This window comes from Bacillus sp. T2.9-1, assembly GCF_950097965.1.
GTDB classification, from domain to species: Bacteria; Bacillota; Bacilli; order Bacillales; family Cytobacillaceae; genus Niallia; species Niallia hominis.
The window spans coordinates 1-57,671 of record NZ_CATNHG010000046.1 but is presented as its reverse complement, the minus strand read 5'-3'; the positions used below and the strand labels follow the sequence as shown (position 1 = coordinate 57,671).

Genomic DNA, 57,671 nt, shown 5'->3' with positions numbered 1-57,671 from the left:
CTTTTCACAATGTAATTCAATTTCAACAGGTGCATCATACGTATAATAATTAATGGCATGGAAAGCTGTAACGATGCCATTTTTATAGGCTACAACCCCTTCTGCTGCATCTTCCACTTCTATCATTTCATGTGCCCGATTACTTATCGATGCATCTACATACTTAATATCATCAGCAATAAACCATCTCATTAAATCCATTGTATGGATTGCTTGATCGATTATTACCCCTCCGCCTTCTTTTTCCCATGTACCTTTCCAATCGCTTTTTTGATAATAATCATCCGATCGGTCCCATGTAACAGATAGCTTACCCGACTTTATCGTACCAAGTTCTCCATTATCCAGCATTCTCTTTATTAGCTGTGAACCAGGATTATAGCGATTTTGGAAAATAACACCAAGGGTTACCTCATTTTCTTTTGCTGTCTCAACCATTGCTTTCGCATCGTTATAGTGAATAGACATCGGTTTCTCTGTCAAAATATGAATCTTTCTTTTTGCTGCTTCTATTGTTACTGGTGCATGGAGATGATGTGGCAAACAGATATGCAAAACATCTATCTTTTCTTTTTCAAACATTTCCATATAATCAGTATAGATTCCACATTGATAGATTTTTGCTTTTTCTTCTGCTCGTTCTTGTTTCACATCACAAACAGCTACTAGCTCTGCATCTTCTCTTGAGACAATCGACTGTGCATGCATAGGAAAAATATTGCCACAACCAATAATAGCTACCTTTAACTTAGACATATGTCTCCCCCATTTCTATTAGTAGAATACTATGCGATTCTTTATACCCACCACATTTGGGACGGTTTTTCCTCAATTAGGACAGATTTCAAGTTGGTCACCGCTCTTGTTAATCCCTCTCTAATCGACATTATTGGATCTTCGTGTTCAATGCTAACTACATAGTCATATCCATAGGTGCGCAAAGCACTTATCATATCAGACCATTCACTAACACTATGTCCACATCCAACCGAGCGAAATGTCCATGCTCTCGTTTGCACTTCGCCATATGGCTGCATATCTGTTAAACCATACATATTGACATTTTCTTGATCTATATACGTATCTTTTGCATGAAAATGATGAATGGCATTTGCCCTCGCTAGAATTTTTATAGCTGCAACTGGATCAATTCCTTGCCACCATAAATGGCTTGGATCAAGGTTTGCTCCAATAGCATCACAAGTTTCTTCTCGTAGTTTTAATAGTGTATAGGGGGTATGCACGAGAAATCCACCATGTAATTCTAAGCCAATTTTCACTCCATGCTCTTTTGCGAAATCCCCTACTTTCTTCCAATAAGGGATTAACTTTTCTTCCCATTGCCATTTTTTCACGTCACTATATTCATTTGGCCACGGTGTAACAGGCCAGTTTGGATATTTCGCTCCATCATGATCTCCAGCAGTTCCTGAAAAGCAATTTACAACAGGAATATTCATTAAGGATGCTAGTTTTATTGTTTTAATCAATGTTTCATGAGATTCCTTTGCGAACGCTTCTTGTGGTGAAATGGGATTCCCATGGCAGCTGAATGCACTAATGAAAAGGTCGCGCTCTGCAATTTTTTCAAGATATTCTTTTCGCTTTTCTTCTGAATCCAATAATTCATCTACATTACAATGATTGTTTCCAGGATAACCACCTGTACCAATTTCTACAGCTTGTATTCCTGCTTCTTTCACTGCATCAAGCATTTCTTCAAATGTTTTATCTGCAAATAAAACGGTAAACACACCTAATTTCATAAGAATTCTCCTTTCCAATATTCTGCATTGATTTTGTTAATAGGTCTTTATATTTTTGTAATTGTCTTTGTTTCTTGTGATGCTAATGCCGCAAGAATAATAGCTAAAGATTTCTTCCCTTCTTCTCCCGTTACAAGAGGATCTTTGTCTTCAAGAATACTTTCAATAAAATGGTCAATAACACCTGACTTATTTTGACCACCATCCTCATTTGACTGAATTCTACCTAACTCATAATTTACTTTTTCACCATTTGTGTACTGGATAATTAATGAATAGTTTGGATCATCTTCTAAGCGAATTACTGCTTTTTCTGCATAGATAACGGTAGAATTATCTTCTTTCCCTCTATAAGCCCAGCTCGCTGTAAGCGTTCCGATAACACCACTCTCTGTTCGTAATATACAAACAGCATTGTCATCTACACTTGAGAATTCTTTCGCATTTGTTTCTACAAAAGCCCCTACTTCAGCAAATTCTTCTCCTAATACATACCGTAATAAATCTGCTTTATGTACACCTAAATCTCCCATCGCACCAATAAAAGCCTCTTCCTTTTTAAAGAACCAACTGTCTTTGCCATCTACACTCCAGCCTTCTGGACCACCATGACCGAATGTCGTACGGAAACTATATATCTTTCCAACTTTCCCACTTTTAATTAACTGATGTGCTTTTTGATGGGAGGAAACAAAACGTTGATTATGTCCAATCATCAATTTTTTCCCACTCTTTTTAGCCGCTTCGATCATTTGATTTGCTTCTTCTTCTGATGTCGCCATTGGCTTTTCACAAAGTACATGTTTTCCAGCATGTAAAGCATCAATGGAAATAGGAGCATGAAGATAATTTGGAGTGCACACGCTAACAGCATCTATTTCTGCCATTTTTAACAAGTCTTTATAATCGGTAAATGCTTTCACTTGATATTTCTCAGCCACTTCTGCTGCTCTTACTTCGTTGATGTCACATACCGCAACTAATTCCACTTGCTCATTCCACAGATACTCCGGGATATGCCGATGTTGCGCAATACTGCCACACCCAATTACACCAATCTTTAATTTAGCCATTTCCATTACCTCCTCTATTTACTTAACAGATATTGTTTCGATAGGCTTTGCATTCCCATACACTGGTCTCTTCCGTTTAACTGGTGTTGCCCATTTAACTGCATTGCTAATGACTTTTTGAATATCTTTATGATGATAGGTTGGGTATGTCTCATGTCCTGGTCTAAAATAAAAAACCTTCCCGTTTCCTCTTGCATACGTGCAGCCGCTGCGGAAAACCTCTCCTCCTTCAAACCAGCTAGTGAAAATAAGTTCATCTGGTGCTGGTATATCAAAATGTTCCCCGTACATTTCTTCTTTTTCTAATTCAATATATTCATTAATTCCTTCCACAATTGGGTGATTAGGAGCTACCACCCATAGTCTTTCGCGATCATCTGCTTCCCTCCACTTGAGGTCACAGCTAGTACCCATTAAAGATTTGAAAATTTTAGAAAAATGACCAGAGTGAAGAACTATTAATCCCATTCCATCTAAAACACGTTGTTTCACTTTTTGTACGATTTCGTCCTGTACTTCATGATGCGCTAAATGGCCCCACCAAACCAATACATCTGTGTTATTCAATACTTCCTCTGTCAATCCATGCTCTGGTTCATCTAAAGTTGCCGTATGTGTTTGATAGCCCTCTTTCTCCAAAAATGCCGCAATCGTACCATGAATGCCATTTGGATAAATCTCCGCAACAAGTGGGTTTTTCTTCTCATGACGGTTTTCATTCCAGATTGTAATCATTGTTTTGTATCTCCTTTTCTCAATCTATGTATACGCTTTATTATAATAAATCAAAACAAATAAAAAAATACTTAATCCTGTCTTTTTTTTATACAATTATGTCATTTCATTATCTGCTTTTTGCTACAATAGAAGGAAGAACAATATCTTTACAACCTATTCAAATAGGAGGAGAAGATGAAGTGGAAATGAGGACTAAGCACACCTATAATCAGCCAGTAAATGAAAAAGTTATTTACCAAAATCCTCTTCTATCCCTAAAAGTATGGGAGATAAACGAAGAAAGGGAAAACGCAATAACTTCTGTTGAATATCACCCTTGGCACTATCATAAAGAAGTGGAGTTACTTGCCATTGTTGATGGAAATTTGGCGGTGCAAACAAAAGAAAAGGATCAAACACTTTCTGCAGGAGATGTACTGATTATGGGGGCGTCACAACCTCATAGAACAAGTAAAGCTAGTGGCGGCAATTTGCGTTATATCGTCTTGCAAATAAATTTACATAAACATTTTGATCAAAGCATCCTTCCTTATTTCTATTGTTTTTCAGAAATAACACATCCATTAGACAGGATAAATTATATCTTTGAAGATAATAAGCAAATAAAACAAGAGGTGCATTTTTTAATTAACGAGATACATAAGGAAAGTCAAACAAAAGAAAAAGGCTATGAAATTGCCATCAATTATTCAATCAAACGGCTTCTTCTTTTATTAATTAGAAACGATACAAAAAATATGCTCCATTATTCAGAAGAACAAGACCTTTCCAGACTTAAGCCTGTTTTAGATTATATTGATCGTCATTTAGAAGACCGGATACTTGTAGAGGATGTCTGTGAGCTCTTAAATTTTAGCTATCATTATTTCATTAAATACTTTAAAAAAGTCATGGGTATGTCTTTTGTCGATTATATGAATCTAAAGCGAATAAAAAAAGCCGAATTATTACTATTAACTACAGACAAAAGCATTTTAGAAATAAGCTATGAAGTCGGGATAATGAATATCGCTCAATTTTATAAACTTTTCAAACGGGCAAATCAGTGTTCACCTAAAGCATTTAAAAATAAAATGCAAAAAAACTAAACCCTTTAAACAGCTGACAAGCACAGCTGTTTTTATTTGTGACGATTTTGTAAATTTTTTCTGATTTTTCACAAAAAAAGATCAGGAAATTAATAAACCCCCTTCACCTTTGTCATAACTTGTCGAAATAATAATTAACATTTGATTATACTGCAAATATGAATCCGTTCATCTAGTCCTTCGTTCATATAGCAAATAGTGTCTAAGAAGCAATTTATACACCGTTACACAAAATTTATGGAAAGGAGCTATGATTGATGAGAATTTTAAAATCATTAAATCAAAATTTAAAATTAAGCACTAAACTCTACATTGCATTTGCCCTTATTCTAATTGTTCCTACTATAACAGTAGCCTACCTATCTATCCAAAGTGCTAAACATGAACTTAGCGAGAACATAATGGAAAGCACAAAAGAGAACGTCAAGTTATTAAATAGTAGTATCGACAGTACCATTTCTCCCAAACTATATGATGCAAATTATTTAGCAGATATAATAACAGGAGAATTATTCGAAAAACAAGGAGATAATCCTGATGCTCTAATGTCAAAGCTAGACCAGTATAAAGGACTTCACCCAGAAGCTGTAGCCGTTTATTTAGGAACACAGGATGGGAAAATGTACACCTCTCCAGCTCTAGATCTACCAGACGATTATGACCCAAGAGATAGAACTTGGTTTACACAAGCAATGAACAATTCAGTGGATAAAGCCATCGTAACAAATCCTTATATAGATGCTAGTTCTGGAGAAATGGTAGTAACCATTACTAGGAAAACAGCAGATGGTTCCGGAGTAATTGGCATTGATCTTAATCTCTCTACTTTAGAAAAAACAACCAAAGAAGTAGCAGTTGGGAATGAAGGCTACATAATTCTATTGGATACAGAGCAAAACTATCTTGTCAGCCCAATAAATGAAGCTGGAACACAGGTTGACCAAAATTTTCCTGACTTATATGAGCAAAATTCTGGAGTGCATCACTATAAAACAAACGGTCAGGATCGAACACTTTATTATTTAACAAATGAGAATACAGGATGGAAAATTGTTGGTTCTATGCTGGATGCTGAAACAAATGCTGCAGTAAAACCTATCCTACAAAAAAGTCTTTTAGTTGTGGTCGCTTCTATTATTTTTGGAGGAGCTATCATTATTTTAATTATTCGTTCACTTGTTAGCAGATTAAAAGAAATTCAGAATAAAGCAAAAAAAATAAGCGATGGGGACCTTACAGAAGAGATAACGCTTCAGTCAAACGATGAAATCGGACAACTTGACCACTCATTTACTTCCATGCAATCAAGTCTAAAGACGCTTTTAAAAACACTAGAGCACCATTCTTTAATGGTTTCCGCAACGGCTGAAGAGCTAAACGCTAGTGCTGGTCAAACAAGTGAAGCTAGTGAGCAAGTTGCAACCGCCATCCAACATGTGGCGGTTAGTGCTGAAAAACAAACAGAAGGCGTAGAAGCAAATATATTATCTTTAAATCAAATAGTAAATAGTACAAACACAGTTTTGCTAAATGCTAATGAAGTATTAAATCGCACCAAAACTACTACTCAAAATGCCGAAGTAGGAAAAGCGATTGTCCAACAAACGGTTAATCAAATGAATGAAATTCATCATTCCGTATCTGATACGAATAAAGTAATTGCTTCATTACATGATCGTACGAAAGAGATTGGTACTATCGTAGACGTCATCACTGCTATTTCCAATCAGACTAATTTACTCGCCCTGAATGCTGCAATTGAAGCAGCAAGAGCTGGAGAATCTGGACAGGGCTTTACTGTCGTAGCTGATGAAGTAAGAAAACTAGCTGAACAATCTCAAATTTCTGCTAGTCAAATTACTGAAATCATCAAGGCAATCCAACAAGATACAAAAGAAACAGTTCATACGATGTCCACTGTAGAAAGTAATGTACAAAAAGGCCTTGAAATTTCAGATGAAGCCATCAATACATTTATGGAAATATATGATAATATGAATCTAATTTCCCCACAAATGTCTCAAGTAGCTTCGACACTTAATGAAATATTAACTTTTGTGCAAAACACAGAAAAAACAGCTGCACTTATATCTGATTTAGCCAAAAACAATGCTGCTTCTTCCGAAGAGGTTGCAGCTTCAACAGAAGAACAACTTGCTGCAATGGAAGAAATATCTTCCTCTGCCAATACACTAGCTTCCATGACAGAGGACTTGATTCAGTTAATCAAAAAGTACAAATTTTAATTGGAGAAAAATACACAAGTTTGCGTCAGAAATATTCGTATTGGAAATAGTCTGAACTATTCTATCCCTCCATATAGATTACTATATAGAGGGATTCTATCAACATAGAGAAAAGGAAGTGAAACAATTGAGTCATAATCATGTCTTATTAATTATCGGTGGTGACTTTAGGCAGCTTGAAGTGATTCGCATTTTAGCACCTAAGCTTAGTAAAATATATTTAATTGGGTTTGAAGATGCCTCTATTCCTTATAAGGATGTCATCAAAGTAACTGGGCAAACAGCCCCACTTCATGAAGTAGATAGTATTCTCTTGCCTATTCCAGGGATTCAAGATAATGGCATTGCTGAATCGACTTTTTCAAAGGAAAAAATAATTCTCACAAAAGAACTAATAAATAAAACGAAACCTAATTCAACTATATACTCTGGCATTATTACCCCTTTCTTAAACCAACTGGCTACAGAAACGAATCGTCAATTGGTTGCTCTATTTGCAAGAAATGATGTAGCGATTCTTAATTCAATTCCAACTGCAGAAGGCGCATTAATGCTCGCTATAAAGCATACAGACATTACAATACATAATGCCAACGTACTTGTTCTTGGTTTTGGGAGAATCGGCAAAACGATTACCCGCCTTTTTTCAGCAGTTGGTGCAAAGGTAACTGTCCTTGTTAATAAAAAAGAGGATGAAGCTAGAGTAATGGAAATGGGATTCCACCCTCTACTCGAAGCTTCATTAGAGTCTACAATTCCATCCCAGCATATTGTTATTAATACTATTCCTGCACTTATTCTGACTGCTACCCTTATTAAAAAAATGTCAAGCGACGCTCTAATTATCGATTTAGCTAGCAAGCCAGGCGGAACTGATTTTACCGCTGCAAAAAAGCATAATATCCAAACATTATGGCCACTAGGTTTACCTGCAAAAGTGGCACCAAGAACGGCAGGTACTATTATTGGTAAAACTTTATTGGAGTTACTGAAATAAGAATAATTTGGAATGGCGCAAATGGCCATTAACCAATTAGAGCAGGATAAAATCATTGAATTAGATGGTGAAAGAAAGGTACAATTAGTAAATAATCTACTTGTCGCGATTGTCTCAGAAAATCCTACAACTCCTGTAATTAATACAGGTACTTTATATTAATGAGTGGTATAAATGACGAAGAAAAAAAGCTTTCCATTACGCATTGATCCAGAGCTATACGAAGTACTGCAAAAATGGGCTGCAGATGATTTCCGCAGCATTAACAGTCATATAGAGTATTTGCTTCGTGAATCTGCCAAAAAAGCCAAACGATTTCCAAAACAAAAAGAAGAATGACAGAATCACAAAAGAAGACCAGTCCTTTTACGAAGGTTCTGGTCTTCTTCTAATTATACTGCTATTTTTCTAGCTTAATAATTCCATGATATCTTCTTCTGTTATGGACGATATCATTTTTTCATCTGTATCAATAATTTCATCCACTAAACTTTTTTTCTTTTCCTGTAGTTCAAATATTTTCTCTTCTATTGTTCCTTTGGAGAATAATTTGATGACATCAACAATATTTTCTTGCCCCATCCTATGCGCACGATCTGCAGCTTGCTCTTCAACTGCAGGATTCCACCATGTATCATATAGAATAACTGTATCAGCTGTCATTAAATTTAATCCTGTTCCCCCTGCTTTTAAGCTTATCAAAAAGTAGTCTCGTTCTCCCAAATTATAGCGATGACATAATTCCACTCTTTCATCAGAGGGAGTATTTCCATCCAAATAAAAGAACGACAAACCCTTCTTCGCTAATTCCTGTCCGATAATATCCAGCATACTGGTAAATTGCGAAAAAATCAGTACTCTTCGATTCGAACGTTGCGATTCTTCCATTAATTCCATTAAATGCGCTAACTTGGCTGATCCACCCTCATAATTTTCTACAAATAGGGCAGGATGGCAGCATATTTGTCGTAGCCTCGTCAACCCAGCAAGAATTCTAATCTTATTTTTTCGCAATGTATCTTTGTTTAAGTGCTTTAGAGCATCATGCCTTAGTTTTGACAAATATGCTGCGTATAGTCTTTTTTGCTCTGGTAACAATTCCACCATTTCGCTCCACTGTCTTTTCTCCGGTAGTTCTGCTAATACATCCTCTTTTAACCGTCGCAGCATAAAGGGTCTTATTTTTTTCGCAATCTGCTTATTAGTAAGATTTGCGTATTCCTTTAACCCCTTCAATAACTCAGGAAATACAATATGAAAAATAGACCACAGCTCTTCAATGGAATTCTCAAGCGGTGTTCCTGTTAAGGCAAAACGATTTATTGCCTTTATTTTTTTCACTGATTTAGCTGTTTGCGAAAGTGGATTTTTGAAATACTGTGCCTCATCAAAGAAAACAGTATGGAGAGATTGCTGTTCATACCATTGAATATCTTGTCTAATTAATGGATATGACGTTATCAGAACATCGATATTTTCTAAATCCATTTGTAACTGTGCCCGCTCCTTCTTGTTCCCATCAAGGACAAGACATTGAATAGTTGGAGCGAACTTCATGATTTCTCTCTGCCAATTATAAAGGAGCGACGATGGGCAAACGACTAGCACTTTTTGCTTTGATTTTCGAATCACTGGTAATTCAGACATGATAAAGGCAATACTTTGAAGCGTTTTTCCCAACCCCATATCGTCTGCTAAAATTCCGCCGAAGTGGAATTTCGCTAAAGTTTTCATCCACCTATACCCATCCTTCTGGTACGATTTCAGGACATCCTCTAAAACAGCGGGAACCTTAATCATTAATGTTTCTGGATGCAGAAGTGATTCTATCAACTGTTGATAGGATTCATCTAGTTTAAATATCTTTCGGTCTTCCTCTATAAAAGATAAGCTTTCTAAAAGGGTCAGTTCAAATCCGCTGACAAAATCCTTGTCTTTGATTTGTGGGGAAAGAAGATAACGTTGAATTTCCTCCATCTCTCGCGTTTTTAAGGCAAAAAGAGAGCCATCCTGTAAACGATAATATTTTCGCTTTTCTTCTAAAGCAGCTAACAGTCCTTTTATTTCTCGTTCCGGAAATCCTTCCATCTCAAATTTAAACTCTAGCCAATTAATCCGATCCTTTTTTAATTTCACCGAAAACCGTGGCCAAGTTTTTTCCTTAAAAATTCTATTTCTAATCGCTGTTGTTGCATAGACTTTTACAAGCTTTTGCAACTTCGGTAATACGTAATACAAAAAATCAAACTCTAATTCTTCGTTATAAAGCATATATCCACTATCCGTTTTCGCAAATGAACTTCCATCCATCAGCTCCAATATCACTTCTTCTTTTTTCCAATCTCGAAGAAGCACTCCATCGATGTCTTTATCTCGTTCATGAACTGGATTAATGACGATATTTTCATAGCGGAATTCTAAACTTGCCAACAATCGATTATTTACTCTATCTAAATAGAGCTCTGCTTGCAGGGGCGCTTTTCCTATTTTTTTTGAAAGTTCTTTCTCCAATTGAACTTCCCCTAATTTTTTCAAGCCTGGAGCAACATTTTCTAAAAAGAAGTCTATTTGATTGTTTGCAATAGGGATATAATTCTTGCCAACCTTCTCTGTCATTCTTTTCATTTCCACAAGCCTGTTAAAATCCTCTGATTCCAATTGAATGACATTTCCGTCAATCATGACTGCATAATATTGATGCAAGAACAGAATAGATTCCATTCCTTGAACATTCAATTGATAGCTTCCTGTGTCCTGCTGATATAAGTGAAATGTTAGTGGGAGTGGTTCCCGAGAAACTTGCAAAGGCATTCTAGTTCCACTATATTCTTCTAAAAAACTTAATTCCTTCCAGTGTGAACGAAGGGAAATCCAAGAAGATGGAGGTATTAATAAAGTATCTTCTTCCCCTATGTTGTCCATTTCGTTGTGATGATTCAAGAAAATGGATTCATCGCTTACCACTTTCCATAATTCTTGAAGAATTGCTTCACTTTCTTCCTTTACACAGTGTAACTTTGGGTCAAAATTCTGCCCCAGAGCATATTGATACATATTGCCGGCATTTATTACTTCTAAAAATTGACGAATGTTTTTTATTTTATTGGATAAAAGGTGAATTTCGATGCCAAACATATTCGCTTCTGATCCAACTGGAATAATTTTCATCAAAAATTCAACTGGAACTACTTCTCTTTTCTCAAAGTGGCGTTGTTTCTTTGGTGAAGGAAAACTAGTCTGATTAAATAAAGCAAAAAAATCATCTGATACATTTGTATTCGTTTCTTGCATAGTAGCAGGCTCCTTGCCACTCAGCTGAAATTTCTTAATCTCCAGCAAAACAGCTGCAATATGCTGACATTCTTTTTGAAAGGAAGCTAGCTTTGGACAAGAACAATTCGCTTTTATTTCACCAGCTTCTACAGCCACCATTACAGCAAAGTCTTCTGCTGCTTGAACGAATGCTTCACAGTAGTCTTCTCTATATTCTTTAAACAACACCTTATGATTCTTTGAAAATGCCTCGCCTCTTTTTAAAGAAACAGGACCACACATCTCCAGGACCATTTTTCGTGTAATAACGATATTCAACAATCTAATCTCCTTCTTTTAATATTACAAGTTACGCACAAATACCTCCTTACACTTTACTACTTTTTTCATAACATTTCTATTATGGGAGTATTGTAAAATTAGGTAGAAGTTTTGTTTATATATGTATGAATGATTGTGTATTGATTGGATTGGCATTTTTGGAAAATATTTTTGATTTTTGACTATTTAATCTTTTTTCCGCTATAAAAAAGTGGACAAACTCCCACTTTCAAGAAGCTTGTCCACTAAAATAGATTTATTTTGAAAGTTTATTCCTTTTAATAGCTATTAGCAACTAGTAATTGGACTGCTGATTGGAGTTTTTCCTTTAATTCATCTGGAGCCGTTAAATAGAGAATTCCATTGCCTTCTATGCTTGGTTTATTTCCTAATGGGATGGTTCTTTTAATTAATTGAGCATAAATTTCTGGCTCTGTTAAATTTCGTTCAAAAGCTTCATTACTAATTAATTTAATTAATGCTAAAGCACCGCTCACATGAGGGGCAGCCATCGAGGTTCCTGTTAGGCTTGCGTATTTCCCATCTAAAAAGGTAGAGAGAATTTCTTCCCCAGGAGCTACTAAATCAACTTCTCGATTCGAATTGGAAAAACGAGAAGAATTTCGCTCTAAGTCTACGGCACCAACACTTATCACTTCATTATAGGCAGCCGGATATCCTAATTCTTCGGTTGAATCTAGGCCATCCCCTTCATTCCCCGCTGCACACACGACGAGAATTTGGGCTTCGACAGCTTTTTTCACTGCCTCATGTAATTCTGCTACATCCTCAGGTCCACCAAGACTCATGGAAATAATATCTGCCCCTTGCTCAATGGCATAATAAATTCCGTTTATAATCCAATCATATTGCCCAGTACCTTGTCCATTTAAAACCTTTACAATTAAAAGAGAAACTTCTGGCGCAACTCCTGTCAATCCGCTGTCTTTTCCTGATGCCCCAATTGTTCCAGCAACATGTGTCCCATGCCCATTATAATCCATATAAACTTCCGGACTGCCGTTGTCATCATCGGTAAAGTTTTTCCCACCTATAATCCGTTCTTGCAAATCTGGATGATTTATATCACACCCAGTATCCAAGATGGCAATGGTTATCCCTTTTCCTTTTGTTTTATTCCATAAATCAGGTGCTTGAATTAGTTCAATTCCTTTTGGTATTTCTGTTGATAGATCCAATACTTCTTTCACTTGATAAGGAATTACTCTACATTTTTTTTTCATATAACAGCCTCCTAATAATAGAATCACTAACACAATAAATATTTTAACAATTCCGAATTATTTTGATAAGAGGCTTAAGACTCAAATTAAGAACATTTGTTCTAAATGACTAATTATCATTTCTCCTTGCAAAAAAAATGGCCTACATAGATAGACCATTTTCTTCTTCCTATTCTTTTAGCTGAATAAATAACCGCTTATCTTACTTCATATTTTTTCCTACATATTAAATAAAAAGCAACAAAAATGACAATGGACCAGATCAACGAATACAATGGACTTGTATCAATAATTCTAAAAAGACTTGGGATATCACCTGCAACTGAATCATCATATGTAAATAATAAGAAGATCATCATATTATTTGCCGCATGTGCACCAATGGATAGCTCTAAACTGCCTGTTTTTACAGCTATAAAGGTTAAAGCAAATCCTGCAAGCAAATAATCTAAGCCTACTAATATGGCAGAATCATTCATTTCAGGATTAGTAAAATGCAAAGATCCAAAAATTAGTCCAACAATTAGTGCTAATAAAATAGGATTTTTTAGTTTTTTTCCTACCCATTGTAGTAATAATCCCCTAAATAAAAGCTCTTCTACCGTTGTTTGAATTGGAACAAAAAGAATAACGACAAGGAATAAAAAGACATAATCAGAAAGTGAAACATTATTCCACTTATAATCAGGGGCATTTATCAAGAAATCAATAACAGATGTAACAAGGAATAGCCCAGTAAATATGGCGAATCCCCAGCCAATCTTTTTCCAATTTACTCTTTCTTCCCCTGTAATCAATGTTCGAAATTTTCTTTTGTGTATAAATCGTACGCCAATCCATAAACCAACTAAAGCAAAGATATAAATAATATGTGTCATTAATAAACTAATAGTGCCATTTCCGCCGACAACCATGCCTGTATCCAAATCTATAAATGTAGCATCGTTCCCGTCCAACTCCACGCGCAATAACTCGATGATGAAATAAACAATAGAACCAGCAATCATAAATCCAACAGCTAATAAAATAGATGCTAAATAGCGCGGCCAGCTATTGTTTCCTTCTTTTACATTCAAATAATGTTTCATTCATCTACTCCTTTGTACCATTATTTTTCAGCTGATACGCTCGTTCCAAATCAAAATTTGCACGTATTTCACCGATTTTTTCTTTTCTTGCATTTAGCACTGGTGTATGCACATATTTTTCTAAATCTGTAAAAATTCCCTCCTCTTTATAGCCTAGCTGACTTAGAACCTCCATTGCCGCAACATTTACTGCTCGTGTTCCTCCATCTTCTACCTTAATCGCAATTCCGATTCCTTCTTTGACAAGGCCAATACACTGAACAGCCTCAGCACCTGCTTTTGAAACAATCCGTCCTTGATAAGCGTTCATTAAGTCCGTATCAAATCTGCTTGTGCCGCCAACCATTTCAGGAAATTCCATCATGCTATCTCTTATCCGTTTGACTATCTTTATTCGCTTTTCTGATTTAATAGAATCAGGGCTCGCTAGTCTTGCATAACCTAGTGCTACATGATATAAAGGTAGTTGATGGACTGGTACGCCACAACCATCTACACTAAGATTTATTTTTTCTTTTGGAAAATCACATATTTCTTCTATCGCCTCTAATATTCGCTGCTGATGAGGATGCTCTACTTCTCGATAATTAGCAATATCTTCCTTCATATGAATAGCAGTAGCAAGCATACCGGTATGCTTTCCAGAACAATTACTGTAAACAGGGGTCACATCTCCTCCATTTCTCAACAGCTCTTTATAGCTTGTTAAATTCCATGGTGTATGTGTTCCACATTGTAGGTGATCCTCTTTAATCCCTAATCTTTCTAACAGCTGAAGAATTGTTTCTCGATGGAAGGATTCTCCAGCATGGGAAGCACACGCAATTGCTATTTCTGCATTACTATATGAATATGTATCAGCTGCTCCTGTCTCTAAAAGGGGAATCGCTTGAAATGGCTTCATCGACGATCTAGGAAAAGTCATTCTATTGGGATTTCCATAGGAATATAGCAATCTACCTTCTTTATTTACTACAGCAATATGAATATTATGTGTACTTTCTAGATATTTTCCGCGATAGACAAGTATAGGCTTATTCAATACAATCGACTCCTTTTTATCTATAAAACATCAAATTTTTCTTTTAAAGCTTCATATTGGAAACCTTGTTTTTGATAGTTTTGCTTTTTATACATTTCTTTTGGTGTGTCTTCACCATCTGCCAGCAAGATAATCGTCTTATCTGGAAATAAGTCCATCACCATTTTTTGCATACGAGCAGCAATCCCTTTTCGCTGATATTCATCAATTACAAAGATTCCGTCAATTTCGACTGTTTTATAGCCAAGAATTACTTCTAAAGCACCAGCCCCTTTTCCTTTATAATAAGCAATTATCTGCAAGAAATGAGGATTGCTAAAATTTTTCCGATATACTTCTGTTTTTCCTTTTGCATAATCTATTCCATATTTCAAGTCTTGATTATATTCTAATTGTAAATAGTCCTCAAAATTCTCCTCCGTAACTTTCTGAATAAGAATATCTTCAATAGGAGACAATACAGGAAATTCACGAGGATTAATCGCATAAAGTTCAGTAAATCCCACGTCATAATAACATTTACTTACAATATGCTCTTGTAGCTCCTTCGTAAACTTTTGGTTTTCTGGAAAAATAAACTTAAGATGCTTTTGACCAGTCTTTTGGTGAAACACTTTAAGGTATTCCTCCGCCTGCTCAAATTCGCTTATTGTAGGCATTGTTTTAAACTGTATAAAATTACTGTCATATTGAAGCAACATTTCCTCATTATGAACATGGATCCAATTAATAGATTCCATTATTTGTTTCCCTTCCTTGTGGATGTTGCTATAGGTCACTTTCTCCATGTTGTATTCTCCTACCTTCTTCTCAAACTACTTTTTTACCGTAATATACTAATAATAAACGATTCATTTATAGAAATCAGTAGATTATAGAAAAAATGACATTATTAAAATTTAACCACACGTAAATAGGACTGTCTCTAAAGAAACAGCCCTACTTAAATGATTATTCTCTCTTTGATTATATTGCTTCTGCATTTTCCTTCCTTTCCCTCCATAAAAACACTTCGTTCCCCATTTCATTATATTGCACTTTTTGAAAGATTTGCATCATCATTAAAATACCTCTACCACGTTCCTCTAAGACGATATCACTCATGAGCTTTTCTGTTCCATATTTTTCAATATCATTGATTTTCTTTGTTACATTAAACCCATTCCCATGATCTTTAATTCGCATGTCAATCGCTCTATTTGTATAATGTATATCTAATATAACAGGAAAATCCCCATGTTCTATTGCATTGTTTATAGCTTCGCCTATTCCCACGCTAAGCATAAAATCCTCTGACAACCAATCTCTTAAATCCTTATTTATCTTACCTTTCCATTCTTTTTCTGTATGATCATGTATTACTATCTTTTGATAGCTAATAAGTTCACTCATATGCTGCCCCCTGTTTTTAAAAAAGCACAAGCTCCTTATTAACGATAAGGATCGTCAAAGCACATCAACTAAATAATCGAATCTCTAATAGTTATAATTATCGTATTAGTGTACCTTTTTCTTGATAGCGGAGACTTGATTTATGCTGGTACATTGATGCTGGAACTGAACATTCATTAGAAATATGACTCTTTTATATTCGTAAAAAAAGCTAACAAAACAAGGATAGTTTGGTTAGCCGGTTGCGCTAGTAGCTCATAATCAACAAAGCGCCCAAATAAGTTGATTAATCAAAGCTTTCTACCTTTATAACTTTCTCATAATTTAACAAGTTTTTAAATTATATAGTATTATATACCCATACCAATGAAACATAAACCTATTTTAAGAGAAATCATAAAAAATATAAAGCTCCCTATATTTCACCTTTTGAAACAATTTTAATTTAAATTGAATGAGAACCCTTTAACCATCAGGAGAAAAAGAAAAGAAGCCATCAGTATCTTTTACTGATGACTTGGATCGACAAAAAAGAAAGCAATTCGGAGTACTAATATGAGAGCACTCCCATTATATCCATTTAGTCTCTCTATAAATCTTCCCACTATTCTTTTATTCTATTACCCGAAACTTCCATTTTGTTTCTGCATAATACGTATCTTCTGGTTTCAAAACGACGGATGGGAATTCAGGGTGATTTATTGCATCAGGAAGACCTTGCGTTTCTAAGCATACCCCTAAGTATTTTCTTCCAATTACGCCATTAAAATCATACTTATCCTCTAACTGGTTGCCTGTATAAAGAATGATTGCAGGCTGATTTGTAACTAAAGACAATTCCCTACCACTTTCTTTATCTTGTAAAATAGCAGAATGTGTACCTTCAGCAGAGAAGATAAGTGGATGATCATAGCCATTGCCTACTAAAATATTTTGTTCGAAGTTATTGTCCATTCCTTCTTTCAATAGCTTTCCTTCTGCAAAATCAAATGGCGTATTTTCTGTTGGGACCATTTTTCCTGTTGGAATAAATCCTTCATCTAGTTCTAAGAAACGATCAACATCAGCAATTAGTTCATGATTAGTTATATCTCTTTTATTATTCCCACTTAAATTAAAATAGGAATGATTGGTCACTGTTACAGGTGTTTCTTTGTCTGTTTTTCCGTGGTATGTTAGGACTATTTCATTCTCATTAGTCAGTAAATAATCTACAGTAAAGTCAAAATTACCTGGATAACCTTCTTCTCCATCTGGACTATGATATGTATAGCGAATTCCAATTGCCCCTTCCTCTTCTACAATAGAAGAATCAAAGACTACTTCACTCCAACCAACATTTCCCCCATGTAAGTGATTAGGAGGAGTATTTGTATTTAATCGATACTCTTTTCCATTAAGTTCGAATTGACCACGATTAATTCTTCCTGCAACGCGCCCAACAATCGCCCCTAAATAAGGACCTGGATACTGTCTATACTCCTCTAATGTTTCAAAGCCAAGCACAACATTTTCCTTGTTTCCTTCCTTATCTGGAACTATAATTTTCGTGATAATGCAGCCATAATTCATACTAGAGAAACTCATTCCATTGTTATTCGTAAAAGTATATTCTGTTATCTTTGCTCCGTTTACTTCTCCCATTGATCTTTGACTATAATTCATATTAATCACTCCTTCTAATAATCATTCTTTCTCTCTTATTTTCCCACTTCAAATTTGAAATCGCCTTCATTTCCATGTCTTTAAATGAACATAGATTGAAACGCTTTCAATAGTTTGTTTACCCTATTAACTAATCCCCAACTATATCTTACTTTATTTTATCAGAATTGATAATATTTTTTTTATTTTTTCTAGAGAAAATAAAAAAAGCTGTCAATATCTCACTTATCGATGATGTTGACAGCTTCCGTAATGTTTTCGATCAAATGCTTACAACAAAAGCTTCATATGGCTTTAAATGCACATTTCCAAAATCCACACTTTCACGATGATAATTACTAATAATCACCTCATCACACTCGTTAAATTCTGGTAAATGCAGCATTTTTTCTTGGTCACTAAAGTTGGCCACTACTACCCAAGTTTTTCCTTCAAACTTTCGTGTATAAGCAAAAATCTCTTCTTCCGTATCTTCGATTAGCTCAAAATCTCCCCATACTACGATTGGATTATCTTTTCTCAATTGAATTAAAGATTGATAACAATAGAAGACGGAATTAGCATTTTCTAAATTATTCTTAACATTAATATCCAAATAATTCGGATTAACATGCAGCCACGGTGTCCCGGTAGTAAACCCTCCATTCTCCGTATCATCCCATTGAATAGGTGTTCTTGCATTGTCTCTACCTTTTACATTAATCGAATGAAGGATTTCCTCTTTCGTATACCCTTGCTCTATTCGCTCATAGTACATATTAATACTCTCTATATCATTCACTTCACTAATATCCGAAATTGGGCAATTAGTCATCCCAATCTCTTCCCCTTGATAAATATATGGAGTTCCTTTCATTAAATGTAAAAGGATGGCAAACATCTTTGCACTTTCCACCCGATACTCTTTATCATTTCCCCAACGAGATACGATTCTTGGTAAATCATGATTATTCCAAAACAAACTATTCCAACCTTCATTCCCAAGAGAAGTTTGCCATTTTGCTAGTATGGATTTTAATTGCTTTATTTCTAACGGCTTAAGGTCCCATTTTTGTTTCCCCTCTTGCTCGTCTAATCCAATATGTTCAAATTGAAAGACCATGGAAAGCTCATTTCTTGCTGGATTCGAATATAATTTAGCGATTTCAGGAGTTGCTCCCCAAGTTTCTCCTACTGTTAAAACATCATAATTACCAAACGATTTTTCATTCATTTCTTGAAGATAATCATGTAGCTTTGGTCCATTTCCAGTAATACCAAGATCTGGTTGTTTTCCTACTAAATCAATCACATCCATGCGGAAGCCACCGATTCCCTTTTCTAGCCAATAGTTCATCATATTCCAAACTTCTTCCCGCACTTTTTCATTTTCCCAATTTAAATCCGGCTGTCTTTTACTGAATAAATGCAAGAAATATTGTCCGCTATCTTCATCAAATTCCCAAGCAGAACCGCTAAAAGTAGATTTTAGCTCATTTGGTGCTTCACCATTTACCGGATCACGCCAAATATAGTAATCTCGGTATGGATTGTCTTTTCCTTTTTTGGCTTCAATAAACCATTTATGCTCATCTGACGTGTGGTTTACGACTAAATCCATAACAATTTTAATTCCTTTTTCATTCGCAGTTGCAATTAATTCATCCATATCTGCCATCGTACCAAATTCATCCATAATATCTTCATAATCACTAATATCATAGCCATTATCGTCATTAGGCGATTTGTATACAGGGCTTAGCCAAATAACATCGATTCCTAGTTTTTGCAAATAATCAAGACGATTGATGATTCCTCTTAAATCTCCAATTCCATCTCCATTACTGTCTTGAAAGCTTCTTGGATATATTTGATATACGACTGACGTTTGCCACCATTTCTTTTCCATTATATTACCTACTTTCTATGAAAATATATTCTGAACGTAAACGTTTACGTAAAGTTTAAAAAATTTTACTCCATCCTATTTATTACAGACGCCCTTTCTACTAAGCGAAATGGCATCCTTTCTGTTTTCACTTCTACTTTTTGCTGAATAGCCTCTATTATTTTTAAACAACCCTTCTCTCCCATTGCCTGAAACGGTTGCTCTATCGTTGTTAATGGAGGGACTGCCATTTCTGCAACTCTTGTATTATCATAGCCCATGACAGATAGATCATTTGGTATTTGTATGCCCAGTTCAAAGGCGGCTGAAATGATCCCAAGTGCTACCTCATCACTTACACAAAATACTGCTGTTATATCAGTCTTTTCTGCATGGAAAGCATAGAGCGCTTCTTTTCCTGCTGAAAAACTATAATCTCCTGCTTTTATATAGTTGGCAGAAAAGCTTATTTCATGATCACATAATGCCCTTTTATATCCTTCCATCCTTGCTATCCCAGCTACTCGATCAGAGAAGTCCACACCTGCCAAGCCTATTTTTTGATGTCCATGATCGATTAAATACTTTGTAGCAGCATACGAAGCTTCATAATCATCTACTTTTATAAAAGGTATTCGCTTATTTTTGGTATCTGTTGACAGTAACACATACGGTATACTCAATGATTCAATTGCTTGAATTTGTTCTTCCTTTAGTGGAATGGATACAATAACAAGCCCATCCACTTTTCTTTCTTCTAGCATTTTTAAGCAATCAATTAATCGATTACCTTTCTCCCCAGCATGGGAAAGAATGACACTAAAGCCATGACATTGCGCTACCTTCTCCATCCCATTTACAATATCAGCATAAAAGATGGTTGACACGTTTGGCATGATAATACCAATTAAATTACTAGATTTTTTCACTAAGCTTCTCGCCATTTCATTTCTCCGATAGCCTAGCTCTTCTGCCATTTGCAGGATTTTCTTCTTTGTCTCTTCATTGTAACCACCTGCTCCATTTAAAACTCTTGAAACAGTTGCTGTAGATACTTTTGCAGCATTTGCTATAACTTTAATGGTTATCGTCATTTCCTTCACCCTTTACGTAAACGTTTACGTAACTATACTTTAACACAAAAATGGAACGCTTACAATAAAAAACCGCGTGCTTTGGTAATGGTATGATGAATACCACTACCAAAGCATACAGCTTATTTTACTTCTATCTTTACATCTCCTTCGATGTAATTAGGGTAAAATGTCAATTTCATTTGCAATGGATTTTTGTACTCGCTATTTTCGAAAAACATATTCCAATATTTTTTGTTTTCATGATTGTAAAATTCAGTTGATGGTATACTTAGTTCCTTTCCTGTTGCATCAATAGGCTCATCAAAGATAGTATACATATCCTCTGAATCAGATACCATAAAAAATTCCGCTTGTGCTTTAGACGTTTCTCCTAATTTAAGTTTACCGTCTTTCGGACTTTTTACTAACCTATTTGCTTCCGTATCTACAATAACCACCGCATCTTCCTTATCAATTGCCATTAATTTATTTACCCTCAAATAAAGTTCTTTCGGCTTTTCGAAATAATTAGATTGTAAATAATACATTTTCTCATGCTTACTCAAAGTCCTATTTACAGTACCATTTGCAATAGAAGTCCATACCTCACCGTTTTCATCTTCCAATCGCATATCTTCAAATCCCAAAATTTCTTTTGTATTTGTAAGATCAAATGCTACCTTCACTCCAATTCGTAATGGGTACACGATAATTTCTTCTATCGTGATTTTTTGATTCTCAACTTCCACAACCTGGTTTATTGGATAAGTTATATTCTTTTTGACATTTTCCTTGAGTTCAAAAGGAATCAGAAATATTATTTCTTGATTGTCCATTACTATAACTAATTCAAAGTTAAACTTTAATTCATCAAAAGAAAAAGAGTCCACAAATTGGTACTCGACCATATCTTGAAATTCATTTTGGATATCATCAGGAAAATATACATTATAGCTACGTGAATGCTCAGGAAATTCTTCTTTATTAAGGAGATTAATATACTTTATTTCTCCTCCTGTGAGAGGGTTTGTTGATTTCAATGTATAAAATACATTTATTCCTGATTCATCCATAACCACTCCATCTATCGTTAACGTCAAATCTCCTTTTGTCTCAGAAACATCTACCTTTTGATAATAATCATTTTCTATAATGGCGGAAAAGCCTTTATCTTGTTCAATAAAACCAATCATCCATTCCATCCCAGGGATAGATGTGAGCGCATTTGCAAAAGTTGGCGATATTCGAATAGATGTTATAAAGGAAACGATGATAATTGCTGCAATCGCAAGCCCAAGCAATCTTTTTTGTTTTTTCTTAAGCAGACTTTTTTCTCGCTTTGCTTTCATAAATCCGCTTAAAATGGCTTCATCTCCCTGTTCTATTGGCAATTCGACTTTTTCATATTCTTTTTTAAATTTTAATAACCTTTGTTCCTCTTCTTCATACATGCTCACTCTCTCCTTTCTCCTTAAAATATAGTCTTAATGTTTTCAGTACTTTATGTAATCGAGACTTTACGGTTCCTTCTGGTATTTTTTCCATTGCGGCAATTTCTTTGATCTTCGTATTTTGAAAATATTTTAAATAGATTAATTGCTGGTCTTCATTAGATAACAATTCAAGAGCTTCCTTTAGTTCAATCAAGGATTGGTCTTGGTAAACAGATATATCATATACTTGGTTATCAGAAATAACTCTGTTTGATCTCTTTACTTGATCTTGACAATAATTAATCATAATCCTTGTTAGCCATGTTTTTAGATAGGCTGGCTCTTTTACCGTATGTATTTTTTTGTAGGCTCTATATGTCACTTCCTGCAATGCTTCTATTGCTGCATGTTCATCTTTTAGAAATGCTAAAGCAGCTCTTAGCAATGATTCTTTATATAATTGCATTACTTCCAAAAAGGCATCATCATCTCCTTTAATAGCTTTCTTACTAATCTCTAACTCTTCCAATTAATCACCTCCCCTGTTGTTCTATACATTAGACCTTGTATCGAGAAAAAAGTTCGCGAAAAATTGTATAAATTTTTTCTTTTTATCTAAGAGCAAATTATACATGAAATTTCAAGCATAAAAAAAGCCACCAAGACAAAGTCCTAGCAGCTTCCTACTTTACTTTAATACAATCCCTCTGTTTCTTCTTTCGTTACGATATAAATATTTTTCGTTTGAGTATAGCCATCCAATATACTCTTATATGTTTCTCTGCCGATCCCTGATTTTTTATACCCTCCAAATGGTGCTCCTGCTGGAAGCTGATTATATGTGTTCACCCACATACGACCTGTTTCCACACTTCTAGCTACACGTAATGCTGTATTAATATTACGGGAGAAAACTGCTCCTCCAAGACCAAACTCAGATTGATTAGCCAGCTCAATAACCTCTTCTTCGGTCTTAAATTTTATCACTGTTGCAACTGGACCAAAAATTTCTTCTTGTGCGATGCGCATCTCATTTGTAGCATCGGCTAAAATCGTTGGTGCCATAAATGCGCCTTTTTCCAATCCATTATTTTCGAGTCTTCAGCCCCCTGTTACAACTCTTGCTCCTTCTTCTTCGCCGATTTTTACATATTCTAAAATTTGTTCTAATTGGCGCTCATTTATTTGCGCCCCCATCACTACATCCTCTTCCCAAGGCAGGCCAACTTTTACATCCTCAAATGCAAGCTTCATTTTTGCGAGGAACTCCTCATAAATTCCTTCTTGGATAAAAATACGAGAACCAGCACAGCAAACCTGTCCTTGGTTAAAAAGAATTCCTAATTGAACCCCTTCCAAAGCTCGCTCCATTGGTGCATCATTAAATATGATATTCGCTGACTTTCCGCCTAGCTCAAGTGTTGATGGAATAAGTCTTTTCGCTGCAGCAACCGCAACTTCTTGGCCAATTTCCGTTGATCCTGTAAAAGCAATTTTTGCAAATCCTTCATGAGGTAACATATAATCTCCAGAGTGGGAACCGCGACCCGTAATGACATTGACTACTCCATTTGGCAATACTTGATCAAATAGTTTCGCCAATTCCAATAAGCTTAACGACGTAGTAGAAGATGGGTGGATAACTACTGTATTGCCAGCTGCGATAGCTGGTGCAATCTTCCAGGCAGCCATTAATAACGGGAAATTCCAAGGAATGATTTGTCCAACCACCCCAATAGGCTCTTTTATTGAAATAGATAAGGTATCCTCATCAAATGATTGGGCAGTTCCTTCTTCTGAGCGGATTACCCCAGCAAAATAACGAAAATGGTCAGAGCTTAATGGAACATCAATATTTCTTGTTTCTCTGAGCGGCTTCCCATTATCCAATGTCTCCACTAATGCTAACTTTTCCGCATTTTCATCGATTAAATCAGCAATTTTTAATAATAAATTGCTTCTCTCTATCAAACTTACTTTCTTCCATGTTTTTAAAGCTTGCGTTGCAGCCTCTACTGCTTGATCAACATCTGCATAGGTAGCATCTACAAAATCAGCCAACTTGTCTCCATTACTAGGGTTATAGCTGCTAAGGAGATTACCTTCTGAACCTTTTATCCATTGACCATTAATGTACAGACCATACTCCTTGTCCAATACTGTTGTTGCATCTAAAGCAGTTACCATTTTCAAAACCCCTTTTTAATATTTTTAAAAATAAGGCATAGTAGGAAAAATGCTTTTCTAATAATTCTAGACCTTATTTTTATCCTGGCTATTAAACTACTTGCTAAGAATACGTTTACATAAGCTATCAAAAAAAGGTTACTAGTTTTAAATAATGTGATTATTTTAACAAACTAATTAAATTATAGATTCCATTAAAAGGAATGTCTATTAATAACCGTGTACTTCTTTTGGTTACAAATCCTCGATGAGCAGTGAGAATTTCTATCTGTCTTTACTTCTCTCTTTTCAAAAAACTTAAAGCATTAAAAATGACATGTGGCTCCCCACACGTCATGCTCTTCTTGCTTTAATAATCATAGTAGTTGGAAATTTTCTTGCTTTGTATAAGGAATAATAGCGATCAGAGATTTCCTCCTCTACTTTTTCAAAGTTTTTGGAAACCTCACTTTCCATTACACATTCAATCGTAAATCCAGCTTTAATTAGTTCATTTATATAGGTGCTCATTTTTCTTTTTGGTATCACTACTGGTGCTTCTTCCCCTTTAAACCTTGGATATGTTGTTATACCTTCTTCCTGATAAGAACCTGTAAGAGAGATTTGACCGTTTTCACTTTGCATATATGCATATAGCGGATGGTCCCAACTAAAAATAAACGCTCCTCCTGGCTTTAAATACGAATAAATAAGGTTAAATGTCGTAGCTAAATCCGTTGTCCACCCAATGGCATAAATCGAATAAACTATGTCGAAATATTCCTTAGGAAGGGCAATATCTTTTTCCATCGCAGCACAATATAACTGGGAAGGCATATCTTTAAGTGTTTCTTTTGCTGTCTCTATTTGCTTTTCAGATAAGTCTACACCCCATAATTCACTAGCTCCTTTGTCAGCCATATACAGTAAAGAATGTCCGCTGCCACAGCCGATATCAAGCACCTTTTTATTTTTTATCTCTTTAAATAACCTTAATTCTTCTTCTGTTTGGCAAAAAGGGCCATAACTAGGTAGTGCGTCAATTCCGTTAAAATGATGGGCTACTATATCCCAGCTTTTCTTATTTTGTTGTAAAATATCAGTCATCCTTTTTATCCTCCTCCGTCTTTCTTACTGATTCTACATTCCTCTTTTACTTACCTGCTTGCATTTTCATATGAAAAAAACCCGCCAAAACGGACGAGTTTTTTGTCATTCTTACCTAATTTTATTCGTTTCCTATTAAGCATTCTCTTGCTTTAAACCATCAATTATATTTTCTTTCTTAATTTTGCTGACTGAATAGAGCATTGCAGAAGCAACAATGATAAAAATTGCGATTACTACAAACAGAATACTCAACCACGGAAGTTCAAAGCCATATTCAAATGTATTGCTTATAGACCAATATAGTGCAGCTATTACTCCTATACTAATGGGAATACCATACATCAATGCTTTTATCCCATAAAAAATGCTTTCAAAATAAATCATTTTATTAAAACCAGTTGGCGTCATCCCAACAGAACGCAGCATCGCAAATTCCCTTTTCCGTAAGGAAATACTTGTAGAAATGGTATTAAAAATATTTGCAATACTGATTAAGGAAATAAGGGTAATAAATCCATACATAAAGACAGCCATAATCATAATCATCTGTTCAGATTGCTTACGATTCTTTTCCACATTGTATATATACATGGATCCTGACTTTAGATCGTCTAATTCTTCTTCTGCTTTATCCGGATTATCGCTGTTTAAATAGAGATTGTAGTTCATCGTAATATTTTTTTCATTTTCAAATAAATTTTCTGCTACTTCATTAGAGATAATCATTGTTATCATTCTATAATTATCAGCATTCATTCCCATGAATGATTCATTTGTAAATAAGCCAATCTGAACCTTATTAAACATCTCTTCCTTTTCGCTGCCTTCCCTATACATATAGAGATCAATATAATCCCCAGGTTTAGCATTCAGTACTTTTTCCTCAACAAATTTCTCTCCATATGGATCAAAATAAGATACATTTTCGATCACAATCCCTTTTGGTTCAGCTGGATTCGTATATTCATTGATATTAAAGCCTACTTCTTGTGCATATTGCTTAAAAGCTGATTCAGATAGAACAAAGAAATTCACTGTAAATGGAAGTTTGCCTTCCTCTAAGAACGCATCACCATTTTCAACCGATTTTGTATTATTTTCACTTAAAACACTTTTATCTAAATAGGTACTTACATATGTGCTTTTAATTAAATTACTTTCTGTAATACTAGGAACATTTGCTAAAATCTGCATCTCTTCCTCTGCAACGTTTGATTCAGCAGACACAGTAATATCATAGTCGATATTTTCTTGTGACAGTTCAACTGATTTTTTCATATTATCAGTAAAATAAGATACGACTAAGAAAAGCAAAATACTAATAATTAAAGAAAAAACGGTTGTTTGATATCTACGCTTATTCCGTTTTAAGTTTTTTAAACCAATTTCAGCTTCTATGCCAAATACTTTGCGAACAAATTTGGATGTTTTCACTTTTTTCCCTGATAATTTAATATCTTGTGTTTGTCTAATTGCATCAATTGCTGAAATCTTCGATGCTTTCCTAGCTGGCAAATAGGTTGAAATAAAAATTGTTACAATGGAAATAATAATAGAAAATAGGATGGAATAAGGCGTTATCACTACATTTAATCCTTGTGTAGAGTTTAAGGCATCTTGCAAATACTTATTGATAAAAGTGAAAGTAATTCCAATTCCAACGATTCCAGCAATTATTCCTAATGGAATGCTGATGCCGCCTATCACCGCACCTTCAAAGAAAACAGAATTTCTTTTTTGCTTCTTCGTTGCACCTACACTTGATATCATCCCCAAATGTCTTGCCCGTTCCGACACACTAATGGCAAATGCATTATAAATCAGTGCTACAGAACCAATAACAATAACAAGTATGACAATACCTATTAGAGAATACATCGTTAGAAGCAGGTTATCATTCGATGATACGCCATAATAACGCAGTAACTCATTATTAAAATCCACTTTTGCAATAGCTAATTTCTTTGCCAATGATTCCAAGTCCTCATATATAGACTGCTTTACCTTTTTCATCACAACACTTGCATTTACGCTACTACTAGTTGTTAACTCCTTTTGATCTAAATAGCTAATAACAGTATATCCTGGTGACCAGGAAGGTTCCCAAGATGGTGTTTCCATAATACCGACAATTTTGAATGTATAGGATTTTGCCTGCTGAATTTCCTCGACACTTTTTCCTTCTTCATTCCTTTGCAAAGGATCTGTTTGTGTTAGGATAGAATCTTCTTCCTCTAATTGAAAGTGCCTTTCCCCAATGCTAACATTTATCTCCTCACCGATGGCATACTTACTATTCCCCTTCTTCCTCATTTCATCAGGTATGATAATTTCATTAGATGCCTTGGGGAATGTCCCTTCTTTTAAGGTAATTAAAAATTGTTCAAATCCTTGCTCATCATATTGTTTAAAAAATAAATACGGTTTACTGTCATTTTTTGAATCCTTCCAGTTCGCATAGCCCAAATTATTGGATAGGATAACTTTTTCCATGTTACTATCCTTCCTTAACTCTTTGGCTTGCTCATTATTAACCCCAATAAATTGTGCATGCCACTCACCGTCTCTTGCAATACTGTCTCTTTTTAATAAATCGATAAACGAAACACCAAGTGTCGAAACAGCTGTCAACATACTGACAGCTATAATGACACCAATAATCGTCACTAATGTTCTTCGCTTGTTCTCCTTTAAATTTCTTAAAGTGAGTTTATTCATTATATTCATGGACGAATCACCTCATTTTTGGCGATTTTTCCATCTTCAACAGAAATCACACGATCTGCTTGTAGCGCAATCCGTTCATCATGGGTAATAACAATTAATGTTTGATTATAGGTTTTATTAAACATTTTTAATAGTTCCATAATCTCTTCACTATTTTTACTATCTAAATTTCCTGTAGGCTCATCTGCAAGCATAATAGCAGGGTTGCTAATAAGTGCACGTCCAATGGAAACACGCTGCTGCTGTCCCCCTGATAATTGATTAGGCAAGTGATCTAATCTTTGTTGTAGACCTAATATAGAAACAATGCGATTAAATTGCTCCTTATCTACTTGATGGTTATCTAATAGAAGCGGCAGCGTGATATTTTCTTCTACTGATAGAATGGGAATTAAGTTATAAAATTGATAGATAAGTCCAATTTGTCTTCTTCTAAAAATAGCTAATTGTGTTTCATTTAATTGATAAATATCTGTATTATCCACAAAAACTTTTCCACTAGTCGGCCTGTCTACTCCACCTAACATGTGAAGCAATGTAGATTTACCTGATCCAGAAGGTCCAATGATTGCCACAAATTCACCTTTATTAACGGAAAAAGAAACATTATCCAATGCTTTTACTGCCGTTTCCCCTTTTCCATACACTTTAGACAAATTTTCTATTTTTAAAATTTCCATTTTATCGTCCTCCAATTACTTGATGCTCTTAGTGTATCTGTCTAAAGTGACTCTGTAGTGACTTTAAAGTGACAATTTAGTCACTTTCGAATATGTGTACTGCTCATCTGTGCTTTATATGGAGGTTCGATTTCATTCGCTTGATGATGAAGGCTATCTTTTCTTGAAGTACTACGGATTCTGGTTTTCATCCCCTTTATGAACGCTACTTTTCCTACCCGCACAGCAGTTTCTCGCTTTCATCCCTTCTTAGAACGCCAATCTCTTATATTTATTGCCACTTCTTTTCGCTTTCTTTAATATTCCAATCACACTAAATAACCTGTTTATAAAACTTAATATGAAATGTAGTCCCTTCCCCTAACTTACTTCTCACTTCAATATCACCATGCTGGCTTTTGATCATACTATATGCCATCGCCAGCCCTATACCGATGCTATCTTCACTTGCGTTTTCTCCCTTATAAAATCGTTTAAAAATATAAGGTAAATCTTTTTTTGCGATGCCTTTTCCAGTATCCTGAATAACGATTTCTGTAAATAATACATTCTCAGAAAATCGAATATGTATTTCTCCACCTTCAGGGGTATGCTCCACACAATTTTTCAAAATATTAATAAGCGCTTCTGCTGTCCAATTAAAATCTCCTATAAAAGTAACATCCTCATCTCCCATAATTGCATGAGCCTGTCCCTTAATATCCATGGGAATTAATATTGGTTCTACTGCCTTATAAATCAATTTTTTGACATCCACTTGCTCCTTTTTAAAAGGAATCGTCCCGGCATCCATTTTCGATAATTTTAATAAGGAAGAAACAAGCCATTCCATTCTTTCAAGCTGAATCGAAATATTGTTCGTAAATTCACGTCTTCTTATTTCCTCCAACTGTGGATTCCGTAATAAATCAGTCATAACAAACATGGAGGTAAGTGGTGTTTTCAATTGGTGAGAGATATCGGAAATTGCATTTGTTAGCTTTAACTTTTCCTTCTGTAGATGTGCACTCTGCTCCGATAGCATTAATGTAACCTTATAAATATTGTTTTTTAAAATACTCAATTCGCCTTCTACATTATCCCGAATATCCAGACTTTCATCTCCGTTACTTATTTGCTGCAAATAACTCGATAGCTTATCTATTTGCTTATATCGATATCTTGTAAACTGATAAAAACAGCCCAAAACGATAACAAGCACGCTAAGTAAATACACTGCGACTGAAATAGAATAGGCTAAAGCAGCATAGACAATAGCAAAAAAACTAGTGATTAATAAAAAAATAGTGAGCATTTTCACTTCTCGATTACGAATCATTTTAATCCCCTACCTTGTAGCCAAGTCCACGAATGGTTTTGATAATGGTGGGCTTTTGAGGATCATCCTCTAATTTCTCGCGGAGCCTTTTAATATAGACTGTTAAAGTATTATCATTAACAAAATCTCCCGCCACGTCCCATATTTTCTCTAATAGCTGGCTTCTTGTTAATACTTGTCCGATATTATTAGCAAAAATGAGAAATAAGCGGTATTCTAGCGCTGTAACCATTACTTCCTCATTCCTTTTATAAATTTTCCCTTCCAATGTGTTAATCCGTATAGAATCTATTTCTATTAGTGGATTATTCTGCAACTGCTTATTATACCGTCGCAAAACAGATTTAATTCTTGATAGAAGTTCTCTTATGCGAAATGGTTTTGTAATATAGTCATCTGCTCCCATATCGAGTCCCATAACAACATTCACTTCATCATCTAAAGCAGTCAAAAAGATTACAGGCTTATCCGATTTTCTTTTTACATACTCACATAGTTCATAGCCAGAACCATCTGGTAGAGACAAATCAAATAAACATAATTCAATATCTGTTAGTTGCTCTTCTAAAACTCTTTTAGCAGTTTTTGCGTTAAAGCATGTAATTGTTTCATACTTTTCACTTTGTAAACTATATTCTAAACCCGTAGCAATGGTTTTATCGTCTTCCACTATTAATATTTTCATTATCTTCTCCTATATATTTTCTTTTTTCTGTATTATTCTAAACGATTGATGTACAGAGGGAAAGCAATTCTCCTATTAATATCAATCAAACAATCGGTACATACACTTAGCATACAATAAGGAATGATGGAGAATAATAAAATAAAACAAATCAAAGGAGTTTTGTCATAGACACGCGTGAACCACTGAATATACGTTCAACAAAAACGGCCCTCACTAAAAAGCTTACATCAGCAGAAATGGGGAAACTTTGGGCGACTTACACGGGAAACAGCATGTCTAAATGCTATCTCCATTTCTTCCTTCAGCATGTGGAGGATCAAGATATTAAAAATTTATTAAAAAAGGCTTATAAATTATGTAGTGAATTCTTAAATACGACAGAAGGCATATTTAAGAAGGAGAATTTTCCAATTCCAAAAGGTTTCTCTATAGAAGAAGATGTAAATCTTGATGCCCCACGTTTATTTGAAGATGAATTTTATGTGCATTATCTTAAATATACTGCCAAAGCAGGGATGAGTATTTATAATATAGCTGTACCACTAGTCTTCAGAGAAGATATTAGGGAATTTTTTATTTATTGTATGAAAGCTACTATGGATTTAATAGAGCAAATCAACGAACTGCTAATGAAAAAAGGACTGATTAGTAAACCAGCTATTATTCCATTACCTGAAAAAGCTGAATTTGTTCACAAGGATTTTTTAAATGGATTTTTTGGGCACATAAGACCTTTACATGCATTAGAAATCGCTCATCTTTATGACAATATTGAAAACAATACTGCAAGTAAAGCATTAATTATGGCTTTTAGCCAAGTTACAGAAAATGAAGAAATTCGCGAATTATTTATTAGAGGAAAAAATTTCACTCATAAGCATGTAGAGCTTTATATGGAAAAACTACATAATGAAGATTTACCAGCACCATCATTTATTGACCATTTAATAACAACGTCTACCATTTCTCCTTTTTCTGAAAAAATAATGCTATTTCATAAAGTGGATATGTTTTCCATGAAGATTAGATCATTTGGAAATTCGGTTGCTGTGAATGGAAGACATGATTTAGGTTTTATGTGTACAAGAGGATTAATTCAAATAGCTTCGTTTGTGGAAGATGCAGCAAAAATTATGATTAAAAACGGCTGGATGGAGCATCCACCTTATGCAGCACAAAGAGATATGTTAAGTAAATAGCGGAAGAGGCTGGGACAAAAGTATTTCAACCAACAACAAAGACGAACTATAATGTAATTAGATTACATTATAGTTCGTCTTTAAAGATTAGTTAATTAGTTTTGTCCCAGCCCCTTATCCCCTTTAATTTCCTGCTAATCCCTGTAGCTCATTAACAGTAATAAATGTATAGCCTTCTTTTTAAAATCCCTTCGATTGCTCTTATTTCCTCCCCTGTTTCATCATACATTGGGTGCATTAAAATAATGGAGCCTGGGTTCACAGATTCTTTTACATAGTTTACTTTATCTTCAACACTTTGATAATAAGTATCTGGTTCGATATTCCATAGAATGGTATCCATATTTGCTTTTTTTAAATAATAAGGAAGTCCAATAAGTTTCTTCCCATTTGGCGGTCTGAAATCTATCTCCCCTGTATAACCCGCTTTTTTAATTAATTTATTTGTATCTTCTATTTCAGTTTTTATAAAGGATTGCGATTTAAAAATCATTCGATTGTGAAAGTATGTATGATTCCCAAGTTGATGCCCTTTTTTTGCTATTTCCGCTGCCATTTCAGGGCTCTTTTCTATTTCATTTCCGATAAGAAAAAAAGTAGCTTTTGCATCATATTCATCTAGCAATGCTAGAATATCGTCCACATTTTTTGTTGGTCCATCATCAAATGTTAACGCAACTACTTTCTCCTTTGTCTCCACATGATTGGTTAATCCACCAAACAACTGAAAGGTTCGTGCATTCATTAATTTATAGGTACTAAATAAAAGCAAAAACAATATGCCAATTAATATTATCCATATTTTTTTCATGCTAACAGCCTTTCTTTCTCCTATCTTTCAATATTCTATAGTATATCTTATGCAAACAAAATAGATAACCAAGAAACTCCAAAAGCAAAAAAGAGAAGAATGCCTAAACACTCTCCTCCATTCCCATTTCTATATATAGGAAACAATCGTTATTCTTCGTCCTTTTCCTTTTTCTTGTCAATCGTTCCTTCTGTTAAACTCTCTTTTGCCTGGTCATGGGTTTTTTTCATCCCTTTTGAAGCCTCATCCTTCTGTTTCTTCTCATTAGGCTCATGTATTTTCCCTGCTGGACTTGTAGTTGATTCTTTACTCATTTATAACGCCTCCATTCTAGTTGATATAAACATATCTACTAGTTTTATACCACCTTTAATCGAACAGAAAACATCGTCTTTTTACGAACCTGTTGATCGATAGTGTCGTACACCAACTATCCAGACAAAAATGCATGGAAGGATAAATATTATACCTGCAAGCGGCGTTAGCATATATAGCCATCCAGCCTCTCCTCCCTTACCAAGGAGATATAATAAAGGTAAATAATTGACACTTCCAAAAGGAATAACAAAAGTAAAAAAGCGTGTCACCCATTTTTGATAAATATTTAGAGGATACTGAGCCATTTCTCTGCCTCCATCTGTAAAAATATTGGCAATTTCCAAACCTTGTATAGTCCAAAAACTAAGCGCGGCGGCCAAAATAAAAATTCCCGTAAAGATGAATACCCCGCTTATGATCATCAATAAAAGTGTTAGAACTTTTATTAAACTCCAATCGATTGCTAGATTACTTAAAGCCCAAGCTAAAACGATAACACTTTGCAAAAGTCTGCCTACTCTAGTAAATTCAAATTTTGAACCAAGAACCTGTACAAATGTTGTCCTTGGTCTAACAAGCAATCTATCAAAATCACCACTTGCAACGAGACTGGAAAAATTATCGAATCCTCTTGCGAAACATTCACTTAATGCAAACGCCATGTGGATGATGGCAAAGCAAAGAGCAACCTCATAAAAATCCCAGCCCTTTATTTGTCCAAATCGCTCAAATAAGAAGTGTAATCCAGCAAAAGCAGAAAACGGAACAAGAAATTGCCCTAATGATAACAGCCAGAATGATGTTCGATACTGCATTTGTGATTTAAATAATACGAGAAGGTATTGAAAATAAAGTTTCATCTAGCTTCATCCTCCTTGCACAATTATTTTTTTCATCGCCTTTTGTAATGCTATCTTCCCAAAAAAAGCAAGTACGAACAGCCAAGCGAGCTGAATAAATATACCCTCAACCGCTTCTCCATTGGGAATATTCCCTGAATAAACACGGAACGGAAAATCAGCCGTTAATCGAAAAGGAAGGAGATAAACAATTTGTTGGAGCCACTCTGGCATTAATGGAATAGGAACAACCATCCCAGCAAAAAACTCCCCTACTACACCAAAGACTAAAAGTGACCCCATTGGCGATAATGTGATAAAAACAGAAATATAAATAAACATAGAAATAGCTACTAAAACCAATAGTCCTAATAAAAGAGAGAGACAAAATAACAAGAACGTTTTTACATCTGGAGGCAACATCAGCCGATAAGCTGGTGGCAGCAAAAAAGCCAGCAATAATATTGGAAAACACCTTAATAATGCGCTAGCCAATCGCTGGGCAAGTAATTTACTAAACCAATATTCATATATCCCAATTGGCCTGCATAGCTCATAAGCAATATTTCCTGTTGTGATTAAGTCAAATAATTCATTATCACGAAACCATAGCATAATAAAAGCTAAAAAAGATTGCTGAAGCCATAAATAAGTAACCAATTCTTCTAAAGAAATTTGGTGATTTGAGCTTGCTTGGGCATAAAACGCCTGAAATATCATAATATAAATAAATCCCCAGAAAAACTGTGTAGCCACTCCTGCCAATGCAGCGGCCCGATACTGCATCCCATTTAATAATCGCAATCTTAATACAGCAATATACGGTTTCATTGTCCTCATATCTCATACTCCTTATAAAGCTGTACAATTATATCTTCAATTGGCTGGGATGTCACTGAAATATCAACTAAATCAAGGGAATGAGACAATTTCATGATTACTTCCGATACAGAGACTATCGTAGTATCCACACTTATTATGGCTCTTTCCTCTGTCCAAGAAATCGGAGTAGTACCAGGAATTTGAATGGGACTAGTACTTGATTTATAGTCAAGTGTTATAGTGCGATGGGAACCAAAACGGCTTCTTAATTCCTGTAAATTTCCATCATATAATAAGCTCCCTTTCCCTACTAAAATGACTCGATCACAAAGTGCCTCAATATCGAACATATCGTGTGTTGTAAGGATAACGGTTACGTTCTTCTGCTTATTGATTTTTTTTATAAAATTTCTTACAGCAATTTTGCTTACTGCATCAAGACCAATCGTAGGTTCATCTAAGAAGAGAATTTGTGGGTTATGTATTAGGGAGGCTGCAATTTCACAACGCATGCGCTGTCCTAAACTGAGCTGTCTTACTGGTGAATGTAGAATATCCTTTAATTCAAGTGTTTCTATTAATAGGGATAGCGTGTCGTTATACTCCGTATCTGGTACCTGATAGATATCTTTTAACAAGGCAAAAGAATCGATTACCGGGACGTCCCACCATAGCTGGGAACGTTGTCCAAAAACAACACCGATATTTTTTACATATTCTACTCGATCCATCCATGGTGTATAGCCCATAATTTCACAACTGCCACTATCAGGAACTAAAATACCGCTCATCACTTTTATCGTCGTTGATTTGCCTGCACCATTTGGCCCGATATAACCAACAATTTCTCCAGTATTAATCGTAAAACTCACATCATTTAATGCATGAACAATCTTGTGTTCTCGATGTATGAGAGCTTTCAAACCTGCTGCCAATCCCGTTGTCCTTTTTGCAACCTTAAAGGACTTATTGATACCTTCGACTTTAATCAATGCATTTCCCTCCTTTTTCCAAAGAAGACTATAATAGCATTCTAGTTAAGATGGTGTCAATTAGTTTTTTGATTTTTTAAAATCTTCTTTCTGGTTTAAATCAACTTACAAGAGAAAGGCTGGAAAAAACCTTTAAACCGATTCATTTGGAGAAATATGTTCTGAAATGACTATTGTATTGGCATCATTTTAGTAATTGGCGAGTTTCTTCATTAGGAATATAAAACTTAGTTACAGGGAATATGATTCGTCGTAATCTTATGTCTTCACCTTTACCGAAGAACCGTGAAAGGAAAATTAGCGGAGTTTTTCCGGTTAAATGCAGAATGGAGCTTGTTTCAAGGTAAATAAGGGGAGTTTTTCCGCTTATCCCCATCAAAATCACCAATTTCTGAAGGTTTCGTTCCAATAGGAGGAATTTCTCCGTCTATTCCTGCCTTTTTTTATAAAAATTACTAATTAAGCGGAATTTTTCCGTTTATTATCAGCTTTGATGCTTAAGCGGATCTCCCAGGCAATCAGTGGCAGACACTCTCCATCCTAGATGAGGGCATTTTATCGACCACCTTATAAAATCAATAAAATTGGTACTCAAAACAACACTGTGTCTTTTTTAATTGTACATTACTTATTGTCCATCATAATAATGATGTCCATTGCTATGTCAAATCTAAAAAACCCCCAAAAGTTAGTACTTTTGGAGGTCGGTACCTATCCTTCTTTTCTTGTGTCATTTAGTAAGAATGAACACGAAAACAGGACCTTTTAATTAACCTTTCCAGGCTTAATCGTTTTTCATAAAGCAACCAATCAATTAGAAGTTCTATTCCACTTTAATTGGTGAATAACTAATAATAAAATAAACCACACTGGTGTCACAATTAAAGCGATTCTTGTATCCTCTGCGAGTGCTAAGACAACAAGTACAAATGCTAGAAAAACAAGAATAATATAGTTAGCAACAGGGTACAGCGGCATCTTAAACTTATTCTTCGCAGCTAGCTCTGGTCTTGTTTTTCGATATTTCATATGACAAATAACCGTAATTGCCCAAATATAGATAAAACAAACCGTAGATATACTTGTTATTAATGTAAATACACCCTCTGGCATGAAATAATTTAAAATAACCGCAATTAACACAACTATAACTGAAAAAAACAAAGCATTTGATGGAACTTGATTTTTAGTCAGTTTAGCAAGTGCTTCTGGAGCATTCTTTTCCTTTGCTAAAGCATACGTCATTCTACTAGTACTAAAAATCGCACTATTACATGCAGATGCAGCAGAAGTTAGAACAACAAAGTTAACTATTCCAGCAGCAGCAGCTATTCCCACTGCCAAGAAGACTTGAACAAATGGGCTTTTCGCAGGATTAATAGCATTCCAAGGATAAATGCTCATGATGATAAGCAATGCTCCCACATAAAAAATCAAGATTCGAACAGGGATATTATTGATTGCTTTTGGAATAACCTTTTCAGGATTCTCTGTCTCACCAGCTGTTAATCCGACTAATTCAATACCGACAAATGCAAACACAACCATCTGAAATGAAAGGATAAATCCGTGCATCCCATTTGGAAACATTCCATCATGGCTCCATAGATTGGTAAAACTAGATGGGCCAGCATTTGTTGAAAAGCCTTTAACAATCATAATAAAACCAATAATGATTAAGGCAATAATCGCAATTATTTTAATTAAAGCAAACCAAAATTCCATTTCACCAAATAGCTTAACAGTAGCTAAATTCATAATCAGTAATACCATTAAGGCGATAAAGCCTGGTAACCATTGCGGAACATTTGGAAACCAGAACTGTGTATACATGCCAATGGCTGTTAAATCTGCCATTGCAATGGAGATCCAGCAGAACCAATACGTCCATCCTGTTACAAAAGCAGCCCTATTTCCAATATAATCATGAACAAAATCAACAAATGAATGATATTCAAGATTCGATAAAAGTAATTCTCCTAATGCACGCATAATCAGAAAACAAATAATACCTGTAATAATATATGCAAATAAAATAGAGGGTCCTGCTAAATTAATGGACTTACCCGCTCCAAGAAAAAGGCCGGTACCAATCGCTCCCCCAATGGCAATTAATTGAACATGTCTGTTTTTCAAGCCTCTAGACAATGTTTCTTGCTGCATTTAAAATCACTCTCTCTTCATTTATACTATTAAATTCTATTATGTAACAAAATCAACGAATTATAGTTTAGCACATTATAAAGGAACATTCACGAATCTCTCTTCTTATTGTGTTAAAAGAGAGATTCGTGAGCAACATGATTAATTTTTATGCTTTTAGAATATGCTATTATAGATTAAATACTGTACTATTAGGAAGAAATGTTTAAGAAGTTTCATTTTAAAAATGCTATAATTGGTTGAAATACAAATATCGGTATCCTACAATACTTATAGTAGGAGCTATTCTTTAGGTAGATTGAGGTAGCTAAGTCTGTTCAGATTATAGGAGGAACCATTCATGGCCAATACATATCAAGGAACAAAACTAAAAGTTTTTGCTCTTAATTCATCCCCTGCTCTAGCCCAAGAAATAGTAGAGCATCTAGGTACTGAATTAGGAAAATGTACCGTTAAAAAATTTAGCGATGGGGAAATTCAAATTAATATTGAGGAAAGCGTCCGTGGTTGTGAAGTATTTATTATTCAGTCCACTTGTGATCCTGTAAATCAAAGTATTATGGAATTACTCATTATGATTGATGCCTTAAAACGCGCTTCTGTTGAAACGATTAATGTCGTCATTCCATATTATGGATATGCACGTCAGGATAGAAAAGCACAACCAAGAGAGCCAATTACGGCTAAATTAGTTGCCAATTTAATTCAAAAATCTGGTGCAGACCGTGTTATCACATTAGATTTGCACGCACCACAAACACAAGGCTTCTTTAACATTCCAGTGGACCAATTAGTAGGAATACCACTGCTTGCAGACTACTTAAATACAAAAAAGTATGCAAGTGATGTAGTAGTAGTTGCCCCAGATCACGGTAGTGTTACTCGTGCCCGAGAGCTTGCAGATCGATTAAAAGCCCCAATCGCAATTATCGATAAGCGTGGCCCAAAAGATATTGGTCCTCGTGAGGTAAACATTGTCGGAAACATTGAAGGAAAAACAGCCATAATTGTAGATGATATTGTTGATACATCTTACCGCATTACGACTGCTGCAAAGGCATTACTTGAGAATGGGGCAGAAGAAATATATGCATGCTGTGTCCATCCTGTTTTATCTGAACCAGCAATTGATATGATCCAGGAATCTCAAATCAAGGAATTGATTGTGACAAACAGCATTCCACTTCCAGAGGAAAAGAGAATTGACAAAATTACGCAGCTATCGATTGCTGAATTACTAAGTGATGCCATTAGCCGTGTTTATGAGCATAAGTCTGTGAGTGTGTTGTTTAAATAATCTGTTAAGGCTAAAGGTTGTCCACTGGGCAGCCTTTTTTAATGGATTTAGTAGAAATAACTAGTTGGGTTGGATTATTTCCTCTCTACTTTAGATCATTTAACTAATTACCAAATAATACGAACCCACCTCAAAAATAAAAAATAGACTCCTTTTCAACCAGGAGTCTATCAAATCGTATTTATTTCTCCACTTTAGATAACTCTCATTGTTACGATTCCATCAATCTCTTTTAATTGCTTAGAAAGCAGTGGGATGATTTCATCTGCTACTTCGTTATCGATATCAATCATCGTGTAAGCATACTCGCCACGACTTCTGTTTATCATATCAGCAATATTCAACTGGTAAGTAGAAATTGCTTGTGTTATCTGTCCTACCATATTAGGAATATTTAGATGGAAGGCTGTAACACGACGTTTTCCTGTGTATGGGATGGATGCATTTGGAAAGTTTACAGAGTTTTTAATATTACCTGTTTCCAAAAATTCCTTTACTTGGCGAGCTGCCATAACAGCGCAATTTTCTTCAGACTCTTCAGTAGATGCACCTAGATGAGGAATAGCAATCGTATTCTTCATTTGCAGGACATTTTCATTCGGAAAATCTGTTATATATCGTCCTATTATGCCTTCTTCTAAAGCAACAGCTATATCAATTTCATTTACTAGCTCGCCACGAGAGAAGTTTAAAATTTGCGTACCAGGCTTCATTAAGTCGAAAGCTTGCTGATTAAACATTCCCTTCGTATCTTTTGTTAACGGCACATGGACTGTTATATAATCAGATTCTGTAAATAGCTGTTCTAATGTCATAGCTCGCTGCACATTACGTGATAAATTCCAAGCTGTATCTACAGAAAGAAAAGGATCATACCCAATGACATCCATATCTAGAGCAAGGGCATCGTTTGCAACAAGTGCTCCGATTGCTCCTAAGCCAATGACACCTAAAGTTTTTCCTTTGATTTCGTGCCCAACAAATTGTTTTTTACCCGTTTCCACTAGTTTTGGAATTTGGTCACCTTCAGCAAGGAGTGTTTTTGCCCATGATACACCTTCAAACAAATTTCGAGATGAAGCCATTAATGACATAAGCACCATTTCTTTTACTGCATTTGCATTAGCACCAGGTGTATTAAATACAACAATTCCTTGCGTTGTACATTGCTCAACTGGAATATTATTGACACCTGCTCCCGCTCGGGCAATTGCCTTTACATTCTCTCCTAATTCCATACCATGCATATTAAAGCTGCGCAAAAGAATTGCATCAGGGTTATTGCTCGTATCGTCAATTGTAAAATTTCCTTTTTTAAACACACTTAGGCCACTTGCAGCAATATTATTTAATGTCTTAATAGTCTTTACATCTTTAACAGTCGTAGTGCTCATCTCCATTGCTCCTTTTCATTCAATTATATTCTTTTTACGCTTGGTTAATACGTTTACCTTTCTAAATGAAATCATCTAAAAAAGAAAAAGGCAAAGGAGTATATCCCTTACCTCTGCCCAGGCGAACGACATACGACACTATGTGCTCCCCTACGGTTTTCCGTATTTCGCCAGTTACACATAGCCTTTAGATTGCCTTCATTCTATCAGACTATTCAGTAATCATCAATGACTAATTTCTTATTAATTTTGTGTTTTTTCATGCTTTTTTTAGAATGGTTTATTGGTATAATTTATTTTTCTTTATATATTCATAGCATTTTTCTGGCAAAAGATACCTCGGTTCCCCACCTATCGCAAATTCTTCCCGTATATAGGTAGAGCTTATTTCCATTGCCAATCCCTTATCTAAGAGATGAAAAGTGCTCCCATCGTCATGATTACGGAGGATTGGCGATCGGCTTATGGCTGAAAGCATATCAATTCCATTTCTAGCCATTACAATAAACCGATTTTCTGCTATCAACTCCTCTCCTTTTGTCCACATAGCTCTTCCAATATCAACCAATAAATCAGCACCCATAATAAAGTACACACTATCCTCTGGAAAAAGCTTTTTAAAATAATTCATCGTATGATACGTATAGATTTCCCATCCATCTTGCATCATTTCATAATCATCTAAAGAAAACTTCTCATTATCCTCTATTGCCATGTTCACCATCTTTATACGATGTTCATCTGCTGTTTCCATTGTTTTATCCCGTCGCATACTGGAACAAGGAAGAAAAATAACCTTGTCTAATTTACAACGATGGGCAACAGTGCTAGCCGTCCAGAGATGAACATTTGTTATTGGATCAAAGGATGATCCGTAAATCCCTATTTTACCCAATTTATCCTCTCCTTAAAAAGGTTAAACGCTGCGTGATTTCTCTTTCATTTTTTCTATATAGCTTCGCTTGTTTTCCCAGCATGCTTTACTTAAATCGACTGGATACTCTTCTGGATTAAGCGTTCGCTTATATTCATTCCATAGATAATTCAGGTTCTCTTTAGCCTTCATTTGAATATCTTTTAATGCTGGTGGTTCAAACTGGATATGCCCGTTTTTTATAACTGGATGATGTAATTCGATGGTCCTGTAATTCGTCACCACTTTATTCAAATATGGATGAACAGGATGAAACATTTTTAATGGTTCTTGTGTTATTACTTCATTTGCCAGTGCAATGTAATCACCCTCAGCATGGTCATTTTCATTATTTATAATTCGATATACTCTTTTCTGACCTGGCGTAGAAATCTTTTCCGGATTTCCAGATAATTTAATGGTATCCTCCATTATACCTTGTTCATTTTCTATACTGACTAATTTATATACAGCGCCCAGTGCTGCTTGATCAAATGCAGTAATTAACTTTGTTCCAATTCCCCAGATATCAATTTTTGCTCCTTCTGCCCGCAAATTCATAATGGTATACTCATCTAAATCATTAGAGGCAATAATTTTCGTGTCAGAAAAGCCCGCTTCATCAAGCATTTCTCTAGCTCGCTTTGAAAGATACGCCAAGTCTCCACTGTCTAAACGAATCCCCTTAAAGTGAATCTTATCTCCAAGCTCCTTTGCCACTTTTATAGCATTGGGAACACCAGAGCGGAGTGTGTCATATGTATCAACAAGGAAAACGCATTCTTTGTGGTGCTGGCATAGCTTTTAAAAGCCTCATATTCGTCTTGATATGCTTGAACAAATGCATGTGCATGTGTTCCAGATACAGGGATATTAAAAATTTTCCCTGCCCTTACATTACTCGTCGCCGAAAACCCACCAATATAGGCAGCTCTTGTTCCCCATATCGCTGCATCCATTTCTTGCGCTCTTCTTGTCCCAAACTCCATTGCTGTCTGCTCTCCAATAACCTGCTTCATTCTCGCAGCTTTTGTTGCAATAAGTGTTTGGTAATTAACAATATTTAATAATGCCGTTTCGATTAATTGCGCCTCCGCAATTGGTGCTTCTACTCTTAGAATCGGTTCATTGGCAAATACTAGCTCCCCTTCCTCCATGCAATATATGTCACCAGAAAAAGTGAAATTTTTTAAATAAAGAAGAAAATCCTCCTTATAACCTCCTTCATTTCGTAAATAGTCCAAATCGCTTTGTGTAAACCGACAATTCTTTATATAAGATAAAATCCGATCAAGACCAGCGAATATAGCAAAACCATTTCCAAAAGGGAGTTTGCGAAAGTAAAGTTCAAACACAGCTTTTCGTTCATGTTTTTCATCTCTCCAATATGTCTCCATCATATTAATTTGATAAAGATCTGTATGTAGCATCAGACTGTCATCCGCATAGTTCATTTATTTTCCTCCTCTTGCTATATTCATTTCTACTTCAAAAGCAAAGTCCCTTCCCTTAGCATGTGACAAATCTCTGTTTGTTATATAATTATCCGTATATTTATTAAATCATTCTCTTTTGGGCTAAGCTTTTTATATTTGCACTACAATTTTTTAAGGAGGAAACGTTCATTTAAAACAAAACCATTTTTAACTATAAAAAAAGCAAGTAGTTTCTTACTAAAGAACCTACTCGCTTTTACCTATTTCTTTTAAAACTGTACCTTTTCTAAAAATAACCCATTTGCTTCTGCCATCATTCCTGTCAGACTACGATCTTTTTCTGCAATAATTGCTGGAATAGCATCTGCTTCGATTTTTCCTAGCCCAATCTCTATTAGTGTTCCCACTATTTTTCTTACCATATTGTAAAGAAAACCATCACCACTGACACGAATTTCAAGAAACCCTTCCACTTCTTTTATATCAATGGAGTATATTTCTTTAACCATTGACTTCTTCTTAGATTTAGCGTTCGAGAAAGCTGTAAAATCATGTTTACCAACAAAATAGGCAGCTGCTTGCTCCATTCTTTTTACATTTAGCTTTTTCTCTACATGCATACTATATTTGCGCATAAAAGGATTGGTATACGATTTATTCCAAATTTTATACACATAGGTTTTATCCTTTGCATTATATCTTGCATGAAAACGATCAGGAACGATTGCTACTTTCGAAATACTAATATCATTTGGTAAGTAGTGATTTAGATAATTCATGACCTCTTTTTCCGTCATTTCTTTGTTCATTTTGAAGTTAGCAACTTGTGATAATGCGTGTACGCCTGCATCTGTTCGGCTGCAGCCGATAATTTCAATCTTTTCTCCTACCATTTCTGTCAGGACGTTTTCAATTTTCCCTTGAATGGATTGGTCCCCATTACCGAGGCGTTGCCATCCTTTATACCGTCCACCATCATATTGAATAAGCAATTTATAATTTTTCATTTTTTCTCCTGTCTCTTCCTTTTTATGTTCTTTATTAAAAAAACGTAATCCAATTCTAAAATCATTACGAAAACCTAAAGAATCGTACTCATTATACACTATTATCTCCAAATTCTTCATTAGTTAAAAAGTCAGATTATAACTGAAATGCTTCATTTTTTATAAGTTTTTCATTAATTTATTTCCTAAATAAAAGAATCAATGTTAGAGTAAGAGATAGCAGTAAACTATAAAGAGTTGTAGGTGAACAATAATGATAGAAATTAAAACATCCCCCCTAAGCGATGGGGAATTCAATAGAGGCGTATTTGCTACTTGTGATATTAAAAAGGGGACCTTATTCCATGAAGCTCCTGTTGTTCCTTATCCAAATGAACAACATAAGTATATCGAAAGAACGGTATTAGAAGATTATGTATATGAATATGGCATTAATCACAGTGCAGTTGTTCTAGGTTACGGCATGCTTTTTAACCATTCGTATGAACCAAATGCGACTTATGAGATTAATTTTGATAAACATACTTTTGATTATTATGCTTATAAGGATATAAAAGCCGGCGAAGAAATTTTAATCAATTATAATGGGGAAGTCGATGATTACGAGCCATTATGGTTTAATAAAGATAAAGAAGATGAAAATTAAATTCGTCACTGAAAATTCCCCCAAATAAAATATGTTGATGGGAGCGGATATGTAACATTTCCGCTCCCATCAACATTTTAGCATGCAACAAAAAGGTAAACAAAACCTCGATTCTGAAGACTCGATATTATTTCGAGATTTTTTTCTTCTTCCACTTTGATTCATATTCCGCTTTTTCCTGATGTACTTCCTTCAATAGACTTACTGTCATTAAAATCATTATTAAGGAAAAAGGAAGAGCCGCAATAATCATCATATTTTGTAATCCATCTAATCCGCCAGAATAAAGTAATACAAGGGAAATCGTCGTAAGCAATACCCCCCAAATGACTTTAATCCGATTACTTGGATTTTGTACGCCATTTGCAGATAGCATCCCCAAAACGAATGTTCCTGAATCGGCAGAAGTAATAAAGAACACAGCAACCAACAAAATAGCCAATAGGGATAGTAAAGCACTAAGTGGATAATGCTCTAAAAGGGCAAACAATGTTTCTTCTGTAGCAAAAGTTGATATAGTACCTAACCCTTTATGTTCAAGATACATCGCATTTCCACCGAACACAGAGAACCATAAAAAGCCAATTACTGATGGAATAAATAGTACGAACGTTATAAATTCACGAATCGTTCTTCCTTTGGAAATACGAGCAATAAAAATACCTACAAATGGTGACCACGCAATCCACCAAGCCCAATAAAAAATCGTCCACGCATCTATCCATTGGCGATTCTTACCATTTAAAGGCGCAATTCGGAAACTCATGCGCACTAAGTTTTGTAAGTAGCTTCCAATTGTATCTGTAAATAAATTGAGGATAAAAACCGTATTTCCCATGATAAAAACAATCAAAAATAGAACGAAAGCTAATATCATATTCGTATTACTAAGGATTTTAATCCCTTTGCCTAATCCAGTAAGGGCTGAAAGTAAAAACAGGACGGTGACAATTACTATAATAATAAATTGTGTTAAAAAATTGGAAGGAATATCATAAAGAAAAGAAAGCCCCCCATTTATTTGTACCGCTCCAAAACCTAGCGTTGTAGCAATCCCCGTTACCGTTGCAAAAACAGCAATAATATCAATAATTCTTCCAGCTCTTCCATCCATGGAATGACCTAGTAATGGTTTCAAGGTTGAACTGATTAAGGTTGTTCCGCCCTTCCTAAAAGTCGTATAGGCAAGACTTAAAGCAACAATCCCATATACTGCCCATGCATGAATTCCCCAATGAAAGTAGGTATATCTCATAGCATCTTTCATACCCTGATTTGTTCCAATTTCATTTGTTGGAGAGCTAATAGCAAAATGACTTAATGGCTCCGCCGTCCCATAAAAAACAAGGCCGATTCCCATTCCCGCACTGAAAAGCATCGCTAACCATGCTAGTCTTGAAAACTCAGGCTTATCGTCAGGTTTTCCTAATTTTATTTTACCTACAGGACTTATTAATAAGTACAAACAAATTATCACGAAAAATGTGACCACAATTAAATAATACCAACCAAAAGAATCTGTAATAAAGGATTGGACACTAGCTGTGCCTTCCTTAAGTGTATCTGGTGCAAGAGCTCCTACTAACACAATCAACAAGATTATGATTATAGAAACATTAAAAACAAGATGATCTTTAAACTTCATATAATAAATTCTCCTTCTAATCGAATAATAATCTATGTACGATAACCGCCTAGTTATTATATCCTTTAATAGGAGAATTAAACAAGGTATGCTCTTTTTAGTATCCTTATGGAAGTACCTTTTTACTGGATGACAACCAATGAATCTAGAAGGAACAGATATCTATCAGCATGGATGAAGAAAAGAATAGAAAAAGTAAGTGTAGAAATACAAAATCCCCCCCTACACTTGCTTTCCTTTATTTTTTTAGAATGTCGCATGATTTTTAATCGGTTTCCCAAATACCGGAAATCCTTTCTCATCCCAAGTAAATACTTGAGCTCTCGCATGGCGATCTGGGTTATTCAATGGATCTCCTTCAATTTCCGTATAAGGTCTTGCATGATATATTAGTACATCATGATTTCCATCTTCACTTACGGTAAAGCTATTATGACCTGGTCCATATTGTTGATTCTCTGGAGCGCTACAAAAAACAGGTTTACTAGATTTAGACCAAGAATATCCATCTAATAAATCAGAATTTATATCTGCCCAAAGCATACCCATACAATAGTTTTCGTCTGTTGCACTGGCTGAATAAGTAATAAATACTTTTCCATTTCGTATCAATACAGCCGGGCCTTCATTTACTAAAAACCCTTTTTTCTCCCATTCATATTCAGGAATAGTTAACAATAGTTGCTTTCCTTTTAATGTCCAGGGATTTTCCATTTCAGAGAAGTATAGATTAGAATTCCCGGGGATTGCTGGCTCTTTCTGTGCCCATACATAGTAGAGCTTGTCGTTTAATTCAAACACCGTTGCATCCAAACTGAAACTTTCCTGAACCGTTTTAACTTGCCCCTTTTCCACCCACTTACCGGTTAAAGGATCTTTGTCAGCACATTCTAGTACATACATGCGATGTTGAAAAATCCCATCTTTAGGATAGTCGTATTGTGCTGCTGCAAAGTATATATACCATTTCCCGTGGATAAAATGAATTTCTGGTGCCCAAATTAAAGAACTGAGTGCTCCTACTGGATGAGCATGCCACACAAATGCTTTTTCCCCTCTTTCCAAATCATTTAATGTACGCGCTCTCCGAACCTCTATTTTCTGATAGCCAGGCACAGAACCAGTAAAATAGTAGTATCCATCTGTATGTTTGTATATCCACGGATCTGCTCGCTGATAAACAATAGGGTTATTATATTGAATTTCCGTTAATTTCGTCATCGCTTTTAGCTCCTTTATTCCACATTTCTAATCATAAAAATAGTGTCACCATTCTCCGATAAACCGCTAAATGCCATTGTTTGTGCTTCTTGATATTCATCCCATTGAGAAATAAATAGCCCATTATAAGTTATTCCATTTAGAGTGATATTTACATATTTATCGTTTGACCAATCCCATTTTCCAGCATATTCCCCTTCAATTTTGCCATTTCTGTTTATTGTTATTTCAGTCGGAACTTTTATTTCTTCTGTTATATCTCTACCATGGAAAATAAGCTTGTAATCCCCTATTACTTGCTTATCTGTGTATTTTGTTAATTTCTCATTTGCATATCTTAACGGAGTGATCAGTGGCCACCCCTCTTCATTAAAAAACATTTGATGTACACGTACACTATGTTGTTCTCCTAAATTCGGAAACCGAGTGTGAAATATGATAAAATACTGATTAGTTTCTTTTTCAAAATAAGTAGAATTATGTCCTGGAGAAACATAGCCAGCATTTGTTAACGCAAGATCTGTCTCCCAAGAATGATTACCAATCAGTTTCGTCCCATACGGTGCAATGGAATCATCATCAAATAATGTGCCTTCTTTTCCCTTGGCATCCAGCATCGTTTTCCCTGTATTATCCATATATGGACCTTCTGGATTTTTTGACCTGGCTACTCTGATTTGATAACCTCCGTCTGCTGCTAATCCTCCATAGGATAAGAATAAATAATAGTAGTCTGTCTCTTCATTATATTGAATATATGGTCCTTCTATTCGACTATGGTTCCCCCCTAATAATTTCGTCCCATAGCCTTGCCCTTTTTTCGGAAAACCAGTTTCTTCGTCCATTTCTAAAATGAAGATCCCTCCAGAATAGGAACCATACACCATCCACAACTTTCCTTCTTTATCATAGAAGACATGTGGATCAATAACATTCGGCTCTTTTGTTGCATCAAAAGCAGAACCATCTTCTTTCTTTATTCCAGATTTTAAAAAGATGCCTTCATTCTTATAAGGTCCTTCCACATGATCGGATACTGCTACACCAAGTACGGATAGCGGACTAGATCCTTCACATGCAGAATAATACATGTAATATTTTCCATTATCGAGCTGAATCACGTCTCCTGCCCATAGGGTATCTGTTTTTGCAAATTCAAATGCTTCTGCTAATTCATCATCTATATTTGGAATCAAATGATTAGTAGGTACACTCTCTGATAATTGCTCCCAATGAATTAGATCGTTTGTTTTTGCAAATTGCATATGAGAGCCTAATATATAATAAGTCTCCTCATCCTTTATAATAGAAGGATCATGCACAAATACATCTTTAAAACCTGGGTCCTCTAATTTCTGGTCAACGGCAGTTGGTATAGGAGAACATGCTGATAAAGCAATCAATAGTATCGCACTAGATAAAAACCTATACACCCCCATCTTTTTATTCATCTTATCTCTCCTTTATAATTCCCTTTTTTGTCAGTTCCCTTTTAATAAAACAATCGATACAAACGAAATAGGTACTAATAAAAAACAAAGGAAGAAAAATGCTAAATCGATAAGCAATCATTGATAACACAAGGAAAAAGGTTAAACTAAAAACTGTTTGTAAAGGCAATAACAGTGGCAATAAAAGTACGGCATTGGCTTTTTGTTTAAAGGTTCCTACTGTATAGACAGTCACTGGAAAGATATATAGAATGGTAGCCAAAATATAGGTGATAAAAAACATTAAAGGATAGTAAAAGAAAGCAGTTCCTACAGGCATTCCTTTAACGAGCTGAAAGTCAATCCAGAGCATATATAAAATAACTGCATAAATCACCCCAATGCCATTGATCACAAGGAACTTACGTTTATAGGCACAAAAGAACGTTTGTGCAAGTTTGCGAAATGATGGAAAATCGTTAAAAAGCTCCTCATCCTGTAAAAGATAATAAAGTGCATATGTAGCAGGAAAGATTCCAGCTACTCCTAGCCCTAAAATCGTCCCGATGATCCAAAGAACGTTCAAATAAATAATACTTATTATTTTATCAAGAACGATCATCACCTTATTTGACCACACCATCTATTAAACCCTCTTCCCGAAGATAGCCCTCCCCTCCCTAGTGAGACCAGAGAAGCCTATCGTTTTCTTATTTTGTTTCCAATCCATACATGGAAATACAACAAATTGAAAGTCCTCTACCATATGTTGAAACTGATTGTTAGCAATCGCTTGAATCGCATATAAATCTGTATCTCTCACATTCGCAATCTTACTTTCTTTTAAATTCGTGTCTTCATCAAAGGCAATCCATTCCCATTCTCCTAGTAAATCGTTAGCTGAATAAGTATGTTCATTTGTCCATTGATAATGTTCTGGTGATACAACTGGCCAACCATTTTCTAACCAAAATAATTCCCTAATATAGGCATAATGGTAGGATGAAAATGCCTCAACCCTAACATGATGAACCATATATAGCTTCTGGTTATCTGCGAAAATTGAATTATGTCCAGGCGCAATCCAAGCTATATCATTCTTAAATTGATAACTACCAACTAGTTTCACCCCAGTGGAATGAGGGGCTCCCTCTGTATCTATCATATTTTTCCCGTTTTTATCAATATAGGGTCCTGTTATGTTTTTCGATCTGGCAACTCTAATATTATAGCTATCACTTAAACTATCATAAGAAGCAAATAAGTAATAAAAATCAGTTGCCTCGTGGTAATAAATAAAGGCTCCTTCAATTGCGCCTTCCACAGCTTGTGGCCTTCTGGCAATAAGTTTTCCATAATCATCTTCCTTCTCCGGAAAACCGGTCTCCATATTAAGTCTTACAAGATGAATTCCACCGAAAAAGGAGCCATAACATAACCAATAATTTTCCTCTTTATCCTTTACTACATTCGCATCTATCGCATTATGGGTCGCAATTGAAGGAGCCGTTTTCACCACAATTCCCTCATCCTGCCATGTTCCTTGTAAGTGTGTTGCTTTTGCTAAACCAATACAAGATACCGTGCTGCCGAATGTAGAAGCTGAATAATACATATAATAGACTCCATTATATTTGATTACGTCTGGTGCCCATAGCCCCTGTGCTTTAGACCATTCAAAAGCCTCATTAGGAATATTATTTAAAGCGGTACCAACATATTCCCAATGAACAAGATCCTTTGATTTTCTAATTTGAATTCCTTTTGTAGGCGAATTATTAACAGCAGTATCTGTTGAAAACATATAATAATCATTTTCCTCTTTTACAATCGTCGGATCATGTGTACCAATCGTTCCCCATCCATACTGCTCTATTAGTAGCATCGCGTTTTTTGTATTTGTGATTTCTGTCATTTAGGATCCTCCACTCATCCTTTTACACCTGATAAGGCAACGGATTCAATAATTTGCTTCTGGAAGATTAAAAATACTATTAATACTGGCAATAGTGACACCACAGAGCCTGCCATAATTAGCGGATAGTCGGTTTGAATAGCATAAGTTGCCTTTAAATTGGCAATTACTACTTGCAGTGTTTGCTTTTCTGGACTATTCAAATAAATCAATGGTGCTAAATAATCATTCCATACTCCCATAAACCAAAGGATGAATTGTGCTGCAACTGCAGGACGGATAACTGGAAAAATCAATTTAAAGAAAATCTGTAAATATCCAGCTCCATCCACTTTTGCTGCTTCAATTAAAGAATAAGGTACATTTGTTAAGTATTGACGTAAAAAGAAAATCATTGTTATATTACCAAATAATCCTGGTACGATTAATGGAAGTAGTGTATCCACCCACCCAAATTTTGAGAACATAACAAATTGAGGAATCATAATAATTGGATAAGGAATCATGATGGATGCCAACAATATAAGAAACAACGTATTTCTAAAAGGCATTCTTAATTTTGCAAAAGCAAATGCAGCCATACTCGATGTTATCGTACCAATAATCGTTACAGTTAAAGAAACAATAATAGTATTCTTAATCCCTGTTCCTAATGTTTCTAGCTGAAATAAATGGATATAGGCATCAATTCGAACAGGATCTGGTATCCATTGCGGTGGTAATGCGAATACTCCCGTTTTATCTTTTAAAGAAGTGGCTATCATCCATAATAATGGCCCAATCATGAATATAGATCCTATACCTAGAATGAGATAAATGAATATATCTATAAGTTTCTTTTGCTTTTTCAAAGCTCACGCACCCCCTTTTAATCTAAGCTATAATCAGATTTTCTGTTCATATAGAATTGAACAGCAGTCACTACAAAAATAAACACAAACAAAATCAGTGACATTGCTGAACCATAACCCATTTGATAGTATTTAAATGCCTTTTGCCATATATACCAAACGATCGATGCGGAACTATAAGATGGACCACCAGTAGGAGTCATAATGTTAATTTCTGTGAAAATTTGAAAGCCTCCGATGATGTTAGTGATAACTAGAAAAAATGTTACTGGTTTAACCATTGGCCAAGTAATATTCCAGAATTTTTGAAAACTGTTTGCTCCATCCAATTCTGCCGCTTCATAAAAAGTCTTGGAAACGCTTTGTATAGCTGCTAAATAAAGTAGCATAGAATAGCCAAGCCCTTTCCAGACGGCCATCAGAATAATAGCAGGTTTAACTGTCGCGGTATTTTCTAGCCAATTGGGACCCTCTATTCCAAAAACACCTAAAAATTGGTTAACCAAACCAAAATCACCATTATAGGCCCATGCCCACATAATCGAAATCGCTGCAAGGGATGAGATTACAGGGATGTAATAAATTGTTCTAAAAATCGTGGTTCCTTTAAGGCCTCTGCTTAATGCAATTGCCAGCAATAAAGCAAGTCCCAGTCCGATAGGAATCCCGATCATATAAAAGACCGTATTATATAAAGTTTGATAAAAATACTCATCTTTAAAAAGCTTAATAAAATTATCTAAACCGACAAAATTCATTCTATTTAATCCGTTCCAGTCCGTAAAAGAAGCATAGACAGAATAAGCAAATGGATAAACGGAAAATATTAAGAAACCAAGAATTGGTGCAGATACAAATAATAATGCTACTTGATGTTCCTTTTTATATAGATTGCTAGATTTTGTTTTTAACTTAGGATTTTTATTTTTTTTGCTATTTGTAGCAATAACACTGGACATATGCTCACCTCTTTACTTAAATGAGTTGTCTTTTTAGGGTCTAGCCTTACAATTGAAATTTTTATTGCTATGCTAGACCCTGTTTTAGAATTCCACGTAAATTATTTAGACATCTTTGCCTGCTCGTTTGCTTCATCTAACAGCTTTTGCATCTTGGGCTGAATCTCTGCAAGAAATTCATTAGCTGTTTGCTCCCCTTGCATCACAGGTGTAATATTTGCCCAGAATTCATCTAACCATTGAGAATTATACGTAGCATATGTTGGATAAGGCACTCCATAATCTTGAATAATATCTAAGAACTCTTGCTTATTACTTGGTACAGATTCAGTATCTGACGCCCATTCTTCTGCCATATCTATTAAATTAGGAATCTGAACTTGTGCATCTAATAGCGTTTGCTGTGCTTCTTCATCTGCACATAAATAGATTGCTAATTCTGTTGCTAAATCCGGATTTTTTGTTGATGCTGAAACTACTAATCCTAATGAACCAGTATAAGCAACAGACTTTCCTGTTGAACCAGATGGCCAAGGCATTAAATCATATTCAAAATCAAGCTTAGCATACGTACTCATATCCCATGGACCAACAGGGAAGAAGGCTAATTCTCCATTCATCCATCTTTGATATGTATCTAATGTTTCTGCCTGCGAAGAGCTTGGAGTTGTGTGATATTTATTGGTTAAGTCTGCCAAGAATTGCAAAGAGTCTGCAAATTCTGGTGTATCTACAGTAATCTTATCTCCTGCCTCATTTAAGAAAGAAGCGCCATTACTATAAGCAAAAGATTGTAATGTCCAGGTAGCATTGAAGCCACTTGCCCATTGATCTACTTCTCCATCACCATTTGTATCTTTTGTTAATTGTTGGCTAATTTCTAAGAATTCTTCCCATGTATAAGCCTTATCTTTATCCGGTAAAGGGATGCCTGCTTCTTCAAAAATATTTTTATTATATCCTAGCGCAAACGGACCCACATCTTTAGGAAGTCCATATAAAGCACCTTTACCAGGTGTTTCTCCATCATATCGATAAATATCTACACCAAATTTCCATATGCTATCTAAGTCAAAATTAGCTGCTTCTACTTCTTCTGTAATATCAGCAATAATCCCATTATCTACATAGTTTGCAATACTACCAGAATCAAGATAAAATACATCAGGGACATTCCCACCAGATACTGCTGCAGATAATTTGGTTGCATATTGATCAGCATCTGTATTAATTATTTTTACGGAAACACCTTCATGCGATTCTTCAAACTTTTTTATTGCTTCCGTATAGGCCGTTTTTTCGTCTGGTCCACCTCTAAACATAAAGGTAATTTCTTTTTTACCATCTGCCTCCCCACTACTACCGCTTGAACATGCTCCTAAAAGTAACATACTGAAAATCAACATACTAGAAAGCAATATTTTTACTTTTCTCATTAATATTCTCCTCTACTTTTTGATATTATCGTATAAACAAGAAGCAATATATTCATTCTGATTTTCCATTTTGGAGATTATATTGTTTATTTCTTTGGTCCCAAATGATTAATAGCAGTTAATCACCATTCTCCAGCAACTATCGATTGGCTCTCCTTTCCAATTATCTCATCCCCCCTTAATATAAAATCTGTTAAAAGAACTTATTAATAGAATTATTCAAAAAATAGCTTACAAGTAATTTATACATTTTTATGCAAACGCTGTCAATAACTTTTTTATAAATCTAAGAATTAATATAATGTACTTAATTAACATTATCATTAACTATTTATCTCTGTTAATTGAATCCTCCGTTAAAGTTAACACAATGATTAACCATGAAATTTCTTAAATGGCCATATTATAGGTCAACGTTTTGTTTTCCAAGCATACTCCGTCATAGGATAGAAACTAAGCACTTTCCAAGCTACGCTACCTCATTTCTATATGCAACTAGCGTCAGTAGCGCATGTGTCGTTCTTTTTACAGAGAATAACTTAATTATATGTATACAAGTTATCATTAAAGGCGGCGTAATAAAGTACCCATTGCTTAGGTAGCACATGACTTAAAAGCTTTACTCTCTTAATAAAAAAAACAGACCTACTATCATCAGTAGATCTGTCTAATCTAATTATCGTTTTAAATAAATGATTTCTTCCGCAAGTTTTATCATACGCTTTTTAACATCATCATCTGTTATTTCGTTTTCATCATCAAAATAATCATTATGCACAAAAACATTTTGTACGGTAACCAAACTTTTGAAATACGTAAGAATTGGCTTTAATTGGTATTCCATCACAAGAAAATGTTTATCTGTACCGCCTGTGATAACCATTCCTGTCACTTTTGATTTAAACGCATCTACTGGTAGATGATCAAAAAGATTCTTTAATACGCCTGTTATGGAAGCTTGATATACAGGCGTTCCTATAACAAGAGCATCTGCTGCTAATATAGTGTTTACTACTTTAATCGTATCATCATTATAATAGCTAAGTGGAGCACCGTTAACAAATTCAATCTCATACTCTCTTAAATCAATCAACTCCACTTGAACGGCTGGATCAAGCGACTTAGCTGCAACTAAAACTTCATTTACTGCTTTGGAAGTTTTTGCACCCACTAATGAGCCGGAAATTCCTACAAGCTTCATATTATCCTCCAAGCTTAAAGATAAGCATGAAACACTTAATCTTCGTTATCTTATTCGTTATTATTAGCAAATTTCCGAGCAACTACACTCCAATTAATAATAGAGAAGAAATTGGAAATGTATTCAGGTCTTCTGTTTTGATAATTTAAGTAATATGCATGCTCCCAAACATCTAAACCTAGGATTGCACGTTCTCCATCCATAATTGGATTATCTTGATTTGGTGTGCTTGTTACTTTCAAGTTACCTTCTTTGTCAACAACAAGCCATGCCCAACCAGATCCAAATCTAGTTGTAGCTGCTGCAGTAAACTGCTGTTTAAATGCATCAATGCTTCCAAATGCTTTAGTGATTGCTTCTGCTAGTTCACCAGAAGGAGCATTTTCTCCTGTAGCAGGAGCAATTACTTCCCAAAATAAAGAATGATTTAAATGACCTCCACCATTATTTCTAACCGCTGTTCTAATTTGTTCTGGGACTTCATCAAGATTACTTAATAGTTCCTCTAATGATTTTGCTTGTAATGCTTCCTGCCCTTCAAGTGCGGCATTTAAATTATTGACATATGTTTGATGATGTTTTCCGTAATGGATTTCCATTGTTTGTTGATCGATATGTGGCTCTAAAGCGTTAAATTCGTAAGATAAAGCTGGTAATGAATATGTAGTCATTTGTAATTCCTCCAATATTTTTATTTTTATACTTAATGGTTTAAAAAGTATAATTAAACAATAAACCAAGGTAAGAAAAAATGCAATCCTTTTTACTTCTGAATTTTGTAAATATATCTTTACAGACTTTGTACACATTAACTGCTTTCAACATTTTATACTATCTGGTATAATAAATTTTACTACATTTTAATTTACTTATATTTTCTCTCCAATGTATAGAATGGAGGTTTATGATGACCACTAAACAAAAAACTACAAAAGATAAAATCCTTCATTTCCTAAAAAAAGAAGGAGCTTTAACGGTAAATGAGTTTACAGATCGTTTGCAAATTACACATATGGCCGTGCGAAAGCACTTAACAATTTTAGAAAAAGATGGATTGATTCAATCAGAACTAGTAAAACAGCCAATGGGACGTCCTATTCAAAGCTATACTCTGGCAGAAAGGGCAGAGTATTTTTTCCCGAAAAGCTATGAAGGAATTAGTATAGATTTATTGAATGATGTGAAAGAGCTGTATGGGGATGATTCTGTTCAGCAGCTATTTAATAAACGGGAAGAACGGCTTACAAATGAATATATCTCTCGGATGAGTGACAAGACTCCTTCTGAGAAAATGCAGGAAATGGTTGAGATTCAAAATGAAAAAGGATATATGGCAGATTTATCGAAAGTGGACGACCATACTTTTGAAATAACAGAATACAATTGTCCTATCTTAGAAGTAGCAAAGGAGTTTAAAGTAGCTTGTCGCTGTGAGACAGTAATGCTAAAAAATGTGCTAGGAACAAATACAGTAAGCAGAACATGTTGCCGCACTGAAGGAGATAACCACTGTAAATTTTTAGTGCAGTTTGTTTCTTAAAATAAGGTAAATAGAAAAGGGAAGTCTTTAAGCACTATTTGCTTAAAGACTTCCCTTTTTAAGATATTATGCAAAAATAGCTAATTCAGCTTCAATTTGCTTCATAATTAATTGGAGGCATTCTTCTGTGGTTTTCGCAAAAATTCTTTTTCCGTTTACAATGGCATATGGCCGTTTCGCACACATGCCACAAAATGAAAGACAGCTGCTTTCAATCACTGCCACTTCTGGATATTTTGATTCTATTATTTTTTCTAAATCTATTTCCGTAATCAGGCTTCCGTCACAAATTTCTACAACTACAATCCCCATCTTTAAAGTGCTCCTTTCTCATTTTCTGTACTAGCTATATATATAACGATTTCACAATAGTTTCTATTAATAATAAATCATAAGAATTACTTCTTTTTAATAATCTAATCCATCTGTTTTTTATACCGTATAGTATAAAAAACAAGTATATACATTTAATCACTTTCTGTATAAAAAAGCAAGAAAAGAAACTTAAGTGATTGAGTCAAGTTTTTGTGGGAGTTTTTTTTAGCTCCCTTTTTATAAAATAAAACTTTTAATTTTGTATCCGCTTTCTAAACATTTTCTTTCATCAAAATTTCGTTTTTTTCTTTTTTTAAAAACCT

At 35.0% G+C, this 57,671-nt stretch carries 47 protein-coding genes, 4 pseudogenes and 2 riboswitches (1 of these 53 running past the window's edge); of the genes and pseudogenes, 9 read left to right on the top strand and 42 right to left on the bottom strand.

Going from position 1 to position 57,671, the window contains the following annotated elements; genetic code table 11:
- The 4 genes in view from QQZ16_RS03865 to QQZ16_RS03850 are tightly spaced (at most 47 nt apart) and all read right to left on the bottom strand, a layout consistent with a single transcriptional unit that may run on beyond the window.
- Positions 1-756: the 5' portion of a Gfo/Idh/MocA family protein gene (locus QQZ16_RS03865; protein ID WP_235251994.1), read on the bottom strand. Its footprint begins 294 nt before the window's first position; the window shows 756 of its 1,050 coding nt (coding positions 1-756); its start codon is at positions 754-756; the stop codon falls past the left edge of the window.
- A gap of 41 nt (positions 757-797) precedes the next feature.
- Positions 798-1,766 carry a sugar phosphate isomerase/epimerase family protein gene (locus QQZ16_RS03860; RefSeq protein WP_235251993.1) on the bottom strand — a complete coding sequence of 323 codons (969 nt, stop codon included), beginning with the start codon at positions 1,764-1,766 and terminating at the stop codon, positions 798-800.
- A gap of 47 nt (positions 1,767-1,813) precedes the next feature.
- On the bottom strand, positions 1,814-2,839 hold the full coding sequence (locus tag QQZ16_RS03855) for a Gfo/Idh/MocA family protein (protein ID WP_235251992.1): 1,026 nt from the start codon (positions 2,837-2,839) through the stop codon (positions 1,814-1,816).
- An 18-nt stretch (positions 2,840-2,857) separates the two neighbouring features.
- Positions 2,858-3,574 (bottom strand): ThuA domain-containing protein, encoded by a 717-nt coding sequence (locus QQZ16_RS03850; protein ID WP_235251991.1) that lies wholly within the window; start codon positions 3,572-3,574, stop codon positions 2,858-2,860.
- Positions 3,575-3,762: 188 nt separating this feature from the next.
- On the opposite strand from QQZ16_RS03850, the gene QQZ16_RS03845 reads away from it, so the two are divergent.
- From QQZ16_RS03845 to QQZ16_RS03825, 5 genes and pseudogenes are all read left to right on the top strand, one after another.
- Positions 3,763-4,665 (top strand): helix-turn-helix domain-containing protein, encoded by a 903-nt coding sequence (locus tag QQZ16_RS03845; RefSeq protein WP_235251998.1) that lies wholly within the window; start codon positions 3,763-3,765, stop codon positions 4,663-4,665.
- A 257-nt stretch (positions 4,666-4,922) separates the two neighbouring features.
- A complete protein-coding gene (locus QQZ16_RS03840) occupies positions 4,923-6,911 on the top strand; it encodes a methyl-accepting chemotaxis protein (RefSeq protein ID WP_284561120.1) in 1,989 nt (662 codons plus the stop codon).
- Between the two features lie 127 nt (positions 6,912-7,038).
- The gene (gene dpsA / locus QQZ16_RS03835; RefSeq protein ID WP_031540703.1) at positions 7,039-7,908 is read left to right on the top strand and encodes a dipicolinate synthase subunit DpsA; all 870 of its coding nucleotides are present in this window, start codon (positions 7,039-7,041) and stop codon (positions 7,906-7,908) included.
- Between the two features lie 12 nt (positions 7,909-7,920).
- Positions 7,921-8,070, top strand: a pseudogene (locus QQZ16_RS03830) (SPFH domain-containing protein); the annotation flags it as partial.
- Positions 8,071-8,082: 12 nt separating this feature from the next.
- Positions 8,083-8,247 carry a hypothetical protein gene (locus QQZ16_RS03825; protein ID WP_016200850.1) on the top strand — a complete coding sequence of 55 codons (165 nt, stop codon included), beginning with the start codon at positions 8,083-8,085 and terminating at the stop codon, positions 8,245-8,247.
- A gap of 69 nt (positions 8,248-8,316) precedes the next feature.
- Here the strand turns inward: QQZ16_RS03825 and QQZ16_RS03820 are convergent, their stop codons facing one another.
- From QQZ16_RS03820 to QQZ16_RS03740, 17 genes and pseudogenes are all read right to left on the bottom strand, one after another.
- Positions 8,317-11,499 carry a DEAD/DEAH box helicase gene (locus QQZ16_RS03820; RefSeq protein WP_031540701.1) on the bottom strand — a complete coding sequence of 1,061 codons (3,183 nt, stop codon included), beginning with the start codon at positions 11,497-11,499 and terminating at the stop codon, positions 8,317-8,319.
- Between the two features lie 281 nt (positions 11,500-11,780).
- A complete protein-coding gene (locus QQZ16_RS03815; RefSeq protein ID WP_031540700.1) occupies positions 11,781-12,746 on the bottom strand; it encodes a S8 family peptidase in 966 nt (321 codons plus the stop codon).
- A gap of 197 nt (positions 12,747-12,943) precedes the next feature.
- On the bottom strand, positions 12,944-13,834 hold the full coding sequence (locus QQZ16_RS03810; RefSeq protein ID WP_031540699.1) for a CPBP family intramembrane glutamic endopeptidase: 891 nt from the start codon (positions 13,832-13,834) through the stop codon (positions 12,944-12,946).
- Between the two features lie 4 nt (positions 13,835-13,838).
- A complete protein-coding gene (locus tag QQZ16_RS03805; protein WP_235251986.1) occupies positions 13,839-14,876 on the bottom strand; it encodes an asparaginase in 1,038 nt (345 codons plus the stop codon).
- A 20-nt stretch (positions 14,877-14,896) separates the two neighbouring features.
- Positions 14,897-15,664, bottom strand: a complete 768-nt coding sequence (locus QQZ16_RS03800; RefSeq protein ID WP_031540697.1) for a GNAT family N-acetyltransferase — start codon at positions 15,662-15,664, stop codon at positions 14,897-14,899.
- Positions 15,665-15,842: 178 nt separating this feature from the next.
- Positions 15,843-16,268: an ATP-binding protein gene (locus QQZ16_RS03795; RefSeq protein ID WP_235251984.1), complete on the bottom strand. Its 426-nt coding sequence runs from the start codon at positions 16,266-16,268 to the stop codon at positions 15,843-15,845.
- 227 nt (positions 16,269-16,495) lie between these two features.
- A riboswitch (cyclic di-GMP riboswitch) is annotated at positions 16,496-16,578 on the bottom strand.
- 302 nt (positions 16,579-16,880) lie between these two features.
- On the bottom strand, positions 16,881-17,933 hold the full coding sequence (locus tag QQZ16_RS03790) for an aldose epimerase family protein (RefSeq protein WP_235251983.1): 1,053 nt from the start codon (positions 17,931-17,933) through the stop codon (positions 16,881-16,883).
- Between the two features lie 262 nt (positions 17,934-18,195).
- A complete protein-coding gene (locus QQZ16_RS03785; RefSeq protein WP_101730136.1) occupies positions 18,196-19,821 on the bottom strand; it encodes a glycoside hydrolase family 13 protein in 1,626 nt (541 codons plus the stop codon).
- Between the two features lie 65 nt (positions 19,822-19,886).
- Positions 19,887-20,894: a LacI family DNA-binding transcriptional regulator gene (locus QQZ16_RS03780; RefSeq protein ID WP_284561118.1), complete on the bottom strand. Its 1,008-nt coding sequence runs from the start codon at positions 20,892-20,894 to the stop codon at positions 19,887-19,889.
- A 122-nt stretch (positions 20,895-21,016) separates the two neighbouring features.
- On the bottom strand, positions 21,017-22,327 hold the full coding sequence (locus tag QQZ16_RS03775) for a DUF4179 domain-containing protein (protein WP_284561117.1): 1,311 nt from the start codon (positions 22,325-22,327) through the stop codon (positions 21,017-21,019).
- Positions 22,320-22,838 (bottom strand): sigma-70 family RNA polymerase sigma factor, encoded by a 519-nt coding sequence (locus QQZ16_RS03770; protein WP_031540691.1) that lies wholly within the window; start codon positions 22,836-22,838, stop codon positions 22,320-22,322. Before QQZ16_RS03770 ends, QQZ16_RS03775 begins: the two co-directional genes overlap by 8 nt.
- A gap of 164 nt (positions 22,839-23,002) precedes the next feature.
- Positions 23,003-24,496, bottom strand: a pseudogene (locus QQZ16_RS03765) (aldehyde dehydrogenase family protein).
- Between the two features lie 333 nt (positions 24,497-24,829).
- A complete protein-coding gene (locus QQZ16_RS03760) occupies positions 24,830-25,582 on the bottom strand; it encodes a class I SAM-dependent methyltransferase (protein WP_031540689.1) in 753 nt (250 codons plus the stop codon).
- Positions 25,583-25,717: 135 nt separating this feature from the next.
- Positions 25,718-28,312 carry an ABC transporter permease gene (locus QQZ16_RS03755; RefSeq protein ID WP_235251980.1) on the bottom strand — a complete coding sequence of 865 codons (2,595 nt, stop codon included), beginning with the start codon at positions 28,310-28,312 and terminating at the stop codon, positions 25,718-25,720.
- Positions 28,309-28,992, bottom strand: a complete 684-nt coding sequence (locus QQZ16_RS03750; RefSeq protein ID WP_031540687.1) for an ABC transporter ATP-binding protein — start codon at positions 28,990-28,992, stop codon at positions 28,309-28,311. Before QQZ16_RS03750 ends, QQZ16_RS03755 begins: the two co-directional genes overlap by 4 nt.
- A gap of 313 nt (positions 28,993-29,305) precedes the next feature.
- Entirely contained in the window at positions 29,306-30,310 is a 1,005-nt protein-coding gene (locus QQZ16_RS03745) for a sensor histidine kinase (RefSeq protein WP_284561116.1), read from the bottom strand.
- 1 nt (position 30,311) lies between these two features.
- Complete coding sequence (locus QQZ16_RS03740; protein ID WP_031540685.1) at positions 30,312-30,995, bottom strand: response regulator transcription factor; 684 nt, start codon at positions 30,993-30,995, stop codon at positions 30,312-30,314.
- A gap of 167 nt (positions 30,996-31,162) precedes the next feature.
- Here QQZ16_RS03740 and QQZ16_RS03735 point away from each other — a divergent pair, with 167 nt between their 5' ends.
- The gene (locus QQZ16_RS03735) at positions 31,163-32,197 is read left to right on the top strand and encodes a DUF3231 family protein (protein ID WP_284561128.1); all 1,035 of its coding nucleotides are present in this window, start codon (positions 31,163-31,165) and stop codon (positions 32,195-32,197) included.
- Between the two features lie 123 nt (positions 32,198-32,320).
- Here QQZ16_RS03735 and QQZ16_RS03730 read toward each other — a convergent pair.
- From QQZ16_RS03730 to QQZ16_RS03705, 6 genes and pseudogenes are all read right to left on the bottom strand, one after another.
- Positions 32,321-33,008: pseudogene (locus QQZ16_RS03730) on the bottom strand (polysaccharide deacetylase family protein).
- Between the two features lie 149 nt (positions 33,009-33,157).
- A complete protein-coding gene (locus QQZ16_RS03725) occupies positions 33,158-33,322 on the bottom strand; it encodes a YozQ family protein (RefSeq protein ID WP_235251975.1) in 165 nt (54 codons plus the stop codon).
- A gap of 81 nt (positions 33,323-33,403) precedes the next feature.
- On the bottom strand, positions 33,404-34,186 hold the full coding sequence (locus QQZ16_RS03720) for an ABC transporter permease (RefSeq protein ID WP_284561115.1): 783 nt from the start codon (positions 34,184-34,186) through the stop codon (positions 33,404-33,406).
- Between the two features lie 6 nt (positions 34,187-34,192).
- On the bottom strand, positions 34,193-34,996 hold the full coding sequence (locus QQZ16_RS03715; protein ID WP_284561127.1) for an ABC transporter permease: 804 nt from the start codon (positions 34,994-34,996) through the stop codon (positions 34,193-34,195).
- Positions 34,997-35,001: 5 nt separating this feature from the next.
- On the bottom strand, positions 35,002-35,979 hold the full coding sequence (locus tag QQZ16_RS03710; RefSeq protein WP_031539408.1) for an ABC transporter ATP-binding protein: 978 nt from the start codon (positions 35,977-35,979) through the stop codon (positions 35,002-35,004).
- 810 nt (positions 35,980-36,789) lie between these two features.
- Positions 36,790-38,142 (bottom strand): amino acid permease, encoded by a 1,353-nt coding sequence (locus tag QQZ16_RS03705; protein WP_251630137.1) that lies wholly within the window; start codon positions 38,140-38,142, stop codon positions 36,790-36,792.
- 340 nt (positions 38,143-38,482) lie between these two features.
- Here QQZ16_RS03705 and QQZ16_RS03700 point away from each other — a divergent pair, with 340 nt between their 5' ends.
- Complete coding sequence (locus QQZ16_RS03700) at positions 38,483-39,439, top strand: ribose-phosphate diphosphokinase (RefSeq protein ID WP_235252787.1); 957 nt, start codon at positions 38,483-38,485, stop codon at positions 39,437-39,439.
- A 194-nt stretch (positions 39,440-39,633) separates the two neighbouring features.
- On the opposite strand, the gene QQZ16_RS03695 is transcribed toward QQZ16_RS03700, so the two are convergent.
- The 4 genes and pseudogenes from QQZ16_RS03695 to truA all read right to left on the bottom strand — a co-directional run bounded on the left by QQZ16_RS03695 (position 39,634) and on the right by truA (position 44,189).
- Positions 39,634-40,833, bottom strand: coding sequence for a phosphoglycerate dehydrogenase (locus tag QQZ16_RS03695; RefSeq protein WP_235252786.1), 1,200 nt, complete (start codon positions 40,831-40,833; stop codon positions 39,634-39,636).
- Positions 40,834-40,941: 108 nt separating this feature from the next.
- Positions 40,942-41,021: riboswitch (ZMP/ZTP riboswitch) on the bottom strand.
- Between the two features lie 92 nt (positions 41,022-41,113).
- Entirely contained in the window at positions 41,114-41,728 is a 615-nt protein-coding gene (nadD, locus tag QQZ16_RS03690) for a nicotinate (nicotinamide) nucleotide adenylyltransferase (protein ID WP_284561114.1), read from the bottom strand.
- 21 nt (positions 41,729-41,749) lie between these two features.
- A pseudogene (locus tag QQZ16_RS03685) lies at positions 41,750-43,200 on the bottom strand (nicotinate phosphoribosyltransferase).
- Positions 43,201-43,451: 251 nt separating this feature from the next.
- Positions 43,452-44,189, bottom strand: coding sequence for a tRNA pseudouridine(38-40) synthase TruA (truA, locus tag QQZ16_RS03680; protein ID WP_031539398.1), 738 nt, complete (start codon positions 44,187-44,189; stop codon positions 43,452-43,454).
- 253 nt (positions 44,190-44,442) lie between these two features.
- Here truA and QQZ16_RS03675 point away from each other — a divergent pair, with 253 nt between their 5' ends.
- Positions 44,443-44,835 (top strand): SET domain-containing protein, encoded by a 393-nt coding sequence (locus tag QQZ16_RS03675; RefSeq protein WP_048716905.1) that lies wholly within the window; start codon positions 44,443-44,445, stop codon positions 44,833-44,835.
- A gap of 127 nt (positions 44,836-44,962) precedes the next feature.
- On the opposite strand, the gene QQZ16_RS03670 is transcribed toward QQZ16_RS03675, so the two are convergent.
- From QQZ16_RS03670 to QQZ16_RS03625, 10 genes are all read right to left on the bottom strand, one after another.
- Positions 44,963-46,480 (bottom strand): glycine betaine uptake BCCT transporter, encoded by a 1,518-nt coding sequence (locus QQZ16_RS03670; protein WP_235252546.1) that lies wholly within the window; start codon positions 46,478-46,480, stop codon positions 44,963-44,965.
- Positions 46,481-46,726: 246 nt separating this feature from the next.
- A complete protein-coding gene (locus QQZ16_RS03665) occupies positions 46,727-47,701 on the bottom strand; it encodes a glycoside hydrolase family 43 protein (protein WP_284561113.1) in 975 nt (324 codons plus the stop codon).
- A gap of 14 nt (positions 47,702-47,715) precedes the next feature.
- A complete protein-coding gene (locus tag QQZ16_RS03660; RefSeq protein WP_284561112.1) occupies positions 47,716-49,152 on the bottom strand; it encodes a glycoside hydrolase family 43 protein in 1,437 nt (478 codons plus the stop codon).
- Between the two features lies 1 nt (position 49,153).
- Positions 49,154-49,774: a DUF624 domain-containing protein gene (locus tag QQZ16_RS03655; protein WP_284561111.1), complete on the bottom strand. Its 621-nt coding sequence runs from the start codon at positions 49,772-49,774 to the stop codon at positions 49,154-49,156.
- Positions 49,775-49,777: 3 nt separating this feature from the next.
- A complete protein-coding gene (locus QQZ16_RS03650) occupies positions 49,778-51,046 on the bottom strand; it encodes an arabinan endo-1,5-alpha-L-arabinosidase (protein ID WP_284561110.1) in 1,269 nt (422 codons plus the stop codon).
- 14 nt (positions 51,047-51,060) lie between these two features.
- The gene (locus QQZ16_RS03645) at positions 51,061-51,897 is read right to left on the bottom strand and encodes a carbohydrate ABC transporter permease (protein ID WP_284561109.1); all 837 of its coding nucleotides are present in this window, start codon (positions 51,895-51,897) and stop codon (positions 51,061-51,063) included.
- A gap of 17 nt (positions 51,898-51,914) precedes the next feature.
- Entirely contained in the window at positions 51,915-52,856 is a 942-nt protein-coding gene (locus QQZ16_RS03640; RefSeq protein ID WP_284561108.1) for a carbohydrate ABC transporter permease, read from the bottom strand.
- 101 nt (positions 52,857-52,957) lie between these two features.
- Entirely contained in the window at positions 52,958-54,292 is a 1,335-nt protein-coding gene (locus QQZ16_RS03635) for an ABC transporter substrate-binding protein (RefSeq protein WP_284561107.1), read from the bottom strand.
- 676 nt (positions 54,293-54,968) lie between these two features.
- Entirely contained in the window at positions 54,969-55,493 is a 525-nt protein-coding gene (locus QQZ16_RS03630; RefSeq protein ID WP_284561106.1) for an NADPH-dependent FMN reductase, read from the bottom strand.
- Positions 55,494-55,543: 50 nt separating this feature from the next.
- The gene (locus QQZ16_RS03625) at positions 55,544-56,164 is read right to left on the bottom strand and encodes a superoxide dismutase (RefSeq protein ID WP_031538768.1); all 621 of its coding nucleotides are present in this window, start codon (positions 56,162-56,164) and stop codon (positions 55,544-55,546) included.
- Positions 56,165-56,400: 236 nt separating this feature from the next.
- On the opposite strand from QQZ16_RS03625, the gene QQZ16_RS03620 reads away from it, so the two are divergent.
- Positions 56,401-57,033: a helix-turn-helix transcriptional regulator gene (locus QQZ16_RS03620; protein WP_342395191.1), complete on the top strand. Its 633-nt coding sequence runs from the start codon at positions 56,401-56,403 to the stop codon at positions 57,031-57,033.
- A 66-nt stretch (positions 57,034-57,099) separates the two neighbouring features.
- Here QQZ16_RS03620 and QQZ16_RS03615 read toward each other — a convergent pair whose 3' ends face one another.
- A complete protein-coding gene (locus QQZ16_RS03615) occupies positions 57,100-57,345 on the bottom strand; it encodes a DUF1450 domain-containing protein (RefSeq protein ID WP_031538771.1) in 246 nt (81 codons plus the stop codon).
- Positions 57,346-57,671 lie beyond the last annotated feature (326 nt).

Coding starts and splice junctions, on each gene's coding strand:
- QQZ16_RS03665 (WP_284561113.1), bottom strand. CDS start 47,701: ATGACGAAATTAACGGAAATTCAATATAATAACCCTATTGTTTATCAG.
- QQZ16_RS03635 (WP_284561107.1), bottom strand. CDS start 54,292: ATGAGAAAAGTAAAAATATTGCTTTCTAGTATGTTGATTTTCAGTATG.
- truA (WP_031539398.1), bottom strand. CDS start 44,189: ATGAAAAATTATAAATTGCTTATTCAATATGATGGTGGACGGTATAAA.
- QQZ16_RS03625 (WP_031538768.1), bottom strand. CDS start 56,164: ATGACTACATATTCATTACCAGCTTTATCTTACGAATTTAACGCTTTA.
- QQZ16_RS03740 (WP_031540685.1), bottom strand. CDS start 30,995: ATGAAAATATTAATAGTGGAAGACGATAAAACCATTGCTACGGGTTTA.
- QQZ16_RS03790 (WP_235251983.1), bottom strand. CDS start 17,933: ATGAATTATAGTCAAAGATCAATGGGAGAAGTAAACGGAGCAAAGATA.
- QQZ16_RS03695 (WP_235252786.1), bottom strand. CDS start 40,833: ATGAGCACTACGACTGTTAAAGATGTAAAGACTATTAAGACATTAAAT.
- QQZ16_RS03615 (WP_031538771.1), bottom strand. CDS start 57,345: ATGGGGATTGTAGTTGTAGAAATTTGTGACGGAAGCCTGATTACGGAA.
- QQZ16_RS03655 (WP_284561111.1), bottom strand. CDS start 49,774: ATGGTGTGGTCAAATAAGGTGATGATCGTTCTTGATAAAATAATAAGT.
- QQZ16_RS03850 (WP_235251991.1), bottom strand. CDS start 3,574: ATGATTACAATCTGGAATGAAAACCGTCATGAGAAGAAAAACCCACTT.
- QQZ16_RS03640 (WP_284561108.1), bottom strand. CDS start 52,856: ATGTCCAGTGTTATTGCTACAAATAGCAAAAAAAATAAAAATCCTAAG.
- QQZ16_RS03650 (WP_284561110.1), bottom strand. CDS start 51,046: ATGACAGAAATCACAAATACAAAAAACGCGATGCTACTAATAGAGCAG.
- QQZ16_RS03780 (WP_284561118.1), bottom strand. CDS start 20,894: ATGACGATAACCATTAAAGTTATAGCAAATGCTGCAAAAGTATCTACA.
- QQZ16_RS03855 (WP_235251992.1), bottom strand. CDS start 2,839: ATGGCTAAATTAAAGATTGGTGTAATTGGGTGTGGCAGTATTGCGCAA.
- QQZ16_RS03860 (WP_235251993.1), bottom strand. CDS start 1,766: ATGAAATTAGGTGTGTTTACCGTTTTATTTGCAGATAAAACATTTGAA.
- QQZ16_RS03810 (WP_031540699.1), bottom strand. CDS start 13,834: ATGAAACATTATTTGAATGTAAAAGAAGGAAACAATAGCTGGCCGCGC.
- QQZ16_RS03750 (WP_031540687.1), bottom strand. CDS start 28,992: ATGGAAATTTTAAAAATAGAAAATTTGTCTAAAGTGTATGGAAAAGGG.
- QQZ16_RS03620 (WP_342395191.1), top strand. CDS start 56,401: ATGACCACTAAACAAAAAACTACAAAAGATAAAATCCTTCATTTCCTA.
- QQZ16_RS03800 (WP_031540697.1), bottom strand. CDS start 15,664: ATGGAGAAAGTGACCTATAGCAACATCCACAAGGAAGGGAAACAAATA.
- QQZ16_RS03775 (WP_284561117.1), bottom strand. CDS start 22,327: ATGTATGAAGAAGAGGAACAAAGGTTATTAAAATTTAAAAAAGAATAT.
- QQZ16_RS03745 (WP_284561116.1), bottom strand. CDS start 30,310: ATGATTCGTAATCGAGAAGTGAAAATGCTCACTATTTTTTTATTAATC.
- QQZ16_RS03815 (WP_031540700.1), bottom strand. CDS start 12,746: ATGAAAAAAAAATGTAGAGTAATTCCTTATCAAGTGAAAGAAGTATTG.
- QQZ16_RS03845 (WP_235251998.1), top strand. CDS start 3,763: ATGAGGACTAAGCACACCTATAATCAGCCAGTAAATGAAAAAGTTATT.
- QQZ16_RS03670 (WP_235252546.1), bottom strand. CDS start 46,480: ATGAAGTTTAAAGATCATCTTGTTTTTAATGTTTCTATAATCATAATC.
- QQZ16_RS03725 (WP_235251975.1), bottom strand. CDS start 33,322: ATGAGTAAAGAATCAACTACAAGTCCAGCAGGGAAAATACATGAGCCT.
- QQZ16_RS03785 (WP_101730136.1), bottom strand. CDS start 19,821: ATGGAAAAGAAATGGTGGCAAACGTCAGTCGTATATCAAATATATCCA.
- QQZ16_RS03630 (WP_284561106.1), bottom strand. CDS start 55,493: ATGAAGCTTGTAGGAATTTCCGGCTCATTAGTGGGTGCAAAAACTTCC.
- QQZ16_RS03825 (WP_016200850.1), top strand. CDS start 8,083: ATGACGAAGAAAAAAAGCTTTCCATTACGCATTGATCCAGAGCTATAC.
- QQZ16_RS03705 (WP_251630137.1), bottom strand. CDS start 38,142: ATGCAGCAAGAAACATTGTCTAGAGGCTTGAAAAACAGACATGTTCAA.
- QQZ16_RS03715 (WP_284561127.1), bottom strand. CDS start 34,996: ATGAAACCGTATATTGCTGTATTAAGATTGCGATTATTAAATGGGATG.
- QQZ16_RS03840 (WP_284561120.1), top strand. CDS start 4,923: ATGAGAATTTTAAAATCATTAAATCAAAATTTAAAATTAAGCACTAAA.
- QQZ16_RS03660 (WP_284561112.1), bottom strand. CDS start 49,152: ATGAATAAAAAGATGGGGGTGTATAGGTTTTTATCTAGTGCGATACTA.
- QQZ16_RS03700 (WP_235252787.1), top strand. CDS start 38,483: ATGGCCAATACATATCAAGGAACAAAACTAAAAGTTTTTGCTCTTAAT.
- QQZ16_RS03720 (WP_284561115.1), bottom strand. CDS start 34,186: ATGAAACTTTATTTTCAATACCTTCTCGTATTATTTAAATCACAAATG.
- QQZ16_RS03760 (WP_031540689.1), bottom strand. CDS start 25,582: ATGACTGATATTTTACAACAAAATAAGAAAAGCTGGGATATAGTAGCC.
- QQZ16_RS03675 (WP_048716905.1), top strand. CDS start 44,443: ATGATAGAAATTAAAACATCCCCCCTAAGCGATGGGGAATTCAATAGA.
- QQZ16_RS03795 (WP_235251984.1), bottom strand. CDS start 16,268: ATGAGTGAACTTATTAGCTATCAAAAGATAGTAATACATGATCATACA.
- QQZ16_RS03755 (WP_235251980.1), bottom strand. CDS start 28,312: ATGAATATAATGAATAAACTCACTTTAAGAAATTTAAAGGAGAACAAG.